This window comes from Micromonospora humi (genome assembly GCF_900090105.1).
Taxonomy (GTDB): Bacteria; Actinomycetota; Actinomycetes; order Mycobacteriales; family Micromonosporaceae; genus Micromonospora; species Micromonospora humi.
This window is the reverse complement of record NZ_FMDM01000003.1, coordinates 450,119-507,114: the sequence shown is the minus strand read 5'-3', so window position 1 is coordinate 507,114 and position 56,996 is coordinate 450,119. Positions and strand designations below refer to the sequence as shown.

49 protein-coding genes, 1 tRNA gene and 1 pseudogene (2 of these 51 running past the window's edge) are annotated in these 56,996 nt (G+C 72.6%); 19 read left to right on the top strand and 32 right to left on the bottom strand.

The window, feature by feature from the left end; genetic code table 11:
* Positions 1-839 carry the 5' portion of a CocE/NonD family hydrolase gene (locus tag GA0070213_RS08265; protein ID WP_091059981.1) on the bottom strand. Its footprint begins 838 nt before the window's first position, so 839 of the gene's 1,677 nt are visible here — the first part of the coding sequence; the start codon lies at positions 837-839; the stop codon falls past the left edge of the window.
* A gap of 2 nt (positions 840-841) precedes the next feature.
* Positions 842-1,357: a MarR family winged helix-turn-helix transcriptional regulator gene (locus GA0070213_RS08260; protein ID WP_091060182.1), complete on the bottom strand. Its 516-nt coding sequence runs from the start codon at positions 1,355-1,357 to the stop codon at positions 842-844.
* A 133-nt stretch (positions 1,358-1,490) separates the two neighbouring features.
* Here GA0070213_RS08260 and GA0070213_RS08255 point away from each other — a divergent pair, with 133 nt between their 5' ends.
* The gene (locus GA0070213_RS08255) at positions 1,491-3,626 is read left to right on the top strand and encodes an MMPL family transporter (RefSeq protein WP_091059977.1); all 2,136 of its coding nucleotides are present in this window, start codon (positions 1,491-1,493) and stop codon (positions 3,624-3,626) included.
* 51 nt (positions 3,627-3,677) lie between these two features.
* Here GA0070213_RS08255 and GA0070213_RS08250 read toward each other — a convergent pair whose 3' ends face one another.
* Together GA0070213_RS08250 and GA0070213_RS08245 are read right to left on the bottom strand one after the other, a co-directional pair.
* On the bottom strand, positions 3,678-4,562 hold the full coding sequence (locus tag GA0070213_RS08250) for a lytic transglycosylase domain-containing protein (RefSeq protein WP_091059974.1): 885 nt from the start codon (positions 4,560-4,562) through the stop codon (positions 3,678-3,680).
* Between the two features lie 48 nt (positions 4,563-4,610).
* Positions 4,611-6,059: a DedA family protein gene (locus tag GA0070213_RS08245; protein ID WP_091059970.1), complete on the bottom strand. Its 1,449-nt coding sequence runs from the start codon at positions 6,057-6,059 to the stop codon at positions 4,611-4,613.
* A gap of 132 nt (positions 6,060-6,191) precedes the next feature.
* Here GA0070213_RS08245 and typA point away from each other — a divergent pair, with 132 nt between their 5' ends.
* A complete protein-coding gene (gene typA, locus GA0070213_RS08240; RefSeq protein ID WP_091059966.1) occupies positions 6,192-8,057 on the top strand; it encodes a translational GTPase TypA in 1,866 nt (621 codons plus the stop codon).
* A gap of 189 nt (positions 8,058-8,246) precedes the next feature.
* Here typA and GA0070213_RS08235 read toward each other — a convergent pair whose 3' ends face one another.
* A complete protein-coding gene (locus tag GA0070213_RS08235; protein WP_091059963.1) occupies positions 8,247-8,912 on the bottom strand; it encodes a class I SAM-dependent methyltransferase in 666 nt (221 codons plus the stop codon).
* A gap of 74 nt (positions 8,913-8,986) precedes the next feature.
* Between GA0070213_RS08235 and GA0070213_RS08230 the strand changes: the two genes are divergently transcribed.
* Entirely contained in the window at positions 8,987-9,853 is an 867-nt protein-coding gene (locus GA0070213_RS08230) for a serine hydrolase (RefSeq protein ID WP_091059960.1), read from the top strand.
* Between the two features lie 4 nt (positions 9,854-9,857).
* Here GA0070213_RS08230 and GA0070213_RS08225 read toward each other — a convergent pair whose 3' ends face one another.
* On the bottom strand, positions 9,858-10,655 hold the full coding sequence (locus GA0070213_RS08225) for a tyrosine-protein phosphatase (protein WP_091059957.1): 798 nt from the start codon (positions 10,653-10,655) through the stop codon (positions 9,858-9,860).
* A gap of 44 nt (positions 10,656-10,699) precedes the next feature.
* On the opposite strand from GA0070213_RS08225, the gene GA0070213_RS08220 reads away from it, so the two are divergent.
* A complete protein-coding gene (locus GA0070213_RS08220) occupies positions 10,700-11,797 on the top strand; it encodes a mandelate racemase/muconate lactonizing enzyme family protein (RefSeq protein WP_091059953.1) in 1,098 nt (365 codons plus the stop codon).
* A 56-nt stretch (positions 11,798-11,853) separates the two neighbouring features.
* Entirely contained in the window at positions 11,854-12,771 is a 918-nt protein-coding gene (locus GA0070213_RS08215; RefSeq protein WP_091059948.1) for a C40 family peptidase, read from the top strand.
* Positions 12,772-12,810: 39 nt separating this feature from the next.
* Here the strand turns inward: GA0070213_RS08215 and GA0070213_RS08210 are convergent, their stop codons facing one another.
* Positions 12,811-13,809 (bottom strand): TerC family protein, encoded by a 999-nt coding sequence (locus GA0070213_RS08210; RefSeq protein WP_091059945.1) that lies wholly within the window; start codon positions 13,807-13,809, stop codon positions 12,811-12,813.
* A gap of 616 nt (positions 13,810-14,425) precedes the next feature.
* On the opposite strand from GA0070213_RS08210, the gene GA0070213_RS31050 reads away from it, so the two are divergent.
* From GA0070213_RS31050 to orn, 3 genes are read left to right on the top strand one after another with little or no spacing between them, the layout of a single operon-like run.
* On the top strand, positions 14,426-15,469 hold the full coding sequence (locus GA0070213_RS31050; protein ID WP_139128645.1) for a hypothetical protein: 1,044 nt from the start codon (positions 14,426-14,428) through the stop codon (positions 15,467-15,469).
* Complete coding sequence (locus tag GA0070213_RS08200; RefSeq protein ID WP_091059939.1) at positions 15,466-16,311, top strand: radical SAM/SPASM domain-containing protein; 846 nt, start codon at positions 15,466-15,468, stop codon at positions 16,309-16,311. The genes GA0070213_RS31050 and GA0070213_RS08200 overlap by 4 nt, the downstream gene beginning before the upstream one ends.
* Before the next feature lie 11 nt (positions 16,312-16,322).
* Complete coding sequence (gene orn / locus GA0070213_RS08195) at positions 16,323-16,931, top strand: oligoribonuclease (RefSeq protein ID WP_175441254.1); 609 nt, start codon at positions 16,323-16,325, stop codon at positions 16,929-16,931.
* A gap of 18 nt (positions 16,932-16,949) precedes the next feature.
* On the opposite strand, the gene GA0070213_RS08190 is transcribed toward orn, so the two are convergent.
* Positions 16,950-18,017, bottom strand: a complete 1,068-nt coding sequence (locus GA0070213_RS08190; protein WP_091060180.1) for an AAA family ATPase — start codon at positions 18,015-18,017, stop codon at positions 16,950-16,952.
* Positions 18,014-18,667 carry a nicotinamide riboside transporter PnuC gene (pnuC, locus tag GA0070213_RS08185; protein ID WP_091059932.1) on the bottom strand — a complete coding sequence of 218 codons (654 nt, stop codon included), beginning with the start codon at positions 18,665-18,667 and terminating at the stop codon, positions 18,014-18,016. The genes GA0070213_RS08190 and pnuC overlap by 4 nt, the downstream gene beginning before the upstream one ends.
* Before the next feature lie 65 nt (positions 18,668-18,732).
* Between pnuC and GA0070213_RS08180 the strand changes: the two genes are divergently transcribed.
* Entirely contained in the window at positions 18,733-19,026 is a 294-nt protein-coding gene (locus GA0070213_RS08180; protein ID WP_091059928.1) for an antibiotic biosynthesis monooxygenase family protein, read from the top strand.
* A gap of 93 nt (positions 19,027-19,119) precedes the next feature.
* Here GA0070213_RS08180 and GA0070213_RS08175 read toward each other — a convergent pair whose 3' ends face one another.
* Both GA0070213_RS08175 and uvrB read right to left on the bottom strand, forming a co-directional pair.
* Positions 19,120-20,019 (bottom strand): DUF5753 domain-containing protein, encoded by a 900-nt coding sequence (locus GA0070213_RS08175; protein WP_091059924.1) that lies wholly within the window; start codon positions 20,017-20,019, stop codon positions 19,120-19,122.
* Positions 20,020-20,096: 77 nt separating this feature from the next.
* Positions 20,097-22,208, bottom strand: coding sequence for an excinuclease ABC subunit UvrB (gene uvrB / locus GA0070213_RS08170; RefSeq protein WP_091059923.1), 2,112 nt, complete (start codon positions 22,206-22,208; stop codon positions 20,097-20,099).
* Between the two features lie 434 nt (positions 22,209-22,642).
* On the opposite strand from uvrB, the gene GA0070213_RS08165 reads away from it, so the two are divergent.
* Positions 22,643-24,061, top strand: a complete 1,419-nt coding sequence (locus GA0070213_RS08165) for a hypothetical protein (protein WP_245716301.1) — start codon at positions 22,643-22,645, stop codon at positions 24,059-24,061.
* A gap of 8 nt (positions 24,062-24,069) precedes the next feature.
* Here GA0070213_RS08165 and coaE read toward each other — a convergent pair whose 3' ends face one another.
* Positions 24,070-25,248, bottom strand: coding sequence for a dephospho-CoA kinase (gene coaE / locus GA0070213_RS08160; protein WP_091059919.1), 1,179 nt, complete (start codon positions 25,246-25,248; stop codon positions 24,070-24,072).
* A 163-nt stretch (positions 25,249-25,411) separates the two neighbouring features.
* Entirely contained in the window at positions 25,412-26,947 is a 1,536-nt protein-coding gene (rpsA, locus tag GA0070213_RS08155; RefSeq protein ID WP_091059916.1) for a 30S ribosomal protein S1, read from the bottom strand.
* Positions 26,948-27,267: 320 nt separating this feature from the next.
* Between rpsA and GA0070213_RS08150 the strand changes: the two genes are divergently transcribed.
* From GA0070213_RS08150 to GA0070213_RS08135, 4 genes and pseudogenes are all read left to right on the top strand, one after another.
* Entirely contained in the window at positions 27,268-28,071 is an 804-nt protein-coding gene (locus tag GA0070213_RS08150; protein WP_091059912.1) for a class I SAM-dependent methyltransferase, read from the top strand.
* 167 nt (positions 28,072-28,238) lie between these two features.
* Positions 28,239-28,457: a hypervirulence associated TUDOR domain-containing protein gene (locus GA0070213_RS08145; protein WP_091059909.1), complete on the top strand. Its 219-nt coding sequence runs from the start codon at positions 28,239-28,241 to the stop codon at positions 28,455-28,457.
* Positions 28,444-28,788: pseudogene (locus GA0070213_RS08140) on the top strand (DUF3140 domain-containing protein); the annotation flags it as partial. The gene GA0070213_RS08145 and the pseudogene GA0070213_RS08140, both read left to right, overlap by 14 nt.
* 51 nt (positions 28,789-28,839) lie before the next feature.
* The gene (locus tag GA0070213_RS08135; protein ID WP_091059902.1) at positions 28,840-29,706 is read left to right on the top strand and encodes a CPBP family intramembrane glutamic endopeptidase; all 867 of its coding nucleotides are present in this window, start codon (positions 28,840-28,842) and stop codon (positions 29,704-29,706) included.
* A 13-nt stretch (positions 29,707-29,719) separates the two neighbouring features.
* On the opposite strand, the gene polA is transcribed toward GA0070213_RS08135, so the two are convergent.
* The 11 genes from polA to GA0070213_RS08080 form a co-directional block, all read right to left on the bottom strand.
* The gene (gene polA, locus GA0070213_RS08130) at positions 29,720-32,419 is read right to left on the bottom strand and encodes a DNA polymerase I (RefSeq protein ID WP_091059898.1); all 2,700 of its coding nucleotides are present in this window, start codon (positions 32,417-32,419) and stop codon (positions 29,720-29,722) included.
* Between the two features lie 72 nt (positions 32,420-32,491).
* Entirely contained in the window at positions 32,492-33,244 is a 753-nt protein-coding gene (locus GA0070213_RS08125) for an amino acid ABC transporter ATP-binding protein (RefSeq protein ID WP_175441265.1), read from the bottom strand.
* Positions 33,245-33,297: 53 nt separating this feature from the next.
* Positions 33,298-34,275, bottom strand: coding sequence for an amino acid ABC transporter permease (locus GA0070213_RS08120; RefSeq protein ID WP_091059892.1), 978 nt, complete (start codon positions 34,273-34,275; stop codon positions 33,298-33,300).
* A gap of 4 nt (positions 34,276-34,279) precedes the next feature.
* Entirely contained in the window at positions 34,280-35,185 is a 906-nt protein-coding gene (locus GA0070213_RS08115; protein WP_091059888.1) for an ABC transporter substrate-binding protein, read from the bottom strand.
* Positions 35,186-35,215: 30 nt separating this feature from the next.
* The gene (locus tag GA0070213_RS08110; protein ID WP_091059884.1) at positions 35,216-35,926 is read right to left on the bottom strand and encodes an ABC transporter ATP-binding protein; all 711 of its coding nucleotides are present in this window, start codon (positions 35,924-35,926) and stop codon (positions 35,216-35,218) included.
* Complete coding sequence (locus GA0070213_RS08105; RefSeq protein WP_091059880.1) at positions 35,916-36,761, bottom strand: ABC transporter ATP-binding protein; 846 nt, start codon at positions 36,759-36,761, stop codon at positions 35,916-35,918. The genes GA0070213_RS08110 and GA0070213_RS08105 overlap by 11 nt, the downstream gene beginning before the upstream one ends.
* Positions 36,754-37,893, bottom strand: coding sequence for a branched-chain amino acid ABC transporter permease (locus tag GA0070213_RS08100; RefSeq protein WP_091059879.1), 1,140 nt, complete (start codon positions 37,891-37,893; stop codon positions 36,754-36,756). The genes GA0070213_RS08105 and GA0070213_RS08100 overlap by 8 nt, the downstream gene beginning before the upstream one ends.
* A complete protein-coding gene (locus GA0070213_RS08095; RefSeq protein ID WP_091059875.1) occupies positions 37,890-38,840 on the bottom strand; it encodes a branched-chain amino acid ABC transporter permease in 951 nt (316 codons plus the stop codon). Before GA0070213_RS08095 ends, GA0070213_RS08100 begins: the two co-directional genes overlap by 4 nt.
* A 107-nt stretch (positions 38,841-38,947) precedes the next feature.
* Entirely contained in the window at positions 38,948-40,108 is a 1,161-nt protein-coding gene (locus GA0070213_RS08090) for a branched-chain amino acid ABC transporter substrate-binding protein (protein ID WP_091059870.1), read from the bottom strand.
* A gap of 259 nt (positions 40,109-40,367) precedes the next feature.
* Complete coding sequence (locus GA0070213_RS08085; protein ID WP_091059867.1) at positions 40,368-41,606, bottom strand: hypothetical protein; 1,239 nt, start codon at positions 41,604-41,606, stop codon at positions 40,368-40,370.
* Positions 41,607-41,669: 63 nt separating this feature from the next.
* On the bottom strand, positions 41,670-42,293 hold the full coding sequence (locus GA0070213_RS08080) for an ANTAR domain-containing response regulator (protein WP_091059864.1): 624 nt from the start codon (positions 42,291-42,293) through the stop codon (positions 41,670-41,672).
* Between the two features lie 81 nt (positions 42,294-42,374).
* On the opposite strand from GA0070213_RS08080, the gene GA0070213_RS08075 reads away from it, so the two are divergent.
* Positions 42,375-42,457, top strand: a tRNA-Leu gene (locus tag GA0070213_RS08075).
* A 48-nt stretch (positions 42,458-42,505) separates the two neighbouring features.
* On the top strand, positions 42,506-43,240 hold the full coding sequence (locus tag GA0070213_RS08070) for a transcriptional regulator (RefSeq protein ID WP_245716300.1): 735 nt from the start codon (positions 42,506-42,508) through the stop codon (positions 43,238-43,240).
* A gap of 96 nt (positions 43,241-43,336) precedes the next feature.
* On the opposite strand, the gene GA0070213_RS08065 is transcribed toward GA0070213_RS08070, so the two are convergent.
* A complete protein-coding gene (locus GA0070213_RS08065) occupies positions 43,337-44,494 on the bottom strand; it encodes a trans-sulfuration enzyme family protein (protein ID WP_091059857.1) in 1,158 nt (385 codons plus the stop codon).
* A 102-nt stretch (positions 44,495-44,596) separates the two neighbouring features.
* Here GA0070213_RS08065 and GA0070213_RS08060 point away from each other — a divergent pair, with 102 nt between their 5' ends.
* Together GA0070213_RS08060 and GA0070213_RS08055 are read left to right on the top strand one after the other, a co-directional pair.
* Complete coding sequence (locus GA0070213_RS08060; protein WP_091059852.1) at positions 44,597-45,076, top strand: Lrp/AsnC family transcriptional regulator; 480 nt, start codon at positions 44,597-44,599, stop codon at positions 45,074-45,076.
* 62 nt (positions 45,077-45,138) lie between these two features.
* On the top strand, positions 45,139-46,134 hold the full coding sequence (locus GA0070213_RS08055; RefSeq protein ID WP_175441253.1) for an LLM class flavin-dependent oxidoreductase: 996 nt from the start codon (positions 45,139-45,141) through the stop codon (positions 46,132-46,134).
* Between the two features lie 172 nt (positions 46,135-46,306).
* Here GA0070213_RS08055 and GA0070213_RS08050 read toward each other — a convergent pair whose 3' ends face one another.
* From GA0070213_RS08050 to GA0070213_RS08020, 7 genes are all read right to left on the bottom strand, one after another.
* Entirely contained in the window at positions 46,307-48,559 is a 2,253-nt protein-coding gene (locus GA0070213_RS08050) for a rhamnogalacturonan lyase family protein (RefSeq protein WP_091059846.1), read from the bottom strand.
* A gap of 418 nt (positions 48,560-48,977) precedes the next feature.
* A complete protein-coding gene (locus GA0070213_RS08045) occupies positions 48,978-49,958 on the bottom strand; it encodes a sulfite exporter TauE/SafE family protein (protein WP_091059842.1) in 981 nt (326 codons plus the stop codon).
* 126 nt (positions 49,959-50,084) lie between these two features.
* Positions 50,085-50,555 carry an RrF2 family transcriptional regulator gene (locus tag GA0070213_RS08040; RefSeq protein WP_091059839.1) on the bottom strand — a complete coding sequence of 157 codons (471 nt, stop codon included), beginning with the start codon at positions 50,553-50,555 and terminating at the stop codon, positions 50,085-50,087.
* 71 nt (positions 50,556-50,626) lie between these two features.
* Positions 50,627-51,511 (bottom strand): acyl-CoA thioesterase, encoded by an 885-nt coding sequence (locus GA0070213_RS08035; protein ID WP_091059836.1) that lies wholly within the window; start codon positions 51,509-51,511, stop codon positions 50,627-50,629.
* A gap of 27 nt (positions 51,512-51,538) precedes the next feature.
* Positions 51,539-52,987: a pyruvate kinase gene (gene pyk / locus GA0070213_RS08030; RefSeq protein ID WP_091059833.1), complete on the bottom strand. Its 1,449-nt coding sequence runs from the start codon at positions 52,985-52,987 to the stop codon at positions 51,539-51,541.
* A gap of 172 nt (positions 52,988-53,159) precedes the next feature.
* Positions 53,160-54,548: an FAD-binding oxidoreductase gene (locus GA0070213_RS08025; RefSeq protein WP_091059830.1), complete on the bottom strand. Its 1,389-nt coding sequence runs from the start codon at positions 54,546-54,548 to the stop codon at positions 53,160-53,162.
* A 122-nt stretch (positions 54,549-54,670) separates the two neighbouring features.
* Positions 54,671-55,036, bottom strand: coding sequence for a YciI family protein (locus tag GA0070213_RS08020; protein ID WP_091060178.1), 366 nt, complete (start codon positions 55,034-55,036; stop codon positions 54,671-54,673).
* 216 nt (positions 55,037-55,252) lie between these two features.
* Here GA0070213_RS08020 and GA0070213_RS08015 point away from each other — a divergent pair, with 216 nt between their 5' ends.
* On the top strand, positions 55,253-56,996 hold the 5' portion of the coding sequence (locus GA0070213_RS08015) for a SpoIIE family protein phosphatase (RefSeq protein ID WP_175441252.1). 878 nt of this gene lie beyond the right edge of the window; the window shows 1,744 of its 2,622 coding nt (coding positions 1-1,744); the start codon lies at positions 55,253-55,255; the stop codon falls past the right edge of the window.

Sequence of the window (56,996 nt, the reverse complement as noted above, 5' to 3'; positions counted from 1 at the left end):
CGGGCGCCGGCGGCGCGCAGCCGCGCGTAGTCGTCGAGCTGGGCCGGCAGGAAGATGTCCTGCCAGCCGCTGACCATCGCGACCGGCGCGCGGACCTCCTCGATCCGGTCGCCGAAGACCCGGGCGCGCCAGTAGTCGGCGTCCGGCGTGTGGTGGCGGAGCCACTCCTGGAAGAACGGCACCGTCACACCGGTGGCGACCCGGTCCGCCTCGGCCAGCGGCAGGTGGGTCAACGCGCGGACCAGCCGGGGCTGGCCACGCTTGAGTTCCCACTGCCGGGCCAGCCAGGGCACGGTCTGCGCCTGCAGCAGCTCCGCCCAGGTGAGCACCGTGTCCAGCGCGAAGGACTCCCCCGCGTACGTCGAGTCGCGGGTCGCCGAGGCGGTCACCACCGCGACCATCGCGCGCAGCTCGTCGCCCGCCTCGGCGGCCACCGCCCACTGCACGAAACCCTGGTAGCTGGCGCCGAACATGCCGAACGCGCCGGTCCACCAGGGCTGTCGGCGCAGCCAGTCGAGGGTGTCCAACCCGTCGTCGCGCTCGTGCACCAGCGGCGCGAACTCGCCACCGGAGCCGTACGTGCCGCGGCAGGACTGGATCACCACGTGGAAGCCGCGCTCGGCGACCAGCCGGCCGAGCAGCCGCATCGGGCCACCCCGCCCGTACGGGGTGCGGATCAGCACGCAGGCGGCACCGGGCAGCCCCGGCGCGTAGTGGTCGGTGCGCAGGGTGGTGCCGTCGCGGACCCGTACCGGAAGGTCGCGGGTGACGGTGACCCGGCCGGTGCGGGCGGCGGGCAGCCGCAGCGCCGCCGATGCGAGCCGGGTGACCAGCCGCACGGTCAACGGTCGCCGGCCGGCTCGGCGCCGCCCCGGGCGGCGCGCACCTCGTCGCGGTGCGCGCGCATGCTGCGCACCATCTCCCGCATGAACCGGTGCACCACGGCCAGCTCGTCGTCGGTGAACCGGTCCATCACCTCGTCGGTGCGCCGGCCCAGCGGGCCGAAGAAGCTCTGCGCCAGGGTGGCGCCCCGGTCGGCGTAGTGCAGCAGGATCTTGCGCCGGTCGGCGGTGTCCCGGTCGCGCCGGATGTGACCCGCGCGCTCCAGGCGGTCGACCAGGGCGGTGACCGACCCGGACGAGAGGTTGAGCACGTCGCCGAGGCGGCCGGGGGTGATCGGGTCGCCCACCAGCTCGGCCTCCATCACCGCGATCAGCGCCTGCAGGTCGGTCGGGTTCAGCCCGTGCAGCCCGGCGAACGCGTGCCCGACGTGCTGCGCGTCGGTGGAGTAGCGACGCAGGTCGTTGGCGATCTCGGCGACCAGCCGCCCTCGTGGGTCGTCCCGTCGCCGGTACATGCCGTGCCCCGCCACCGCTCGCCGCCACCCCCCTGCCCGGTCCGGTTGCAGCATAGAGCCTTCCCGGATAATCTCGCTCATCAAGATACTCGGCTGGCGAGAATCAACCGGCAGAAGGCATGTGAGGCTCCCGATGTCCCTGTTCACCCGCGTCGCCCGGGGCCGGTTGGCCGCCTGGCTGACCGTGGTCGCCGCCCTCGTCGTCGGCGCGGTCGTGTTCGGTCTACCCAAGCCGGACAACCCCCAACCGGTCTCCGCCACCGGCCTGTCCGTCGAGTGGCAGTCGACGCAGGTCGAACGCCTCCAGGACCAGCTCCCGTCCCGCGACACCCAGGCCGCGCTGGTGGTGGTGAGCCGCGCCGACCGGGCCCCGCTCAGCGCGTCCGACCGCAGCGCGCTCGACGGCGCCGCCGGCAAGCTCGGCGCGCTCGCCGTCGGCGGGCGGGTCTCCCCCGCCCAGCTCTCCCCGGACGGCACCGTCGCGCTGGTCGCCGTGCCGCTGTCCACCGCGGGCGATCAGCAGGCAGTCGTCGACGAGGTGGTCAAGGTGCGCGACGCCGTCGCCGGCCTGCCCGACGACCTGACCGTCGAGGTCACCGGCGGTCCCGCCTTCACCGCCGACCTGAGCAAGGTGTTCCAGGGCGCCGACACCACGCTGCTGCTGGTCACCGCCGCGGTCGTGGCGCTGCTGCTGCTGGTCACCTATCGCAGCCCGTTCCTGTGGCTCGTCCCGCTGCTGGTGGTCGCCGCCGCCGAGCAGTTCACCCTGCGCACGGTGGAGACCGTGGTGCCCGCGCTGGGCATCTACCTGCCGAGCGGCCAGGTCACCGGCATCGCCAGCGTGCTGGTCTTCGGCGCCGCGACCGACTACGCCCTGCTGCTCATCGCCCGCTACCGCGAGGAGCTGCGCCGCGAGGAGAACCGGTTCACGGCCATGCGGGCCGCCCTGCGGCGCACCGCCGAGCCGATCCTGGCCAGCGGCGGCACGGTCGTGCTCGGCGTGCTGACGCTGCTGCTGTCCGAGCAGGAGACCAACCGGGCACTCGCGGTGGCCTGCGCCATCGGCGTGGTCTTCGCCATGCTCTCCGCGCTGTTCGTGCTCCCCGCCGCGCTGGTGCTCTTCGGCCGGGGCCTGTTCTGGCCGTTCGTGCCGAAGGTGGGCAGCGCCGCCCGCGAGGGCCGGCTCTGGGGTCGCCTCGGCGAACTGGTCGTCCGCCGGCCGCTGCCGGTCGCCGTCCTGTCCGTCCTGCTCCTCGGCGGTCTCGCCCTGGGCGGGCTGGGCATCCGCACCGGACTGTCCGAGACCGAGCAGTTCCGGGAGCGCCCCGAGGCGGTCACCGGCGCCGAGACCCTCGCGCGGGCGTTCCCGGCCGGCAGCACCCAGCCGGTCGCCGTGCTCACCAACCCGCAGGCCGCCCCGGCGGTCCTCGCCGCCGCCGGCGCGGTCGACGGCGTCGCCTCCGCCCGGCCGAGCACCGCCGGCGACCGGATCGCCCAGATCGACGTGGTGCTCACCGCCGAGCCCGGCACCGCCGCCTCCGACCGCGCGGTGGTGGCGCTGCGCGACGCGGTCGCCGCCGTGCCGGACTCCGCGCCGCCCACCGTCGACGGCGCGGACGCACCGGACGGCGCCCTGGTCGGCGGCACGGTCGCCGCCACCTACGACTCGGGCCAGGCCAACACCAAGGACCTGCGACTGATCCTGCCGATCATCCTGCTGCTCGTCGGCGCCGTGCTGGTGCTGCTGCTGCGCGGCCTGCTGGCCCCGCTGCTGCTGGTGCTGACCGTGATCGCGTCGTTCTTCGCCAGCCTCGGCGCGGCCTGGCTGATCTTCGACCACGTTCTGGGCTTCCCGGCGCTGGACAGCGGGGTGCTGCTGCTGGCGTTCGTGTTCCTGGTCGCGCTCGGCGTGGACTACAACATCTTCCTGGTCACCCGCGCCCGGGAGGACGCCCGCCGGACGGGCACCCGCGACGGCATGCTGTCGGCGCTGCGGGTCACCGGCGGCGTCATCACCAGCGCCGGCGTGCTGCTGGCCGCGGTCTTCGCGGTGCTGGGGGTGCTGCCGCTGATCACGCTCACCCAGATCGGGATCATCGTCTGCGTCGGCGTGCTGCTGGACACGCTGCTGGTCCGCACCGTGCTGGTGCCGGCCCTGGCGTTCCTGCTCGGGGACCGGTTCTGGTGGCCCGGGAAGATCACCCGGGAGCCCGAGGCGCCCGCCGGGACCGCAGGCGCGCCGGCCGAGCCGGTCACCGCCCGGGACTGACGAACCGGCCGGGGGTGGGCGTGCCGCCCGCCCCCGGCCGTGCCGGTCGGATCAGAATGCGAGGCACTCGCAGCCGGTCATCAGCTCGCGCACGTTGTACACGTACTGCGGGTTCGGGATGGTCAACGGCTTCCCCTCCCGCGCCACCGCCGCGTGCCCGAAGTTGTACGCCGAGATCACCGCGTTGAGCAGGCAGGAGTTCAACTCCGAGGTGCACAGCGCGGCGTCGAGCCGGTAGTCCGACTCGAAGTACATGTCGCCGATGTACTTGGTGAGCCACGCCAGGTAGGTGCCGCCCAGGTAGGCGTTGTCCCGGTAGTCGTCGATGTCGTACGACTGCTCGAACCGCTGGTTCATCCACTCCGCGGTGGCCGGCATGACCTGCATCAGCCCGACGCCGGTGTCGCAGGCGTAGATGTTGGACTGCCAGCCGCTCTCCTGCCAGGCGGTGGCCTTCATCAGGGTCGACGGGATGCGGATGTCCGGCGCGGAGGTGGGCCAGTAGGTGCGCGCCGCGGCGTCGGTCAACGCCTTCTTCACCTGACTCTGGCTCGCCTTGGTGCCCTTGTAGCTCGGCTTGCAGCCGCTGGCCGGCGGCTTCGGCGCCGGCGGCACCCGGGTCTCGGTCGGCGGCTTCGGCCGCGCCAGCGGCGCGGTGGACGTGCGCGACGGCTTCGGCCGCGGCTTCGCGCTCGCCGACGCGGTGGGGCTGGGCCGGCCGCCCATCGCCGCGACGCCGGGCGGCTCCTCGCTCGGCGCGTCGGCCGGCGCGTCGACGGGGTCCTCCGCCGCGGGCTCCTCGACCGGCGCCTCGGTGGGCAGCTCCGCCGCCACCCCGCGAACCGGTGGCTCCTCGTCGCCGCAGCCGGTCACCGCCCCCGCCGCCAGCAGCGCCACCATCGCAGCCGCGGCCAACCGGCCGACTCCTCGCCGCATCGAACCTCCCCGTGGTTCCGTCGGCGCACCCTAACAGGCATCGACGGGTCAACGTGGTCCCCGCGACGTCGGCCGGCGCTCCCGGGGCCGGGGCGGCGCCGCCGCCTCGGCCCCGACGCCGTCCGGGCCGGCGTCCGTCGGGGCCGGCGGGCCGGCGTCCGCCACCCGCTCCCGGGTCGCCCAGGCGACCACGAACACGGCGGTCCAGGCGGCGCCCAGCAGCACCGACGAGGCGGTGCCGGTGACCGTGCTCCAGCCCAGGTAGAGCCGGGCCCCGGTGACCGCGACCACGCCGGCCGAGGCGATCGTCCAGACGGCCACCGCGGCCGGCCAGCGTGCCCCGCGCCCCAGCAGCCACGCCAGGGTGCCGAAGCTCGCCGTCACCACCGCGTTCTGGCCGGGGAACAGGTCCCGCACGCGGTCCGGGCCGCCCGGACCGGTCAGGTCGGCGACCACGACCAGCAGCACCAGCGGCACGGCCGCGCCGACCGTGCCGACCACGCCGAGCAGGTCCGCGCGCCAGGGTCGCTGCCGCCGGGCCACCACCGCCGCCACCACTGCCACCGCGGTGATCAGCACCCAGCCGCGCAGCACCGAGACCGCGGCCAGCGCCGCGTCGGCCACCCCGGGGGTACGCCGGGCGGTGAACCAGTCGCCGACCAGCCCGTCGAGCACCCCGAGCCCGCTGTGCCGGACCACCGCCTCCAGCAACGCGGCCATCGCCAGCCCCACGGCGAACAGCAGCACCAGCCCGAGCGCCAGGTTGATCAGCAGCGTCCAGACCGGGCCGACCCGCATGCCGACCAGGAAGAACAGCACCCCGTAGCGGGACCGCAGCCAGCGCGACGGGGGCAACGCGGCGGCGCGGGTCACCAGCGCCCGGGCCGGGTCCGGGTTACGCCCCAGCCAACGACCGGCAAGCACCACGCCGAGCAGGCACACCAGCAGCACCAGCACCGCCCCGGTGGCCCGCCCCAGCAGCTTCGACACCCGCTCGTACGACTCGCCGGCCAGGTAGCCGGCGAGCACCGAACCGCCGACCCAGCTCACCACCCCGGCCAGGTTCCACGGCGCGAACCGCCGGTACGGCATCCCGGCCCCGCCGGCCAGCCGGGGCGCCAGTGTGCGGGCGAAGGCGATCCACCGGGCGGCGGTCATGGCGCGCCCGCCGAGGCGGTCCAGCAACTCCTCGGCCCGTCGCCACCGGTGCGGCCCGATCCGGGCGCCGAGACCGGAGGCGCGTAACCGGGGCCCGTACCGGCGCCCGGCGCGGTAGGCGAGTGTGTCTCCGATCACGGCGGCGGCCGTCATGGCCAGCAGCGCGGGGGCGAGCCGTAGCGTCCCCGCGTACGCTAGGAAGCCGACCAGCAGCAGGGTCGCCTCGCCCGGCACCAGCAGCCCGACGATCACCGCGGTCTCGCCCGCGACGATCGTCGCGGCGACCAGGTAGATCAGCAGGGGCGGCAACTCCTGCAGCCAGTTCAGCAGGTCAGGCATTCGGCACCCCGCACGGGAGCCAGCATGCCAGTCGCTGCCACGGTCGGCCCAGCACTTTCGACACAGATCCGGGCCATCTCGGGGGTGACCCCGAGGCGTGCCCCGGCAACCGCAGACAGGAGTATGGAGGGTATGCAGCTTCGCACCGACCTCCGCAACGTCGCCATCATCGCCCACGTCGACCACGGCAAGACGACCCTGGTCGACGCCATGTTGCGGCAGGCCGGCGCCTACGGCGCCCGTGGCGAGGACACCGAGCGGGTCATGGACTCGATGGACCTCGAGCGGGAGAAGGGCATCACCATCCTCGCCAAGAACACCGGCGTGCGATACCTGCCGGCGGACGGCGATCCGGTCACCATCAACATCATCGACACCCCCGGTCACGCCGACTTCGGCGGTGAGGTCGAGCGCGGCCTCACCATGGTCGACGGCGTGGTGCTGCTGGTCGACGCCAGCGAGGGCCCGCTGCCGCAGACCCGGTTCGTGCTCCGCAAGGCGCTGCGCGCCCGGATGCCGATCATCCTGGTGATCAACAAGGTGGACCGCCCGGACGCCCGGATCAAGGAGGTCGTGGACGACACCTACGAGCTCTTCCTCGACCTGGACGCCGACGAGGAGCAGATCGACTTCCCGATCGTCTACGCCTGCGCCCGTGACGGCATCGCCTCGCTCACCCAGCCCGCCGACGGCGCGGTGCCGGACGACAGCACCAACCTGGAGCCGCTGTTCCGCACCCTGCTGGACACCATCCCGGCGCCGGCGTTCGACGAGGACGCGCCGCTGCAGGCGCACGTCACCAACCTCGACGCCTCGCCGTTCCTCGGCCGGCTGGCGCTGTGCCGGGTCCGGCAGGGCACGATCAGCAAGGGCCAGACCGTGGCCTGGTGCCGCACCGACGGCAGCACCCAGCGGGTCCGCATCTCCGAGCTGCTGATGACCGAGGGCCTGGAGCGCAAGCCCGCCGAGTCCGCCGGGCCGGGCGACATCATCGCCGTCGCCGGCATCCCGGAGATCATGATCGGTGAGACGCTCGCCGACGCCGAGAACCCGATCCCGCTGCCGCTGATCACGGTGGACGAGCCGGCCATCTCGATGACCATCGGCACCAACACCTCGCCGCTGGTCGGCCGGGTCAAGGGCGCCAAGGTCACCGCGCGGATGGTCAAGGACCGGCTGGACAAGGAGCTGATCGGCAACGTCTCGCTGCGGGTGCTGCCCACCGAGCGGCCGGACGCCTGGGAGGTGCAGGGCCGGGGCGAGCTGGCCCTGGCCATCCTAGTCGAGCAGATGCGCCGCGAGTCCTACGAGCTGACCGTCGGCAAGCCGCAGGTGGTCACCAAGGAGATCGACGGCAAGACCTGCGAGCCGGTCGAGCGGCTGACCATCGACTCGCCGGAGGAGTACCTGGGCGCGATCACCCAGCTGCTGGCCACCCGCAAGGGCCGGATGGAGCAGCTGGTCAACCACGGCACCGGTTGGATCCGGATGGAGTGGCTGGTGCCGGCGCGCGGCCTGATCGGCTTCCGCACCGAGTTCCTCACCGACACCCGGGGCACCGGCATCCTGCACCACGTCTTCGAGTCGTACGAGCCGTGGTTCGGCGAGCTGCGGACCCGCCAGAACGGTTCGCTGGTCGCCGACCGGGCCGGCGCGGTCACCTCGTTCGCCATGATCAACCTCCAGGAGCGCGGCCAGCTCTTCGTCGAGCCGACCACCGAGGTGTACGAGGGCATGATCGTCGGGGAGAACTCCCGCTCCGACGACATGGACGTCAACATCACCAAGGAGAAGAAGCTCACCAACATGCGGGCGTCGACCTCCGACGAGACCGAGAAGCTGATCCCGCCGCGCAAGCTGTCGCTGGAGCAGGCCCTCGAGTTCTGCCGCGAGGACGAGTGCGTCGAGGTCACCCCGGTCGCGGTGCGCATCCGCAAGGTGGTGCTGGACCAGCAGCAGCGCGGCCGGGCCGCCGCCCGCCGCAAGCACGCCGGCTGACCCACCGGCACCACACCCAGGAGCCCGGCCCGCCCCTCGGCGGACCGGGCTCCGCCGTCTCCCCCACCCCCGGCCCACCCCACCCCTCATCGTCGATCATGAAGTTGGCGGCCGATCCGGAGATCGAATTCGCCGCCAACTTCATGATCGACGCGCAAGGGCGGGGTGGGGGGGGTGGGGGGGTGGGGGTCAGGTGGGTTTGGTGGCGGCGAAGGCCAGGATGTCGGGGATCGGGCCGGAGCCGGACTCGACCACGCGGTCGAGGACCAGGCCGGCGGCGGTGACGGCGGTGAGCAGGTCGGCCAGGGGCAGGTGCCAGGCGCCCACCCGGGCCCGCACGCCGTGCGAGTTCCACGACCGGAACGTGCGCTCCCGCTCGGCGTAGCCGCCGTCGATCACGATCCGCTCCTGGTCGGACCGGTCGGCGAACGCGCCGCAGAAGCACGGATGCACGCCGACGTGCACCAGCCGGCCGCCCGGCGCCAGCGCCCGGGCCAGCTCCGCGATCGCCGCCGGGTAGTCCGGCATGTCGGTGTGCGCCAGCAGGCAGACCGCGGCCGGCACCACGGCGTCGGCCAGCGGCAGCGCGGTCGCGTCGGCGCGGGCCACCGGCAGCCGGGACCGGGCGTGGCGCAGCTGCCCGGCCGACAGGTCCACGCCGACCGGTGTCCAGCCGAGCCGGCGCAGCTCGGCGACGTGCGCCCCGGTGCCGCAACACAGGTCCAGGCACCGCCCCGGGCCGTGACCCAGCAGCTCCGCCAGCACCGACCGGACGCGGTCCATGTAGATCGCCGAACCGACCGTGGCGTACTCCTCGTACCAGTCGGCGATCTCGTCGTACAAGGGGGTCGTCATTCCGGCACGCTAGCCCCGGGCACGGCGGCGGCGCAGCCCCGCGCCCGCCGCGAAGATCCGCTACGGTCACCTGCATGACCTGGGCCGAACTCGACGCGCACCTGGACAAGGTGCCCGGCACCGTCTCCGCGTACGTGGGGCGTCCCGGCGCCCGCCCCACCTGGACCCGGCACCCCGACGCCACCCACTACGCGGCGAGCACCATGAAGGTCGCCGTGCTGGTGGCGCTGCACCGCGCCGCCGAGGCCGGCCGGCTCGACCTGGACGCGCCGGTGCCGGTGCGCAACGCGTTCGACTCCGCGCTGGCCGGCGCGCCCCGCTTCGCCAACGCCCGCGACTACGACAACGACGAGGCGGTCTGGGACCGGGTCGGCGGCGCCGCGCCGCTGCGCTGGCTCGCCGAACGGATGATCATCCGCTCCAGCAACCTGGCCACCAACCTCTGCATCGGCCAGGTCGGGCTGCCGGCCGTCGCGCAGGCGTGGATGCTGGCCGGCGCGCGGCACAGCGTCACCGGCCGTGGCATCGAGGACTTCGCCGCCCGCGACGCCGGCATCGACAACCTGGTCACCGCCGCCGACCTGGCGGCCGTGCTCGGCGAGCTGGCGCTGGGCGCCACCCGGCCCGGCCCGCTCGCCTCGCCGGCCGGCTGCGCCGCCATGCTCGACGTGCTCGTCGCCCAGGAACACCGCGAGGACCTGGCCGCCGGGCTCCCCGACGGCACCCGCGTCGCGCACAAGAACGGTTGGGTACGCGGCGTCCGCCACGGCGCCGGCGTGGTGTTCCCGGACGACGCGCCCCCGTACCAGATCGTGGTCTGCACGACCACCGACCTGGCCGACGGCGGCGCGGACGGCGAGCAGGTCGAGGACGACGCCTGCCGGTTGATCGCGCACGTCTCCGCCCGGGTGTGGGACGTCCGGCACGAGCTGGCCGGGTGAGCCACTACTCCAGCAGGTGCTCGCGCAGCCCGGCCCGCACGTCGTCGGTCACCCCGAGACCGTCGCGCAGGTAGGCCTCGAACGACCCGTGCACCCGGCGCACCTCGTCGTAGGCGGCGTCCAGGTACTCCGGACGCACCTCCAGCAACGGCCGGGCCACCGCCGGGTCGAGATCCGGCCGGCGTCGCGTCATCGCCGCCAGCAGCACCTCCCGCAGGCTCTCGGTCAGCTCGTTGTGCCGCAGGTAGTCGGCCCGGATCGCCGGCTCCGCCACCCCCAGCGCGGTCAGCAGCACCACCGACAGCCAGCCGGTGCGGTCCTTGCCGGCCGAGCAGTGGAACAGCAGCGGCAGGTTCGCGCCGTCCGCGGCCAGCCGCACCGCCTCGCCGAACCCGGCCCGCGCCGGCTCCCCGGTGACGAACCAGCGGTAGATCGCCGTCATCGCCCCCGGCATGCCCTCACGGGCCAGCTCGGCGTACGCGTCCAGGTCGTGGCCCTGCAACACGGCCGAGACGTAGGTGAACACCGGGTGGGCCGCGTCGTACACCGGCAGGTGCACCACCCGGGGCTCGCCCACCAGCCGGTCCGGCGGGGCCACCTCCTGCTCCTGCGCCGCGCGCAGGTCCACCACGCACGCCGGGCCGAGCTTGCCCAGCACCGGCAGGTCGTCGTCGGTGAGCCGGCCCAGCGCCGCGGTGCGCACGAGCCGTCCGACGCGTACCCGCCGCCCGTCGATGGTCGGCAACCCGCCCAGGTCACGGGCGTTCGGCGCGCCCACCAGCTCCCAGTCCCGCCCGGTCATCGGCCCTCCCCTGCTCGCCACCAGTTGCCTATAGGGTGCCCCACATGACGATCGCGGCGGTACGCACCCACCGGCTCTCGGCCCCCTTACACACCCCGTTCGTCACCGCGCTGCGCAGCACCACCACGGTGGAGACGCTGATCGTCGAGGTCGTTGACAGCGACGGCCGCTCGGGTTTCGGCGAGGCCCCGCAGGTCTGGCAGGTCACCGGCGCGTCGATCGGTGGCGCCGAGTCCTGCGTACGCGAACTGCTCGCCCCGCTGCTGACCGGCCGCGACGCCGACGACCTCCAGGCCCGGTGCGCGCAGGTGCGCGGCGCGGTGGTGGGCAACGAGTCGGCGAAGGCGGCCGTCGACGTGGCGCTGCACGACCTGGCCGCGCGGCGGCTCGGCGTACCCCTGGTGCGGCTGCTCGGCGGCACCGCGCTGCGCGTCCCGACGGACGTCACGCTGGCCGCGGGCGACGCGGTCGACCTGGCCGCGGCGGCCGGCCGGCGGCGCGCCGAGGGCTTCACCGTGCTCAAGCTCAAGGTCGGCACCGACGCGAGCGGCGACCTGGACCGGGTCCGCTCGGTGCGCGCCGCGGTCGGCCCGGACGTGCGGATCCGGCTGGACGCCAACCAGGGCTGGACGCCGCGCGAGGCGGTCCGGGTGATCCGGGGCATCGTCGACGCCGGGCTCGACGTCGAGTTGGTCGAGCAGCCGGTGCACCGCCGCGACCTGGACGGGCTGGCCTGGGTCAGTGACCGGGTGGAGGTGCCGATCCTCGCCGACGAGTCGGTGTTCGACGTGCGCGACCTGGTCGAGGTGATCCGGCGCCGGGCCGCCGACATGGTCAACGTGAAGCTGGCCAAGTGCGGCGGCCTGCAGGCGGCCCGCACCCTGCTCGACCTGGCCGCCGCGCACGGCATGGGCACGATCGTCGGCTCGATGATGGAGGGACCGATCGGCGTGGGCGCGGCCGCCAGCCTGGTCGCCGCCTCCGGCACCACGGCCGTGTCGGACCTCGACGCCGCCTGGTGGCTCGCCTGGTCGCCGGTGACCGGCGGCATCCGGTACGAGGGCGCGACCGTGCTGCTGCCGAACGCTCCGGGGCTCGGCATCGCCGACGTGAGTGAAGCTAAGGTTCAGCGCCACGGTTGAGTGTCGTTGGATTTTTTCATAGGGTCGCCCACAGGAGCGTGGGAGGAGGGGTGCGGATGGCGCCTCAACCGGGCCACCGGGCCGTCGTACGGGTCCCGGTGGCGACCCTGTGGACAGACCCCGAGGCGGTCCGCCCGATCGACGAGCCGGCCCTGCGCGACTCCCCCGACGTCGCCGCCTGGGTCGCCGGGATGGACCGCGACCAGCAGGTCGGCGACTGCGTCCTGACCCAGCTGCTGCTCGGTGAGCCGGTGCTGGTCACCGAGACCGGGCCGGACGGCTGGGTGCGGGTGGTCGCCCTCGGGCAGCCCGCCGCCAAGCTGGACCCGCGCGGCTACCCGGGCTGGATGCGGGCCGCCCACCTCGCCGGGCCCGCCGACGACGCGCCGGGCGCGCCCAAGCTGGTGGTCGACGTCCGCCGCACCACGCTGCACGAGGCGGCCGCCGGCCCGCCGGCGCTCGCCGGGGTGGTCCTGGGCACCCGTCTCGTCTCCGCCGGGCGGCCGACGGACGGGTGGCGACCGGTCCGGGCGGCCGGTCGGACGGACCCGCTCTGGTCCCCGGAGGGCGACCTCGTGCCGTCGCCCGCCGAGCGGCCCGAGGCGAAGGAGGTGCTCGCTGTCGCCGAGCGGCTGCGTGACCTGGTCTACGTCTGGGGCGGCCTGTCCACCGACGGCATCGACTGCTCCGGGCTGGTCCACCTGGCCTGGCGGCGCTACGGCGTCACGCTGCCGCGGGACGCCGACGACCAGGCCGAGGCGACCACCCCGCTGGCGCTGGACGACGAGCGCCCCGGCGACCTCTACTTCTTCGCCCGCCCCGGCCGCCGCATCCACCACGTCGGCATCGTCTCGGCGGAGCCGCACGGCGGCCGGCGCCGGATGCTGCACGCCTGCTACCTGACCCGCCGGGTGGTCGAGGAGGAACTGCCCCCGGCCCGGGTCGACACGCTGGTCGGCGCGCACCGGGTCTGAGCGGGTGTCCGGGGCGACCGGCCCCGGACACCCGGTCGGTCAGCGGCGCGCCTCGGCCAACTCCCGGCGCCGGTCCCGCGACGACTTGACCAGGCTCGCCGCCGTGGCCACGGCCAGGGTGCCGAGGATGACGGTCAGCGAGAGCCAGATCGGGATGTGCGGGGCCCAGCCCACGTGCTCGCCGCCGTTGATGAACGGCAGGTTGTTGTCGGCGAGCGCCTCCAGCACCAGCTTGACCCCGATGAAGCCGAGCACCACGGCCAGCCCGTAGCTGAGGTAGATGAGCCGGTCGAGCAGGCCGCCCAGCAGGAAGTAGAGCTGCCGCAGCCCCATCAGCGCGAACACGTTCGCGGTGAAGACCAGGTACGGCTCCTGGGTGATCCCGAAGATCGCCGGGATCGAGTCGAGCGCGAAGATGAGGTCGGTGGTGCCGATCGCGATCATCACGATCAGCATCGGGGTGAACAGTCGACGCCCGTCCTCCCGGGTGGTCATCCGGGCGCCGTCGAAGTCACGGGACAACGGCAGCGCCTTGCGGCTCCACCGGATCAGCACGTTCTCGCTGAACTCGTCCTCGTCCGGCTCGCCCTGCCGGGCCAGGTTCACCGCCGTGTAGATCAGGAACGCGCCGAAGATGTAGAACACCCAGGAGAACTGGGAGATCAGCGCGGCGCCGGCCGCGATGAACCCACCGCGCATGACGAGCGCCAACAGGATGCCGACGAGCAGCACCTTCTGCTGGTACTGCCGGGGCACCCCGAAGCGGGCCATGATGATCACGAAGACGAAGAGGTTGTCGACGGAGAGGCTGTACTCGGTGAGCCAGCCGGTGTAGAACTGCCCGGCCACGCTCGGCCCGGCGGTCAGCCAGAGCACCACACCGAAGAGCAGCGCCAGCACGACGTAGAAGCCGACCCACAGGCTGGACTCACGGACGCTGGGCTCGTGCGGGCGGCGACCGATGATGAACAGGTCGGCCAGCAGGACCGCGATCATCGCGGTCAGGGTTACCGCCCACACCAATGCGGACACGTTCAAATCCATCCTCCGGCAGACACGCAGCGTCGGGCACACCGTACGCCGGGTGTGGGGCCGGGGTGCGTCGACGCTGACTGTGGTGACTGTCGGAGGTCTCTTCCGCCGGGGCCCGTGGGCTCCGACCGACGGAGCCGGGTCGAGCCACCTGGGGGTGCTGGCGCTCTTCCGTGCTGACGACTCCGTCGCGGGGGAATACTCCCCTCCTCGGCCGCCATTGTTCACCATCGCACCGGGGTGGCGCATCTCCAGGCGCCGATCCGCCGTCCGTACGTGCCACGCCTCACGTCACCACCCACAGAGCATCCTAGGCTGCTAGTCGCTTGGCAAGCCGGCGGTCGGTGCAAGTGTCCGATAGATGACCGTCCGGCACACTCTGTCGGCGATACGCTGGCACGCCCCGCCTCCTTGGAGAGCCGTGTCCGCTCACGCTTCCCCTGCGTTCAGTCGCGAACGGCCCCCGCCAGCGAACGTCGGCGGGACCCCGGCGAGTTCGCTCGCTGCCGGTTCACCGCGCACCCAGCAGCGGATGCCGCCCCGAGCACCGAAACCACCCGCCAAGCCTGCCGAGAAGCTCGGGACGACGGCGGGTCCACGTCAAACACCTCTGGAGCTGGTGATGTTCGACGCACGCCGTCGGATTTTTGCATTCCTGAGCTGGTGCAGCGGAGCCGCTTTCGCCCTAGCTATCTCGGTGCTCGCCAACTATCTAAGCGCGAACGAGGAGGCCCGGGATCCGGATCAACTTGTCACGACGGCTGTCTTGCTCGCCGCTAGCACCGCATTGGCTACAGGAGCCTTCGTCGCCCGCCCCAATCCCGCCCGTCGCGGAATCATTCTCTTCGTAGGCCTTCCCGACTGGGGTCTGCGCTGGCCCAACAAGGCGATGGACTACAGCAGTCGGAGGCTTGTCCTGAACAGATTCATCTCGCGTACGCTGTCGGGGCCGGGTGACCTACGGAACGATCAGACGACATCCCTGGTCGGGACGTTGTTGTCCCGCGAACAGGAGGACATCGACGAGGCGTCGAAACCACATCTGCCGCAAACAATATTGATCTCAATGCCGACGCCGCTGGCATTTATTCTTGGTGCACGCCTGCGCGCCATCTCCAATTCTGTCGTCCTGCAGGAACGAATAAATTACCACCCGTTTCGACGGTCGCCGTTCTTCGAGTCTGTCGATCTCAGACGGCGACCCACCGGCAAGGTAGGACGAGGGACCGAGAAGCAACTGAAGGCACAGCGCCTTCTTTCTCGACCGGGACACGCCAAGAACGTGGCCGTCATCGTTACAGTTTCGCAAGACTCGATCAAGGGCCCAGCGATCGAGCATGCCGCAGCAAACGGCTGCGACGAGATCTTTGTTGTCGACTGCTCGTCAACCGACCGAGTACTCAAGGAGACGACCCGTAACTACAGGAGCATCTTCGAGTGGCTCTACCGAGAGCTGTTCCACTACGTTGACGAGCTTATCGACAGAGCGACGGCGGCGGGCCAACGACTGCCGAAGTTCTCGCTCTACATCAAGACTCCGGTGTCCATCGCCTTCGCGTTGGGCGTGGAGTTCCGCCAGCGAGTGGAGTTCGACTGCTACTACATATATCGCGGCCGCGCTTACCTGACCTCAGGCCCAGAGCACCACACAGAGGATCCACAATGAGGGCGCACCTGCCCCTGTTTGTAGAAATCGAGACGTCTGCCTCCTGCAATAGATTCTGCACGTGGTGCCCGACCGGTATAGCAGCTCCCCGGAGAGCCGGGCTCATGCGGTGGTCACTCTTCGACTCCTTGGTACGACAACTCGGCATGATCGGCTACCGCGGGGAACTAGCGTTACACGGCCTGAATGAACCGCTTCTCAACCCTCGGCTGATCAAAGAGTACGCACAAGCCGCCAGCGTGGTTCCGAACAGCCGGCTGACCTGCTACACCAACGGCGATCATCTGGACGGGGAGATCCTTCGGCAGTTGATCGACGCGGGAGTCTCACGCTTCCGGATAACGCTTCACCCGCGCCCGGGCGCGGAACGGGACCGCTTCGAGAGCGGCAGGGCGCGCAAGCGACTTCTCGCGCTCCTGGACCGACTGGGCATCGAGCACGATGCCGTCGCGCAGGTCCCCCGAAGAAGTGGTCTGCGATGGATCGTGGAGCGGCAGGGCGCGTGTCTCGAACTCGACGTGCCTGACGTTCTCGCGCATTTCAATGATCGAGGCGGTCTCGTGGCTGAGGAGCTGTCCTTGGGCTCACCGAGGGCCGCCCCGTGCCACGTGACGTCCACCGCAGCCGCGATCAGCTACCGCGGAGACGTCAAGATGTGCTGCAACGTCTCGCCCGACAGTCCGGCCCACGAGCGCTACTCGTTGGGAAACCTTGATGAGCGCACGTTCGTCGAAATCTGGACCAGTCCCAAGGCCCAAGAAATCCGCATGAGGCATGAACGGTCGGACTGGTCGCTCACGCCGGTCTGCTCGTCGTGCCGTCACCGTCTACCAGCGGAATGACCGGAGGAGTAGTGACCGAGACAGTCGAAGCAAGGATGAGGCGGACAAGGGAGCAACCGCCGCAAGGGTTCTTCTGGGTCGATTTGGAGATGTCCGGCCTCGATGCCGACCGGCACGTGATCCTAGAGGCCGCTTGTGTTGTGACCGACCCGTTTGGCAAGGAGCTGTCGAGTTTCGCTGCGGTGATTCACCACGGCAGCCTTGACGAGAGCGATTTTGAACCGTACTCGTGGCAACAGCATTCTGGCAGCGGCCTGATCGACGCGTGCCTCTCGGATGGCCTCAGTCTCGGCCAAGTGGACGAAGCCATGGCGCGTACTGCGGAGGAGTTCTTCCCCGGCGTCTCGGCCTACCTGGCCGGCAACTCCGTCTATCGGGACTGGACCTTCATTAGACGACACATGCCGCGACTCTTCTCCATGCTGCACTATCGACTGCTGGACGTGACGTCACTCAAGCTCATTGCTCAGTCGTCAGGTATCGCTCCCTACCCGAAGGCGAAGAACCACCGAGCCTTGGACGACATCAGAGAGAGTATCGGGGAGATGCAGCACATCCTCCGGGAGTTCTCGCGCGGGCCGCAGTTCGGCGCGAGCAGTTTCACTGACCGCGACAAGTAGGACGGGGAAGCCGTCGACTCAGCCCGCTGCGGGCAGCACCGGGTCGGTGAAGCACCAACCGGCGGCGAGCAGGGCGTCGCAGGCGGCGGTCGCGGCGGCCAGCCGCTCCTCGTGCGTGCCGCGCAGCCCGACCACCGGCACCCCGCAGCCGGCCAGCTCCGCGCGGAACCGGCCGGTCATCCACGCCCGCAGGTGCTCCCCGTCGCGCAGGCCGTCGTCGGCGAACGGCACCCCCTCGTGGTCGGTGAGCAGATAGAGCGCGGGACGTCGGGCCGCCGCGCGCACCGCGTCCGAGGAGGACCCGAGGTACCGCTCCTCCCAGACCGCGGTGGCCCGGGCGTCGGTGTCGCAGAACAGCAGCGGGCCACTCACCCGCGCCGCCGCGTCCTCGGCGGCCTGCTGCTCGCGTACCACCTCGACGAAGTCGTAGCGGTCCCAGGTGACGTCGAAGACGGTCGCGTCCGGCCGGGACCTGCGCAACCCGGCCAGCTTGCGCGCGGTCAGCTCGCGGCCGAACTCCGGGACCCAGGCCGTGCGGTAGTGCTCGGCGAGCCCCCGGGCCATGGTCGTGGTGCCGGTGGACTCCGCGCCGACCACCACCACCCGGCGGACCAGCCACGCCCGCACCGGTGGGCTCAGCCACCGCCAGTGCGCCGCCGGGTCCGCGCGCACGGCGGTGCCGGAGACCGGCACCGCGCGGCGATCCGGATCCACGTCGACCGCGACCGCGCCGAACCGGCGGGCCAACTCCTCGCCGTACGCCTCGGAGGAGAAGACGGCGTCCACCGGCGCGCCCGCGAGCGCGTCGGCGAACACCGCGCAGTGCAGGTCCCAGACCGCCGGATCGGCGTAGTCGACCGGGTGGTCGTCGTACCGACCGACGAACCGTACCCACGGGGTGCTGGCGTGGGCCTCACGCAGCCAGTCCAGCCGCAGGTCCAGCGGGATCGACTCCCGGCGGGACGGCGCCACCACCACCGTCACCGCCGCGCACCGGGCCGCGGCGGCCTCGACGAGCGCGTGGTGCCCGGCGTGCGGTGGATAGAACTTGCCGACCACCAGGCCGTGCCGGAACCGCCCGCTCACGCGGCCACCGGCGCGGGCCCCGGCGGCACCGGCGTGGCCGCCGCGCGCCGGCGCAGGTCCGCCCGCCAGGCCCGCAACCCGACCACGCACAGACCCAGGAAGATCAGGTAGAGACCGCCGGTCAGCCAGAGCCCCTTGTACGCGTAGAGCGGGATGTAGATCAGGTCGGCGGCGATCCACAGCCACCAGCTCTCCACCAGCTTGCGGGTCTGGCCGTAGGTCGCCAGCAACGACAGCGCGGTGGTGGCCGCGTCGGCCAGCGGCACGGTGGAGTCGGTGGCCCGGTCCAGGAACACCCACAGCCCGGCGGTGAGCAGCAGCCCGGCCCCGCCCAGCACCCACCACTCCCGTCGCCCGGTGCGGGCCACCGTGAGCCGGCCGCGCCGGTCGCCGCCGAACAGCCAGTGCCACCAGCCGTAGGCCCCGAGCGCCACGTAGACGAGTTGCAGTCCGGCGTCGGCGTACAGGCCGGCGGTCCAGAACAACAGCATCAGCAGCAGCACGTTGGCGATGCCGATCGGCCAGTTCGCGATGTGCTGGCGGGCGACCAGCCAGACGTTGACCACACCGGTGACGAAGCCGAGCAGCTCGGCCCAGGTGGTGCCGGCCCCCCACACGGTGAACGCGGTGCCGGTGAGCCAGTCGAGCATGCTGTGTCCTCCCCCGAGCGCACCCGGAGCGTACCGGTGCACCCCGGGCATGGGAGGCTTCGGGCATGGTTCTTGAGGTCGCGCTGATCGACGTGACGCCCGGAAACGAGGACGACTTCGCCGCCGCCTACGCGCAGGCGCGTCCGATCCTCGCCGGCAGCGAGGGGTGCCGCTCGGTGCGGATGACCCGCGGGGTGGAGTCACCCACCCGATTCGTGCTCCTGGTCGAGTGGGACTCGGTCGAGGCGCACGACGTCAACTTCCGGCAGACCGAGCGCTTCGGGCGGTGGCGCGGGCTGATCGGGCCCTACTTCGCGGGCCCGCCGCTGGTCGAACACTTCGTCGACGTGCCGGCCTGAACTGTCGTACCCCTCGCGTAGCCTGCGCGCGACGCGCGGTCACCGGTCCCGACGGGCATCGGGGGCGCCGGGCCCGGTGGGCGCGCGGCGACCTCACCCCAGCTCGTGCGGGTCACGCTGCCGGGGCACCGGCGGGGCGCCGAGCCGGCGGGTCAGCAGCTCGACCGTCGCGTCCTCCGACAGCGCCACCGCGAGCAGCCGTTCGATCAGCTGCTCGTAGCGGGCCACGTCGGCCTCGGCGACCAGGCGCAGGTCGGTGGTGAGCGTCTCCACCAGCACCGTGCGCGGGTCGTCCGGGTCCGGGTAGGCGTAGTAGGAGAACGGCGCCAGCGGGTGCAGGTCGTCGCCGGACGAGGCCCCGTGGGGCAGCACCCGGATCGCGACCTGCGACCGCTCGGCCAGCGCCAGCAGGTGGCGCACCTGCTCCCGCCACACCTCGGCCGGCAGGCCGGCCGGCTCGCACGCCCGCTCGTCGAGCAGCGCGGTGTAGTGCGGCGGATCCGGCCGCACCAGCAGCTCCTGGCGCACCGCCCGGGCACGGACGTCGGCCTCCACGTCCACCTCGCCGGCGAGCGACGCCCCGGCGGCCACCCGCAACCGGGCGTACGCCGGGGTCTGCAGCAGGCCGGGCACGAGCGCCGGCTGGTATTCCACGATGCGTTCGGCGCCCGCCTCCAGCTCCGCGTACGCCCGCTGCCGCTCGCCCATCTCGCCCAGCGCCTTGGACCAGCCGCGCCCGGTGGCGGCGTCCCGGGCGATGACGATCAGGTCGTCGCGCTGGTGCGGCGGCACCTCGTAGACGTCGAGCAGGTCGAGGACGTCGGCCAGGTCGGGCCGGCTCTGGCCCAGCTCGATGCGGGACAGCTTCGACGTGGACGCCCAGCCGAGCCGGGTGCAGACCTGCTCGAGCGTGAGCGACTCACGACGGCGCAGCCGGCGCAGCTCGACGCCGAGCCGCACCCGCCGGACGACAGGACTTGCTGACAACGGCATGCGCGCCTCCCGCTGGGAGCGTACGCATGACCATCACACACGGCAATACCTCGCTCGCGCAGAGCGACAGGTCGCCGTCAGCGCACCCCGGCCGCGTCCATCCCCCGCAGTTCCTTCTTGAGGTCGGAGACCTCGTCGCGGATCCGCGCCGCCAGCTCGAACTGCAGCTCCCGCGCGGCGGCCAGCATCTGGTCGTTGAGCTCCTGGATGAGGTTGGCCAGGTCGGCCCGGGCCATCCCCTCGCGCGAGGGCGTCGCCGCACCGCCCCGGCCGCCCCGGCTGCGGGTCTCCTTGACCGGCGCCTTGCCCCGGGAGAGCTGCCGCGCCGCGCCGCCGACGGTGGTGTTCTCGGTGTCCTCCGCCTCGCGGTAGATGTCGTCGAGGATGTCGTGGATCTTCTTGCGCAGCGGCTCGGGGCTGATCCCGTGCGCCTCGTTGTGCGCGATCTGCTTGGCCCGGCGCCGGTTTGTCTCGTCGATCGCGGACGCCATCGACGGGGTGATCTTGTCGGCGTACATGTGGACCTGGCCGGAGACGTTACGGGCCGCCCGGCCGATGGTCTGGATCAGCGACCGGCCGCTGCGCAGGAACCCCTCCTTGTCGGCGTCGAGGATCGCCACCAGGGAGACCTCGGGCAGGTCGAGACCCTCCCGGAGCAGGTTGATGCCGACCAGCACGTCGTAGTCGCCCTTGCGCAGCTCGCTCAGCAGCTCCACCCGGCGCAGCGTGTCCACCTCCGAGTGCAGGTAGCGCACCCGGATGCCGTTCTCCAGGAGGTAGTCGGAGAGATCCTCGGCCATCTTCTTGGTCAGCGTGGTCACCAGCACCCGCTCGTCCCGCTCGGTGCGCAGCTTGATCTCGTGCATGAGGTCGTCGATCTGCCCCTTGGTCGGCTTCACCACCACCTCGGGGTCGATCAGGCCGGTCGGCCGGATCACCTGCTCGACGAACTCGCCCTGGGCCTGCTCCAGCTCCCACGGGCCGGGGGTGGCGGACAGGAAGACCGACTGACCCACCCGCTCCAGGTATTCGTCGAAGCGCAGGGGCCGGTTGTCGGCGGCGCTGGGCAGCCGGAAGCCGTGGTCGATGAGCATCCGCTTACGGGACGCGTCGCCCTCGTACATGCCGCCGATCTGCGGAATGGTCACGTGCGACTCGTCGACCACGGTGAGGAAGTCGTCGGGGAAGTAGTCGAGCAGGCAGTGCGGCGGGCTGCCGGGCAGCCGGCCGTCCATGTGCATCGAGTAGTTCTCGATGCCGGAGCAGAAGCCGACCTGCCGCATCATCTCGATGTCGTAGGTGGTGCGCATGCGCAGCCGCTGCGCCTCCAGCAGCTTGCCCTGCCGCTCCAGCTCGGCCAGCCGCTCGGCCAGCTCGGCCTCGATGTCGCGGATCGCCCGCTCCATGCGCTCCGGGCCGGCCGCGTAGTGCGTCGCCGGGAAGATCACCAGGCTGTCCACCTCGCGGACCACGTCGCCGGTCAACGGGTTGAGGTAGTAGAGCTTCTCGATCTCGTCGCCGAACAGCTCGATCCGGACGGCGAGTTCCTCGTAGGCCGGGATGATCTCCAACGTGTCACCGCGGACCCGGAAGGTGCCGCGCTGGAAGGCCATGTCGTTGCGGGTGTACTGGATGTCGACCAGGCGGCGCAGCAGCTGGTCGCGGTCGAGCTCCTGCCCCACCTTGGCCCGCACCGCGCGGTCGAGGTATTCCTCCGGCGTGCCCAGGCCGTAGATCGCCGACACGGTGGCGACCACGATGACGTCGCGCCGGGTGAGCAGCGACATGGTCGCCGAGTGCCGCAGCCGCTCGACCTCCTCGTTGATCGAGGAGTCCTTCTCGATGTAGGTGTCGGTCTGCGGGATGTAGGCCTCGGGCTGGTAGTAGTCGTAGTAGGAGACGAAGTATTCGACCGCGTTGTGCGGCAGCAGCTCGCTGAACTCCTTGGCCAGCTGCGCGGCGAGGGTCTTGTTGGGCGCGAGCACCAGGGTGGGCCGCTGCAACCGTTCGACCAGCCACGCCGTGGTGGCGCTCTTGCCGGTGCCGGTCGCGCCGAGCAGCACCGTGTTGCGGTCGCCGCGCCGCACGCGACGCTCAAGGTCGTCGATGGCCGCCGGCTGGTCGCCGGCCGGCTGAAAGTCGCTGACGACCTGGAAGCGGCCGTCGAGCCGGGGAATGTCGAGCGCCATGACACCAACGGTACGCCCGCGGTCCGACACTTCCGGACCGACCACGGACCGTCCCTGACCGGCTTCGATATTCCCATTGTGTGGCTCATCTCACCGGACTACCCTCGTACCGTAGGCCGCTCGCGGCGGCCGACCGGGCAGGTGGCCGCCCCCTCGCGGGGGCCCGGCCGCCCCCGGCGCCAGGGGCCGCAGCACCCGGGACGACCGGCGTGCGCGCCCACGGTGGTCGCGCTGAAGCGCTCACCGGCCGCCGCGAGCGCCATCGCACGTCACCCGGAACCCCACCGCCGCGTTCACCACTCGTGGAGCCCTCTCCCGATCGCCGGCCGCGACGCGACCGCACGCCCGGCGGCGGCGCTGCCACCCCGGAGCCGGGCCGGCAGCGCGCGGGACGCCCGCACCGGCTCACCGCGCGGGGCGGCGGGGACCAACCCGTGCCACGCGAGCCGGGCCGGGGTCACCGCCGCGCCCGCACCAACGGCCCGGCCCGGCCCGCCACCGGCCGCCGTCGGCGCACCGATCCCGCTGCCGGCCGCGCCCCCGCCACCACCGCGCGGCCGGGCGACGACAGCGCGCTGGACGGTGCGGACGACGCGCCGGAGCGCGCCACCCGGCGGCGCGCCACCCTGGCCGCGCTGGTGGTGGCCGCTGCCGCCTCGGCGACCGTCCTGGTCACCGGTCTGCTGGGCGGATCGCCGCAGCGGCCCGACCGGACCGACGCGGAGCGCCCGCTGAGCGCGGCCGAGGCGGATCGGGTGGCCGCGCTCCGGGTGACCAACCTGCGGGACGTCCGCACCGGCGTTCGGGTCACCGTCGGCGCCGGCCGGGAGCGCACCGACCTGATCGGCTGGGTCGACTGGGCCCGACCGCTGGTCTACCTGGACGTCGACGGACCCGGCGCGGGCGCCGACCGGGGCCTCGTCCAGGCCACCGCGTCGGCGCTGCTGGTCCGCCCCGACGCGACCGCGTCACCCCGCGCGCGTCCGCCGCTGGTGCCGCCGGACGACCGGTGGCGGCTCCGCGAACCCTCCGCCGGACGCGGCCTCACCGCCGTCCGCGACCTGTTGCTCGGCCTCGGCGCGGACCGGGTCGACCCGGTCCGGCCGGACGGCCGCTGGCTGCGTCGGGAGAGCATCGCGGGCGCCCCGGTGGACGTGCTCCGGGCCCCGCTGGCCGCCGCGTCGGGCGACCCCCGGCCGACGCTCTGGCTGGACCGCGACGCCCGGCTGCATCGGCTCACCGGCCGGCTGCCCGACGGCACCGCGGTCACGGTCGACCTGATACGCGCGGACCGGCCCACCCCGCACCCGGTGGACGCCCTCGGCGGTCGTCCCGGCCAGCCCCGGGCACTGACCGACGACGAGGCCGACCGACTGGCCCGACTACCCGCCCGGCTGCGGGCCGCCGGCGCCGTGGCGGTGGCCGTGGCCGCCCCGCTCGGCCCGTCGGCCGACCTGGACGGCACCGGCACGCTGAACTGGACGACGTCCTCGGCCTCGCTGACGGTGACCGACGAGGACACCGGCCGGCGCACCCGGCGGGAGGTCCGGGGCGGTCGGGTCGCCCAGACGCAGGCCTCCCCCGACGGTCCCGGATCACCGGCACCGCCGACGCCCGCCGACGAGCTGGACCGCCTGCTCACCGCGGCGCTGCGGGCCGGCGCCCGTCCGCCGGGCGAGCCGGCGGTCCGGGTCCGGGAGGACCGGACGGCCGACCGTACGGTCGACGTGGTCGAGGTGCCGGGCCGCCTGCGCTGGTGGCTCGACCGGTCCGGGCTGCCGCGCCGGCTGGAGCTGCGCACCGGGCAGGGGGTGTGGGTCCGCCTCGACCTGTTCGCCGGCGCGGCGCGCTGACCTGCCGGTCAGGGTCGCCAGCCGGTCTGCGCGGCCCACTCCTCGGCCCGCAGGTGCTCCTCGTCGAACCAGGGGTCGGCGAGCGTGCCCCGCTCGGCGCTCTCCGGCGCGGTGGCCACCAGGTCGCGCTTGACCTGCAGGTAGGCGGCCCGCAGCGCCGGGTCGGCGCGCAGGTGGTCGCGCATCAGCAACGCGTGGCGCCAGCCGGCCGAGCCGGCGACCCGCAGGTGCAGGAGCACCGGCCGGCCCGGGTCGGCGCCGGCGTGCACCCGCTTCGCCCAGTGCACGCGGTCGACGCGGCGCGGCGCGTCCCACCACTCACCGGGCAGCCGGGGAAAGCCCGCCTCGGCCAACCGGTCGGCGAGTGGGCCGTCCGCCTCCGCGAGCGAGGGCACGGTCAGTTGGATGTCGATGACGTCCGGCGCGGTCAGGCCGGGCACGGCGGTGGAGCCGACGTGGTCGACCCGGAGGTCACCGCCGGCCGCGTGCCGGATCCGGGCGGCCAGCCGGGCGTACTGCGCGGGCCAGGTCGGGTCGGGCTCGGCGAGCGCCGGGCGGTCGGGCCGGACCGCGTGCCGCTCGCGGACGTTGCGTTCGTAGGGCAGCAGCCGGTCCCGCCAGAGGTCGTCCACCGTGTCGTGCAGCTCCGACCGCGTGCCGTCGTTGACGAGCAGCACGTCCGCCGCCGCCTCCCGGCGGGCGTCGTCGGCCTGCGCGGCGATCCGCCGCTCGGCCTCCGCCGGGTCCATGCCCCGGTCGCGCGACAACCGCGCCAACCGGGTCGGCACCGCCGTCTGCACCACGAGCACCAGGTGGTACGTCGGCGCGAGACCCACCTCGACCAGCAGCGGCACGTCGTTGACCACCACCGCGTCGGCGGGCGCGGCGGCGACCAGCTCGGCCGCCCGCGCGCGTACCCGGGGGTGGGTGATCGCCTCCAGCCGGCGGCGCGCCGCCTCGTCGCCGAAGACCAGGGCGCCCAGCGCGGCCCGGTCCAGGGCGCCGTCGTCGCCGAGCACCCGGTCGGAGAACGCGGCGACCACCTCGGCCAGGCCCTCGGTGCCGGGGGCGACCACCGCGCGGGCGATCCGGTCCGAGTCGACGACCACCGCGCCGAGCGCCGCGAGGCGGCTCGCCACCGCGCTCTTGCCGGACCCGATCCCGCCGGTCAGCCCCACCTTCAGCATCCGGACAGTCAACCCGATCGCCCTGCCCGCGCCAAACCGGCCGCGCCGGACCGGAACGACAGCGGGCCCCGCCCCCGGCGCTCCGCTGGTGCGGAACGCGGGGACGGGGCCCGTCGGTCAGAGCTGGTTCGTCCGTACGGACGGAACCGGCGTCAGCGACCGGTCACTTGCCGCCGGCGAGCTTCTCCCGCAGCGCGGCGAGCGCCTCGTCGGTGGCCAGCGTGCCGGCCGGCTCCTCGGCCTGACGGCTCGGGGCCGACGAGGTCGAGGTCGAGGTGGTCGACGCGCTGGCGGGCGGAGCCGGGTTGGCAGCGGCCTCGGCGTCGGCGGCGCGGGAGGTCTGCACCTGCTTGGTGTGGGCCTCCCAACGCTGACGCGCCTCGGCGTACTGGTTCTCCCAGGTCTCCCGCTGCTTGTCGTAGCCCTCGAGCCACTCGCCCGTCTCCGGGTCGAAGCCCTCGGGGTAGATGTAGTTGCCCTCGTTGTCGTACGTGGCAGCCATGCCGTAGAGGGTCGGGTCGAAGTGCTCCTCGCCCTCGACGAAGCCCTCGTTGGCCTGCTTGAGCGACAGCGAGATCCGGCGACGCTCCAGGTCGATGTCGATGACCTTGACCATGACCTCGGAGCCGACCTGCACGACCTGCTCCGGGATCTCCACGTGGCGCTCGGCCAGCTCGGAGATGTGGACCAGGCCCTCGATGCCGTCGTCCACCCGGACGAACGCGCCGAACGGCACCAGCTTGGTGACCTTACCCGGCACGATCTGCTGGATCGCGTGGGTGCGGGCGAACTGACGCCACGGGTCCTCCTGGGTCGCCTTCAGCGACAGCGAGACCCGCTCGCGGTCCAGGTCGACGTCCAGGACCTCGACCTCGACCTCCTGGCCCACCTCGACGACCTCGGACGGGTGGTCGATGTGCTTCCAGGACAGCTCGGAGACGTGCACGAGGCCGTCCACGCCACCCAGGTCGACGAACGCGCCGAAGTTGACGATCGACGAGACGACGCCCTTGCGGACCTGGCCCTTCTGCAGCTTGTTGAGGAACTCGGTGCGCACCTCGGACTGCGTCTGCTCCAGCCAGGCCCGGCGGGACAGGACCACGTTGTTGCGGTTCTTGTCCAGCTCGATGATCTTGGCCTCGAGCTCGCGGCCGACGTACGGCTGCAGGTCACGCACCCGCCGCATCTCGACCAGCGACGCGGGCAGGAAGCCGCGCAGGCCGATGTCGAGGATGAGACCACCCTTGACGACCTCGATGACCGAGCCGCGGACGACGCCGTCCTCGTCCTTGATCTTCTCGATCGTGCCCCAGGCCCGCTCGTACTGCGCCCGCTTCTTGGAGAGGATCAGCCGACCCTCCTTGTCCTCCTTCTGGAGGACGAGGGCCTCGATGTGGTCGCCGACCGAAACCACCTCGGCCGGGTCCACGTCGTGCTTGATCGACAGCTCCCGAGAGGGGATCACGCCCTCGGTCTTGTAGCCGATGTCGAGCAGGACCTCGTCCCGATCGACCTTGACGACGGTGCCTTCGACAATGTCGCCGTCGTTGAAGTACTTGATGGTCTCGTCGATAGCGGCGAGGAATGCTTCCTCAGAGCCGAGATCGTCGTGCGTGACCTTGTTGGCGCTCGAGGTGGCCTCGATGCTGCTCGTCATGTGGGCGGTTGCTCCGGTCGGATGGGTTGTCACAGCGGGCATGGGTGTCGCGGTGACTCTTCCGCGCCAACGGATCCGCCGCCGGGCACACCGAACGATCGACGCGAGAAGATCATTAGTGGCTCCGGTGACCGCGCACCTGCTCCCTGCCGAGGCACACGATCCGCGAGCGCATCGTCTAGCCTACCCGCTGCATTACCACAGCGTGCAAGCCCTCCCGGGTCCGTGCGAGCTCATCGGCTGCGAAAGCGGAGATTTCGCGCGGTAAGGGGCCCCTGCTGTCTCGTCCGTCACATCGGTCCCACCCGTAACACGCCGGACCCGATCGCACCGTCCACGCCCGCCGGCCATAGCGTGAACGGGTGGACGATGACAGGGTGACCCGCCGGCCGGTCGGCGCCGCCGAGATCCGCCGCGCCAACCGCGGCTGGTGGGACACCGACGCCGACGCCTACCAGGCCGAGCACGGCACGTTCCTCGGCGAGGTCGACTTCGTCTGGTGCCCCGAGGGTCTGCGCGAGGCCGACGCCCGGCTGCTCGGCGACGTCACCGGCCGGCGGGTCCTCGAACTCGGCGCCGGCGCGGCCGCCGCCGCCCGCTGGCTCGCCGCCGAGGGCGCCCGGCCGGTCGCCCTGGACCTGTCCGCCGGCATGTTGCGCCACGCCGCCGAGGCCGCCGACCGGACCGGGGTACGCGTGCCGCTGGTCCAGGCCGACGCGCTGGCCCTGCCGTTCGCCGACGCCGCCTTCGAGGTGGTCTGCACCGCGTTCGGCGCGATCCCGTTCGTGGACGACTCCGCGGCGGCGATGCGCGAGGTGGCCCGGGTGCTGCGCCCCGGTGGCCGGTGGGTCTTCTCGGTGACCCACCCGATGCGCTGGATCTTCCTCGACGACCCGGGCGAGGGCGGGCTGACCGCCGTGCACTCCTACTTCGACCGCTCCCCCTACGTCGAGCAGGACGCGCACGGCGTGGCCACGTACGTGGAACAGCACCGCACGCTCGGCGACCGGGTCCGGGAACTGGTCGGCGCCGGCTTCCGCCTGCTCGACCTGGTGGAGCCGGAGTGGCCGGCCGGGCACGAGGGGATCTGGGGCCAGTGGAGCCCGCTGCGCGGCCGGCTCTTCCCCGGCACCGCCATCTTCGTCGCCGAGAAGCCGGCGACCTGAGCGCGCGTCGCACGCCCGGTGCGGCACCGCCCTCCCCCACCCTGGGCCACCAAGACATCTCGTTCCTGCTGAGCCTGTGGCTCCGGACCCACGCCCCCGCACACCTGCGGGTCGCCCAAGCCGCCGGCCGCCCGTTACTCGACCCCGACGCCGGGTAACCGGGCGGCATGGCCGAGAAGGAGTTCCGCGCCGGCGACCACGTCTCCTGGGCCAGCCACAGCGGCCGGGCGTACGGCGTGGTCAAGGAGAAGCTGACCGAGCGCACCCACGTCCGCGGGCATCCGGTGAACGCCTCCGCGGAGCAGCCGCAGTACCGGATCACCAACGACGACTCCGGGCGTGACGTCGCCCACCGACCGGAGGTGCTGCGCGATGAGCCGCAGTGAGGACCCGCAGCAGACGTACCGGGAGTTCACCGACGCGGTGAACATGAAGCCGGCCGAGCTGACCCGCTGGCTGGAGACCGACGAGTCCAAGCACGTCGGCTGGCACAAGCCGGGCACCTCCGGCGGCGAGTCGGTCGGGCACGACTCCGGCCGCAAGATCGTGGACCTGCTGCGCCGCAAGCGCGACCAGCTCACCGCCGCCGACTACAAGCACATGCGCAAGGTGATCGGGTACGTGCACCGGCACCTCGCCCAGCGCCCGTCCGGCGACGTCCGGGACACCAGGTGGCGCTGGTCGTTGATGAACTGGGGCCACGACCCGCTCAAGGGCTGAGCCTCGCCGGAGGCGGTCCGGTCGCGCCGCGTTGGTACCGTGCCGGCGATGACGACCGCCGCCCCCACCGCCCGCCGTCATCCCCGCGCCGGACGCCTGGTCCTCGTGGCCGGCCTGGCGCTCATCGGCCTCGCCGCGCTCTGGCTGCTGCTGACCGGGAACACCGGCATCCGCTACAGCGCCGACCACACCGACACCGTGCCGATGTGGCACCGGTGGATCCCCGCCCTGGTCGGCATCGCGCTGATCCGGCTGGTCCCGCCCGCGACAGGCCCCCGGTGGCCGGACCCGGTCGCGCCGTGGCGGGAGGCGACGCCGCTGCTGCTGGCCGGCGTCGCGTTCGCCGCGATCATGCCGCTGCTCGGTGGCGAGCCGGCGTACACCGTGGTGAAGCTGGTGCTGCTGCTCGGCGTACCGGTCGGGGTGTTCCTGGTCGCCCGGCGGTGGCCGCCGCGGTGGCGTCCCGCGCCGGCCCCGCCGGACGCCGCCCACCGCTGGGGGCCGGCGCTGCCGGTGGCGGTGTGGCTGGCGCTCAGCTACGCGACCCCGCTGGCGGTCCCCGCCAGCGGCTGGGGGCGCACCGTCACGCCGGTCGAGCTGGTCGTCACCGTGCTGGTGGTGTTCGCGGTGAACGCGCTGCTCGAGGAGGTCTTCTACCGGCGCTGGTTGCAGACCCGGTGGGAGTCGCTGCTGGGCCGCTGGCCGGCGATCGTGCTGGCGTCGCTGGTCTGGGCGGCGTGGCACGTCGCCATCCAGGGCAGCGGCCGCCCCGGCACCGACCTTGCCTCGGTGGCCGTCAACCAGGGGGTGCAGGGGCTCTTTCTCGGCTACCTGTGGTCCCGGTACCGCCGGATGTGGCCACCGCTGGTGGTGCACGGCGCGGTCAACGCGATGCCCGGGCTGCTCGGCATGTGAGCGTCGGGTCGGGTCAGTGGTCGGCGCTGTTCCAGTCGCGGCCCTCGCCCACCGACACCTCCATCGGCACCGACAGCGGGTGGGCCTCGCCCATCTCCTTGCGCACCAACACCTCCAGCGCCTCCCGCTCCCCCGGCGCGACCTCGAAGACCAGCTCGTCGTGCACCTGGAGCAGCATCCGGGACCGCAGGCCCGCCGCCCGCAACGCGGCGTCGACGCGCAGCATGGCGACCTTGATGATGTCGGCCGCCGAGCCCTGGATCGGGGCGTTGAGCGCCATCCGCTCGGCCATCTCCCGGCGCTGCCGGTTGTCGCTGACCAGGTCGGGCAGGTAGCGGCGGCGGCCGAGGATGGTGGAGGTGTAGCCGTCCTGGCGGGCCCGGGCCACCACCTCGTGGAGGTAGTCGCGGACCCCGCCGAACCCGGCGAAGTAGTTCTCCATCAGCCCGCGCGCCTCCTCGGCGGAGATGGTGAGCTGCTGGGACAGGCCGAACGCGCTCAGCCCGTAGGCCAGGCCGTAGTTCATCGCCTTGATCTTGCGCCGCTGGTCGGCCGTCACCTGACCGACCTCGACGGCGAAGACCGAGGAGGCGGTCGCGGCGTGGAAGTCGTGCCCCGAGTTGAACGCCTCGACGAGCGCCTCGTCGGCGGACAGATGCGCCATGATGCGCATCTCGATCTGGCTGTAGTCGGCGGTGAGCAGGCATTCGTAGCCCTCGCCGACGACGAACGCGCGCCGGATCCGCCGCCCCTCCTCGGTGCGGATCGGGATGTTCTGCAGGTTGGGCTCGGTCGACGAGAGCCGCCCGGTCGCCGCCACGGTCTGGTTGAACGTGGTGTGGATCCGGCCGTCGTCGGAGACCGACTTGAGCAGCCCGTCCACCGTCGACTTGAGCTTGGCCACGTCACGGTGGCGCAGCAGGTGGTGCAGCAGCGGATGCTCGGTCTGCGCGTAGAGCCACTGCAGGGCGTCGGCGTCGGTGGTGTAGCCGGTCTTGATCCGCTTGGTCTTGGGCAGGCCCAGCTCGGTGAAGAGGATCTCCTGCAACTGCTTGGGCGAGCCCAGGTTGAACTCCCGGCCGACCACCTCGTAGGCGCCCTGCGCGGCGGCCTTCACCTCGGCGGCGAAGTGCGCCTCCAGCTCGGACAGGTAGTCGGTGTCGGCGGCGATGCCGGTGCGCTCCATCTCGGCGAGCACCCGCATCAGCGGCAGCTCCACCTCGGCCATCAGCCGGGCGGACTGCTCGCCGTCGCGGGACAGCTCGGCGTCGATCGCGTCGGCCAGGTCGAGGGTGGCCCGGGCCTGGAGCATGAGGTTCTGCTCGGCCGCGCCCTCGTCGCCGAGGCCGTCCAGGGTGAGCTGGCCGGTCTCCGGCGCGTCGACACGCAGCTCCCGGTGCAGGTAACGCAGAGCCAGGTCGGTGAGGTCGTAGGAGCGCTGGTCGGGGCGGGCCAGGTAGGCGGCGATCTGGGTGTCGCGGGCGATGCCCTGCAGATCCCAGCCGTGCGCGGCGAACGCCAGCACAGCCGGCTTGCTGTCGTGCAGCACCTTGGGACGCGCGGCGTCGGCCAGCCAGCCGGCCAGCGCGGCCTCGTCACCGGCCTCCAGCCGGGCCGGGTCGAACCAGGCGGCCGCGCCACCGGCGGTGGCCAGCGCCATCCCGGTCACGGTCGCGGTGTGCCGACGGTTGGGGCCGGTGTCGAGCGTGACGGCCAGCCCGACCGGCGCGCCCGCCGCAGCGTGCGTGTCCAGCCAGCCGGCGAGCGCACCCGGCTCGGTCAGCACCTCGCCGGCCAGCTCGAAGCCCGCCTCGGCCTCCGGCTCGACGGCCTCCAGGTATTGGTAGAGCCGGTCGCGCAGGATGCGGAACTGGAGCGTGTCGAAGACCTGGTGCACGGCCTCCCGGTCCCAGCCCTGCCAGCGGGCGTCCTCCGGGCGCACCGGCAGCTCCAGGTCGGTGACCAGGCGGTTGATCTCGTAGTTGCGGATCACGTCGGAGAGCCGCTCGCGCAGGCTGTCGCCGGCCTTGCCCTTGATCTCGTCGGCGCGGGCCACCACGCCCTCGACGCCCTCGTAGAGGTTGATCCACTTGGCCGCGGTCTTCGGGCCGACGCCGGGGACGCCCGGCAGGTTGTCGCTGGTCTCGCCGACCAGCGCGGCCAGGTCGCGGTAGCGACCGGGGGTGACGCCGTACTTCGCCTCGACCGCCGCCGGGTCCATCCGGGCCAGGTCGGAGACGCCCTTGCGCGGGTAGAGCACGGTGACCTGGTCGCCGACGAGCTGGAACGCGTCCCGGTCGCCGGTGGTGATCAGCACGTCCATGCCCTGGTCGCGGGCCTGGCAGGCGAGCGTGGCGATGACGTCGTCGGCCTCGTAGCCCTCCTTCTCCACCACCGGCACCCGCAATGCGGCCAGGACCTCCTTGACCAGGCTCACCTGGCCCTTGAAGTCGGTCGGGGTCTCGCTGCGGCCGGCCTTGTACTCCGCGTATTTGTCGGTGCGGAAGGAGCGGCGGGAGACGTCGAACGCGACCACGATGTGGGTGGGCTGCTCGTCGCGCAGCACGTTGATCAACATGGAGGTGAAGCCGTAGACGGCGTTTGTCGGCTGCCCCGTGGTGGTGGAGAAGTTTTCCACCGGCAGGGCGAAGAAGGCCCGGTATGCCAGGGAGTGTCCGTCGACGAGGAGCAGGCGCGGCGTCGTAGCTGTCACGGCAGCGACTCTAGTCCGTACGCCCGACAAGCTCGGCCTCCGGTGCGGCGCGTGGCGCACCGGAGGCCGAGGTCAGAGCACCTTGGCCAGGAACGCCTTGGTCCGCTCGTGCCGCGGGGCCGCGATCACCTCGCGCGGGTCGCCCTGCTCGACCACCACGCCGCCGTCCATGAAGACCAGGTGGTCGCCGACCTCCCGGGCGAAACCGATCTCGTGGGTCACCACGATCATCGTCATGCCGTCGCGGGCCAGGTCCTTCATCGTGTCCAGCACCTCGCCCACCAACTCCGGGTCGAGCGCGCTGGTCGGCTCGTCGAAGAGCATCAGCTTCGGCCGCATGGCCAGCGCCCGGGCGATCGCCACCCGCTGCTGCTGACCGCCGGAGAGCTGGCCCGGGTACGCGCCGAGCTTGTCGCCCAGCCCCACCCGCTCCAGCAGCTCCGCGGCCCGCTCCCGGGCCTCCGCCTTCTTCGACCGGCGCAGCAGCACCGGCGCCTCGACGACGTTGCCCAGCACGGTCATGTGCGGGAAGAGGTTGAACCGCTGGAACACCATGCCGATCGCCTGGCGCTGCGCGGCCACCTCCTTGTCCCGCATCTCGTGCAGCTTGCCGCCGCGCTCCCGGTAGCCGATCAGGTCGCCGTCCACCCAGATCCGGCCGGCGTCGATCTTCTCCAGGTGGTTGATGCAGCGCAGGAACGTCGACTTGCCGGAACCGGAGGGCCCGAGCAGGCAGCACACCTCGCCGGAGCGGACCTCCAGGTCGATGCCCTTGAGCACCTCCAGCGGCCCGAACGACTTGTGCACCTGCTCGGCCCGCACCATCAGGCCGGACTCCGCCGTCGGCGCGGTGGCCTGCGTGGGCACGATCAGCTCGGTCACTTCGCCACCCCCGCGGCCCCGCCGGCCTCGGCCGTCATCCCCCGCAGCTTCATCCTGGCCCGCCCGCTCGCGCCGTAGCCCTTGCCGAAGTGGCGCTCCAGGAAATACTGCCCGACCAGCAGGATGCTGGTCAGGAACAGGTACCAGAGGCAGGCCGCGACGTACATCGGGAAGATCTGGAACGTCCGCTTGCCGACCGCGTCGAGCTGGAAGAACAGCTCCACGCTCACCGGCACGTAGAGCAGCAGCGAGGTGTCCTTGAGCATCGCGATGGTCTCGTTGCCGGTCGGCGGGATGATCACCCGCATGGCCTGCGGCAGCACCACCCGGCGCAGCAACTGGCCCCGGCTCAGGCCGAGCGCCTGGGCCGCCTCGGTCTGCCCCTCGTCGACCGACTGGATGCCGGCCCGGACGATCTCCGCCATGTACGCGGCCTCGGAGAGCGCGAGCCCGAGCAGGCCCGCCATGAAGCCGGTGAGGAGGTCGCGGGAGGAGAACCCGAACAACCGCAGTTGCAGGTTGTCGATGCCGAACAGCTGGCCGAGCTGGGTGTCGAACGGCACGCCGAACTCGACCCGACTCCACAGGATGCCGATGTTGCCGAACACGGCGAGCAGCACCAGCCGCGGCACGGCCCGGAAGAACCAGGTGTAGAGCCAGGCCACGCCGCGCAGGATCGGGTTGTCGGAGAGCCGCATCACCGCGATCACCACGCCGAGCGTGACGCCGATCAGCATCGCGCTGACCGTGATCAGCACGGTGCCGCGTACCAGGCCCTCGATGATCGGCGGCCGGAACATCTTGTCGACCATGAAGGACCAGTTGAAGGCCTCGTTGGTCACCAACAGATGGACGAACATCGCGGCCAGCACGGCGAGCACCGCCACCGCGACCCATCGTCCCGGGTGCCGCACGGGCACGGCCTTGATCGGTTCCGGCCGTGCCCGCGCGGTTGTTGCTTCCTCGGTGGTCATGTCGTCACGGGTTGATCGCGGGATCCGTGATCGCGCCGTCCCCCACCTTCCACTTGTCCAGCACCTGCTTGTAGGAGCCGTCGGTGACCAGCGCCTTGGCGGCGTCGCGCACCGCCTCGGCGAACTGCGCCTGGTCCTTGGCCACCACGTAGCCGTACGGGGCCGCCTCGTACTGCTTGTCCAGCAGTTCCAGGGCGTCGTTGGACTGGGTCACCGCGTACACCCCGACCGGGTAGTCGGCGAGCATCGCGTCGTCCTTGCCGGAGACGACCGCCGCGGTGGCGGCGTCCTGGCCCGGGAACTGGTCGATGCCGATCGCCGGCTTGCCCGCGTCGGTGCACGTCTTGGACCGCTTCTGGATGTCCTCGACCTGGACCGTGTCCTTCTGCACCGCGATCTTCTTGCCGCAGGCGTTGTCCAGCGCGATCCCGGCCGGGTTGCCCTTCTTGGTCACCCACTGGGTGCCGACCTGGAAGTAGCTGACCATGTTGGCCTGGCCCTTGCGCTCGTCGTTGATGGTGAACGACGAGACGCCGACCTCGTACTTGCCCGAGTTGACGCCGGTGATGATGTCGCCGAACGGCGCCGAGACGAACTCCGCCTTGAGGCCGAGCTTGGCCGCCACGGCGGTGAACAGCTCCACGTCGAAGCCGATGACCGTCTTGCCGTCGCTGTCCAGGAACTCCGCCGGGGCGTACGTGGAGTCGGTGCCGACCACGATCTTGCCGTCGGACTTGATCGCGTCCGGGACCTTCGCGGCCAGCGCGGCGTCCACCGACGACGCGACGCTGGGACCGCCGCCGGGCTGCTCGGTGCCCTCCTCCTCGCCGCAGGCGGCGAGGGAGAGCAGGAGGACGGCCGCGCCGGCGACGCCGAGCGCCGCCCGCCGGCCGGGGTTGGGGTGGACCATGGGGTACTCCTTTTGCGAGGGGGGCGTCGGTCAGGCCACGCCGAGGTAGGCCTCTTTGACCGACGGGTCGTGCAGCAGCTCGGCGCCGGTGCCGCTCTTGACGATCCGGCCGGTCTCCAGCACGTACGCCCGGTGCGCGCGGGCCAGGGCCTGCTGGGCGTTCTGCTCCACCAGCAGGACCGTGGTGCCCTGCTGGTTGATCTCCGTGATGATGGTGAAGATCTGCTGGATCAGCATCGGCGCGAGACCCATCGACGGCTCGTCGAGCAGCAGCAGCTTCGGCCGGCTCATCAGCGCCCGGCCGACCGCGAGCATCTGCTGCTCGCCGCCGGAGAGCGTGCCGCCGGCCTGCTTGCGCCGCTCGGCCAGCCGCGGGAACAGGTCCAGCACCCGCGCCAGGTCCTGCGCGATGCCGGCCTTGTCCCGCCGGGTGTACGCGCCCATGTCGAGGTTCTCCAGCACCGACATGCCGGGGAAGATGCCCCGGCCCTCGGGCGCCTGGCACAGCCCGCGCCGCACCCGCAGGTCGGCGCGGAGCTTGGTGATGTCCTCACCGGCGAACTTGATGCTGCCGGTGGCGACCGGCCGGATGCCGGAGATCGCCCGCATGGTGGTGGACTTGCCGGCGCCGTTCGCGCCGATCAGCGCGACGATCTCGCCCTCGTCCACGGTCAGGCTGATGCCGTGCAGCGCCTGGATCCGCCCGTAGAGCAGGCTCACGTCCTCGATCTCAAGCAGCATCGTCCGGCACCCCCAGGTACGCCGCGACCACCTTCGGGTTGTCCCGCACCTCGGCGGGCAGCCCCTCGGCGATCTTCTTTCCGAACTCCAGGACCACGATCCGGTCGGTCACGCCCATCACCAGGCGCATGTCGTGCTCGATCAGCAGCACCGTCACACCCTGGTCCCGGATCTGCCGGATGAGCTGGAGCAGTTCCTCCTTCTCCGCCGGGTTGAAGCCGGCGGCCGGCTCGTCCAGGCAGAGCAGCACCGGGTCGGTGGCGAGCGCGCGGGCGATCTCCAGGCGCCGCTGCTCGCCGTAGGACAGGTTGCGGGCGAACTCGTGCATCCGCTTGCGGATGCCGACGAACTCCAGCAGGCGCTCGGCCTTCTCCCGCCCCTCGCGCTCCTCCTTCCAGTGCCGCGGCAGCCGCAGCAGCGCGGAGATCACGCTGGTCTTGTGGTGCGCGTCCGCGCCGACCTGGACGTTCTCCAGCGCGGTCATCTCCGGGAAGAGCCGGATGTTCTGGAACGTGCGGGCCATGCCCATCCGGGTGATCTGGTGGCGCTTCTTGCCGCTGATCTTCTCGCCCCGGAACCGGATCTGCCCCTCGGTGGGCTGGTAGATGCCGGTCATCGCGTTGAAGCAGGTGGTCTTGCCCGCGCCGTTGGGCCCGATCAGCCCGAGGATCTCGCCCTTGTAGAGGGTGAAGTCCACGTCGTTGAGGGCCACCACGCCGCCGAAGCGCAGCGTGACGTGGTCGACCTCGAGCAGCGGCTCCCGCTCGCGTACCGTCTCGACCGCGGGCGCCGCGGCCTGGGCCGGAACGGCCGGGGTCTGTTCGGTGTCACTCACCGACGATCACCTCCTTGCGGCGGTCCTTGAACTCCGCCGCTCGTCGCCGGTTCGGGATCAGGCCCTGCGGCCGGAAGATCATCATGATCACGAGCACCAGGCCGAAGAAGAGGAACCGGTACTCGTACAGCTCGATGCCGAACAGCTCGATGCCGCGGAACCGCTCGATCATGTACGCCACCAGGCCGCCGCCGACGATCGCGCCGACGATGTTGCCGGAGCCGCCGAAGATGACCGCGGCCAGGATGATGATCGAGTTGAGCAGCTCGAAGTTCTGCGAGTTGACGAAGTTCTGCTTGCCGGCGAAGAGCGCGCCGGCCAGGCCGGCGATCGCCGCGCCGGAGGCGAACGCCCACAGCTTGAACTTGAACGTGGGCACGCCCATCAGCTGGGCGGCGTCCTCGTCCTCCCGGATCGAGATCCAGGCCCGCCCGACCCGGCTGTGGGTCAGGTTCCGTACCCCGATCACCACCAGGATGATCAGGGTGAGCACCAGCCAGTAGTAGGGGCGGGCGTCGAGCACGCCGAAGAACGGCCGCCCGTCGGCGTACTTGCCGGGCGGGTGCGGGATCTCGCTGAAGCCCCGCTGCCCCTTGAGGAACGTCGAGCTGACCGCCGCGATCCGGATCATCTCGGCGAAGCCGAGCGTCACCAGTGCCAGGTAGTCGCCGCGCAGGCGCAGCGTCGGCGTGCCGAGCATGACGCCGGAGACCATGGTCAGCGCGATCGCGATCGGCACCACCAGCAGCCACGGCCACAGCGTCTTGAGGTTGCTGCTCGGCGACGTGAGCACCGCGACGGTGTACGCGCCGACCGCGAAGAAGCCGAAGTAGCCGAGGTCGAGCAGGCCGGCGAAACCGACCACGATGTTCAGCCCGACCGCCAGCAGCACGTAGATCGAGACGGTGAAGAGCACCTGGGTGAAGTTCGCCCCGGGCGTCGGGATCGGCCCGAGGTACTGGTAGAACTCCTTGTTCGGCAACGCGTAGAAGAACACGATGACCGCGGCCAGCAGCACCCAGCGCACCCAGCGCGGGGCGTGGTGCCAGCGATCCGCGACCGCCGCCCGGCCGTTCCGCAGCTTGTCCACCGCCGTCTCCCGCCGCTCCGGCGGGTCAATGGTGGTCGTCATGCGCGTGCCCTCCCCAGTGATTCGCCCAGCAGACCGGTCGGGCGGAACATCAGCAGCACGACCAGCACCGCGAACGCGGCGAAGTCCTTCCACTGACTGCCGAACAGGCCGGAGGCGTAGTTCTCCACGACGCCCAGCAGCAGGCCGCCGATCAACGCGCCCCGCAGGTTGCCGATGCCGCCGAGCACAGCGGCGGTGAACGCCTTGAGGCCCAGCAGGAAGCCGACACTGTAGGTGAGCGTCTGGATCCGCACGTCGTAGAGCAGGCCCGCGACGCCGGCCATGGTGCCGCCGGCGATGAAGACCATCAGGATGATCCGGTCCTTGTTGACGCCCATCAGGGCCGCCGTGTTGGCGTCCTGGGCCACCGCCCGGATGCCGCGGCCGGTGCGGCTGCGGTTGATGAACTGGTCCAGCGCGAACATCATCACCAGCGCGGCGCCGATGGTGAGCAGCTGGATGCTGTCGATCGGCACCCCGGCGACGTGGAACAGCGGCTTCGAGCTGACCAGCGACGGCGCGCCCTGCGGCAGGCGCCGGGTGTAGACGCCGAACGCCTCGGAGATCGCGATCGAGGCGCCGATGGCGGTGATCAGGAACGCCAGCGGTGGCGCGTTGCGCTTGCGCAACGGCCGGTACGCCACCCGCTCGATCACCGTCGCGGTGCCGGCCGAGGCGATGGCCGCCACGATCATCGCCACCAATAGATAGAACAGGATCGAGCCGACGCCGCTGACCTGGGAGTTCTGGTCGAGACCGAAACCGTTCCAGGTCCAGATCGCGGCGAACGCGCCCGCGATGAACACCTCGGAGTGGGCGAAGTTGATGAGCCTGAGCACGCCGTAGACGAGCGTGTAGCCGAGCGCGACCAGGGCGTAGATCGCACCCTGTGTCAGGCCGGTCGTGGTGAGTTCCCCGAAGTTGGAGAACAGTCCGTCGAAGTTCAAGGGAGGGACGCTCCGTCGCTGAAGAGAAAAAAGGGGTGCGGCCGGGAGCCAGCTCCCGGCCGCACCCGCGATTCACAACTCAATCGCCAGTCGCAGCGATCAGACGATCAGGGCTTCGGGATCTCCTGGTCCGGGACGACCTTGCCGCCCTGCACCTTGAACGCCCAGACCTTGACCTGCGCCGGGTCCAGCTCGCCACCCTCGACGAACTTGTAGCTGGCGGCCACGCCCTCGCCGCTGTAGCCCTTGACGAACTCCACCAGGTCGGCGCGGGAGGTCTTGCCGGCCTTGATGCCCGCCAGCAGGATGTTCGCCGCGTCGAACGCGGTGTCGCTGTAGGTGCCCGGGTCGGCGCCGTTCAGCGCCTTGTAGTCGGCGGCGAAGGAGCCGCGCGCCTCGGTGGACGGCTGGCACGGGCAGGTGAGGATGGTGCCCTCGGCGGCCGCCGCACCGGCGGAGGTGATGTACGCGCCGTCGTTGACGCCGTCACCGGCGACCAGCGGGGCGGTGACGCCGGCAGCGGTGAGCTGCTTGCGGATCAGGCCGGCCTCCTGGTAGTAGCCACCGTAGAAGACCGCCTTGACGTTGCCGGCCTTGACCTTGGTGACCACGCCGGAGAACTCGGTCTGCTTGCCCTCGCCCTGGACCTTGTCGCTGCCGACGACCGCCGGGCCGAGCACCTTCTTGACCTCGTCGGCCAGGCCGGCGCCGTACGCCGACTGGTCGTCGATGACGTAGACGCGGTCGGCCTTGATGACGTTCTTGATGTAGCTGCCGGCGGCGGGGCCCTGGCTCAGGTCGTTGCCGACCGCGCGGAAGAAGGTCTTCCAACCCTTCTTGGCCAGCGTCGGGTTGGTCGCGGAGGGGGTGATGGTGACCAGACCGGCCTCGTTGAACAGCGGACCGGCGGCCTCCGACTCACCCGAGTAGGCCGGACCCACGACACCGAGGATCTTGGTGTCGTCGATCGCCTTCTGGGCCAGACCGGGCGCCTGGTCCGGGCTGCCCTGCGAGTCGAGCTCGGCGAGCTCCACCTTGCAGTCGGCGTTCTCCTTGTTGTACTTGTCGACCGCCAGCTTGACGCCGTTCTTCTCGTTGATGCCCAGCGCGGCCGAGCTACCGGTCAACGCGCCGAAGAAAGCGATCTTGCTCCCGCAGGCGCTGCCCCCGGAACCCTCATCGTCGCTGCCGCTGGAACAAGCGGTACCACCGGCGACGAGCGCCAGCATGGCGACCCCGCCGATCACGCGTGCGAGCTTCTGCCTCAAGGCCCGAACCCTCCTCCGTCCATGGTCCGAACCACCCGCTGCTGATTGGCCCTTGCGGGGGGCGGACGAACCAGACCGTCGTCGCCGGTCTGGGCCGGGACGTTATCCCACCGGCAAGCGGTGACGTAAGACCCGGAAAGCGGGGTTGACCGAACCGTTACACGCCGTGGCGGATTCCCGACGCTTCCCGTAAGAACCGAAGGCGCCGAAAGGCTTTCACCGAGGTTTCATCGGTAACGGGTCAATGGACCATCACCCCCTACTCATCGACGCTCGGCAACGCCGTCCACCAGGCACGGGAGGCCTTTCCGTCATCCGCCACCGCCAGCAGCCCATCAGCACCGGCGGCCACCGCCAGCGCCGCGTCGCCGCGCGCCGGCACCGGCGTCGGCACGATCACCGGCCGCCACGACACGCCGCCGTCACCCGATATCCACAATCGGCGATCCGCGCCGTCGCCGGTCACCGCGACCAGTCGACCGCCGGCCGCCACCAGACCCGTCACCGACGACACCCCCGGACCGACCGCGCCGAACCCGCCGACCCGCCGCCATCCGCCCGACCCACCGGTCGGGGACCGCCACACCGCGAAGCCGTCGCGGACCGGACCCACCGCCGTCGGCGCGCCGTCGCACAGCACCACCCGCTCCGCCACCCCGCCGCCGTCCGTCGGCTGCGCCGACCCACCGGCCTCCGTCGGCTGCGCCGACCCACCGGCCTCCGCCGGCAACGCCACCCGCCGCCACGACCGACCGTCCGCCGATGACCAGGCCAGCGGCGTCAACGCCGTGCCGCCGGCCGGCAGCAACGACCCCACCACCAGCCAACCCGACCCCAGGGCCACCGCGTCGGACGCCGCCGTCCGGCCCCGGGCGTCACCGGCCAGCTCCGCGACGCCCTCGCGCACCACGAACCCGCCGGCGTCCGGCGACGTCCACACCGCCGCGCCGTCCGTGCGCGCCCCGGCGATCAACCAGCCGCCCGGCCCGGCCGCCAACCGCGACGCGCTCACCGCGCGCGGGCCGCCGAACAACTCGAACGCCGCCGGCACCTCGCGCACCGGCCCGCCCGGGCGCCACACCCACGATCCGGTACGCGGATTGCCGTGCACACCACCCGTCTTCGCCCCGAGCGCCGCCATCCCGCCGTCGCGGCACGCGACCGCGTAGAGCACGTGCTGGCGGCCGTAGAACGTCTGTGGGCGCATCGGCAACGCCGCCCAGGTCACGCCGTCCGGGCTGGACCAGGCCGCCGGCCGGGTCTCCCCGGCCGGATCGACGAGTCCGCCGACGGCGTACCAGCGGCCGGCACAGTGCGCCGCGTCGCGCAGCAGCGGGCGGCCTGCGGGCCCCGGCGGCAGGGGCAGCTCGACGGCCCGCCAGGCCGGGCGCACCGGCACCGGCGCGGGCGGCTCCTCCGGCGCCGAGCGGCAGGCGGCCAGCAGCACCGCGACACCGGCCGCCACGATCAACACCGACCTCGGGCGCGGAAGAGGCATGGATCCGATCCTATCGATCGGCCGCTCCCCCGCCGGGCGACGAACCGCGCCCCGCGCGGTGGGTCAGGAGGCGGGCTGCTGCGCCACCTCGCCGCCGGCGGTCTCGGCGAGGATCCGCTCGGCGACCTCCTTCATGGTCATCCGGTGGTCCATCGCGGTGCGCTGGATCCACTTGAAGGCCTGCGGCTCGGTCATGCCATAGGTGGTCATCAGCGCGCCCTTGGCCCGCTCGACGGTCTTGCGGATCTCCAGCCGGTCGGTCAGGCCGGCGACCTCGGCCTCCAGTGCGGAGATCTCCGAGTAGCGGGACAGCGCGATCTCCACCGCCGGCACCAGGTCGCTCTTCTGGAACGGCTTCACCAGGTAGGCCATCGCGCCGGCCGCCCGGGCCCGCTCGACCAGGTCGCGCTGGCTGAACGCGGTCAGGATGATCACGGGGGCGATGCGTGCGCCGGCGATCCGCTCGGCGGCGGCCAGCCCGTCCATGATCGGCATCTTGATGTCGAGGATGACCAGATCCGGCTTGAGCTCCTCGGCGAGCTTGACGGCGGTCTCCCCGTCGCCGGCCTCGCCGACCACCTCGTAGCCCTCCTCGACCAGCATCTCGGCCAGGTCCAGCCGGATCAGCGCCTCGTCCTCGGCGATCAGAACGCGCTTGCGCTCGGCATCCGTCTGCATCTCGCCCACGAGCCACTCCCACCATCGATCCCGGCACGGTCACCACCCATGCTCCCGCATGAGCCTAGTCGGGTACAGTTACCGCACCCCGCCGGGATGGTGGAACGGCATACACGGAAGTCTCAAACACTTCTGCCCGAAAGGGCTTGCGGGTTCGAATCCCGCTCCCGGCACTTCTTGTCATACACGCGTTCGAGGATGTTGCTGTGCATCCTCCCGAAATGCGGGCACGAGCCCGCGCCCTTCGCGCTCGAGGTCACCACATCCGGTCGGTGGCCCGCAGCCTCTCCCTGCCCTACACCACGGTCTGGCACTGGTGCGTCGACCGACCCGAGCCGGCGATCTTCGGCAGCGCGGTCCGCTGCTTCCGGTGCCGTCCCGACCAGGAAGGTCCACCCGATCAGGCGGCCTACGCCTACCTACTCGGGCTCTATCTGGGAGACGGGCACCTGGTCACGACCGACCGAACGCCGGTGCTCCGCGTCTATTGCGCCGACGCCTGGCCCCACCTGATCGACCAGTGCGACGCCGCGATGCGCGCAGTGCTGGCCAACAAGGTGCAGCGCATCCAGAAGCGCGGCTGCGTCGCCGTGCAGAGCACCGCCATCCACTGGCCGTGCCTGTTTCCCCAGCACGGCCCCGGCAAGAAGCACGAGCGCCCGATCCTCCTGGCCGACTGGCAGCGCACCATCGTCGAGGCGCAACCGGGCCATTTCCTGCGGGGCCTGTTCCACTCCGACGGCTGTCGCTTCGCCAACCGGGTCGTCGTTCGCGGGAAGGAGTACGTCTATCCCCGCTACATGTTCTCCAACCGCTCCACCGACATCATGGCACTGTGCCAGTGGGCGCTCGACCTGCTCGGCGTCGCCTGGCGGATGAACCTGCCGTGGTCCCTGTCGGTCGCCCGCCGGGAAGCGGTCGCCGCGCTCGACCGGCACGTGGGCCCAAAGTCCTGACCAGACGGCCGCTCCGCCGCACAACACCGACGGCGACCGGTCCGGCGCGGCCGGCGCCAACGCCCGGCGCGCCCCGGATCGACGCGCGCGTCCGCGTCAGATGGACGCGAGCGCCCGGGCCAGGTCGGCGCGCAGGTCCTCCGGGTCCTCCAGGCCGACCGAGACCCGCAGCAGCCCGCCGCACGGCTTCGCGTCACCCTCGACCGGCCGGTGCGTCAGCGACGCCGGGTGCTGGATCAGCGTGTCGACGCCGCCCAGCGAGACGGCGTGGGTGATCAGCGCGCAGGCGCCGGCGACCGTGGCCGCGGCGGGCGCGCCGCCGCGTACCTCGAAGGCGAGCAGGCTGCCGCCGCCGGCCATCTGGCGGCCGACCAGGCCGGCCGGGTCGTGCCGGGACGGGTGGTGGACCCGCTCGACGGCGGGGTGGCCGGCGAGCCAGGCGGCGAGCTTCTCCGCGCCGGCCTGCTGGGCGCGGACCCGCAGGGGCAGGGTCTGCAGGCCGCGGTGCAGCAGGTAGGCGCCGAGCGGGTGCAGGACGGCGCCGGTGACGGCGCGGACCTGGCGCAGCCGGGCGGCCCAGTCGGGCGCGCAGGCGACGACGCCGGCGAGGACGTCGCCGTGGCCGCCGATGCTCTTGGTGGCGCTGTGCAGCACGAGCGCGGCGCCGTGCCGGGCGGGCTGCTGGAGTACGGGGGTGGCGACGGTGTTGTCGACCAGCAGCGGGACGTCGCCGGCGGCGGTGGCGAGCGCGGCGATGTCGACCAGGTCGAGGGTGGGGTTGGCCGGGGTCTCGACGACGACCACTGCGGTGTCGGGGCGGATCGCGGCGGCGACGTCCTCGGCGCGGGCCCAGGTGACCTCGGTGCCGAGCAGGCCGCTGGCGAGGACGTGGTCGGTGCCGCCGTAGAGCGGGCGGACGGCGACGACGTGGCGCTTGCCGTCGCGGGTGGCGGCGAGCAGGGTGGCGGTGAGCGCGGCCATGCCGCTGGCGAACGCGACCGCCTCGGCGGTGCCCTCGAGTTGGGCGAGGGCGGTCTCGAAGCGGGCCACTGTCGGGTTCCAGAGCCGCTGGTAGACCGCGCTGCCGCCGACCGGGAGCGGGTTGCCGGTGGCGAGCGTCTCGTAGGCGTCGCCGCCGTCGGCCACCGAGGGCAGCGGGTTGGTGGTGGAGAGGTCGATGGGCGGGACGTGGACGCCGAGGCCGGCGAGGTCGTCACGCCCGGCGTGCACGGCTGCGGTGTCCAGGGCGGTCATGCCCGGAAGCGTCGAACATGATGGCAGTACGGGGCAAGAGTAGCGAAGAAGATTCTGATGATCTCGCTTCCGTCCGACGCATCTTCGGTGGAGGATGGCGGCATGCCTCTCGCACCGAACGATGTGCGGCCGTTCTCCGGCCTCGACGACGTCGACCGCGCGATCCTCACCGAGTTGACCGCCGACGGGCGGCTGCCCAACAACGCGCTGGCCGAGCGGGTGGGCGTGGCGCCGTCGACGTGTCTGACGCGTACCCGGGCACTGCGTGAGTGCGGGGCGATCCGAGGGTTCCACGCGGACGTCGACCCGGCAGCGGTGGGGCTGCCGTTGCAGGCGCTGGTGTCGGTGCGGTTGACGGCGCACGAGCGGGCCGCGGTGGACGCGTTCCGGGCCCGGTCGGTGCGGCTGCCGGGGGTGGTGTCGGTGTTCCACGTGGCCGGCGCGGAGGACTACGTGCTGCACGTGCGGGCGGCGTCCGGGGACGCGCTGCGGGATTTCGTGCTCGACCACCTGGCGGTGGATCCGGCGGTGCGGCACACCCAGACCAGCCTCATCTTCGAGCAGGCCCGGGGCATGGGCTGAGCCACCCGAGGGGAACAATTCCGGCACCCGGTGGGTTGCACCACAGCGTGATCGACGTACCCATGTCTGTTCTTGACCTTGCCCCGGTGGCCGCGACCGGCAGTGCCGGTGAGGCGCTGCGGCACACCACCGAGCTGGCCCGGCGCACCGAGGAGCTGGGCTACCGCCGGTTCTGGGTGGCCGAGCACCACAACATGCCGGCGATCGCCAGTTCGGCGCCGGCGGTGCTGCTCGCCCACCTGGCCGCGAACACGTCCACGATCCGGTTGGGCTCGGGTGGGGTGATGCTGCCGAACCACGCGCCGCTGGTGGTGGCCGAGCAGTTCGGCACCCTGGAGGCGCTGCACCCGGGCCGGATCGACCTGGGCATCGGGCGGGCGCCCGGCACCGACCAGGTGACCGCGTTGGCGTTGCGCCGCACCATGGAGGGCCTGTCCGCGGAGCACTTCCCGCGCGAGCTGGCCGACCTGATGAACTACTTCAGCGGCGCCGAGCCGGGCCCGATCACGGCGACGCCGGGGCGCGGCCAGTCGCCGCAGGTGTGGCTGCTCGGGTCGAGCGGGTTCAGCGCCCAGCTCGCCGGCCTGCTCGGGTTGCCGTTCTCGTTCGCGCACCACTTCAGCTCGCAGAACACGATCCCGGCGTTGCAGCTCTACCGGCAGCACTTCCGGCCGTCGCAGTGGCTGGACCGGCCGTACGCGATGGTGGCGGTCAACGCGGTGTGCGCGGAGACCGACGAGCGGGCGGAGTGGCTGGCCGGGCCGGCCGGGTTGTCGTTCCTGAAGTTGCGGTCGGGGCGGCCGGAGCCGCTGGTCACGCCGGAGGAGGCGGCGGCCTATCCGTATTCGGAGCTGGAGCGGGAGTTCGTGGCGCAGCGCCGCGACGGTCAGGCGACGGGCTCGCCGGAGACGGTGGCCCGGCAGCTCGGGACGCTGCTGGAGCGCACCGGCGCGGACGAGTTGATGCTGACCTCGATGGTCTACGACGTGGACGACCGGGTCCGCTCGTTCGAGTTGATCGCCGAGAAGGTGGCCGGTGGCCTGCGCCGGGAAGGCTGAAACACGCTCTTCATAGCCACGTCACCGCAGCGTCGCGCGGGACGCATAACTTAGTCCCCGGTGGTGGTACGGCATTCCCGGTCGGGACGGGTCGGGAATGCTGCGGTGTGGTGCACCGGGTCGCCGGCTGAGCGGATTCCGCGGCCGGCGACCCGGTGCCTTCGTTTTCGGTTCAGCGCAGGTAGATGTTCGGCGCGGCCGGCGTGCTCATGCCGTCGCCGAGGTGGAAGCCCGGGTGCGGCGGCTGGTTGTAGGCGGTGTTCTGCCAGGCCACGGCGACCCGATACTGCGGGTCGTGCATCAGCGTCGGCAGGCGCAGGCCGGTGGTGACGGGCGTGCTGTAGATGCGCAGCGCGCTGCTGTCGGCGGTGCGCCAGACGACCTCCTCGCGCCAGTCGCCGACGATATCGGCCGAGAGCGCCGGCGTGCTCTTGGTGCCGTTGTTGGACGCGACGTTGCTGCCGGTGAGCAGCCGGGTCTCGCCGCCGGTGCCGTACTTGTCGATCTTGGTGCCGTCGAGCAGCTCACGGACCGGGTCGCCGTCCCACCAGATCAGGAAGTTCGCCGAGGACGGCTTGCGGCCGACGTTCTGCCCGCGCGTGTTGAGCAGGCCGTCGACCGCCGACGACCAGGACTCCGCGCCGGGGCTGCCGGCCCAGATGTCGTCGGAGACGCCGCGACCGTTGTCGCCGTTCGGGGCGGTCTGCCAGAGGATCTGCCCGGTGCGCGCGTCGGCCATCCACGAGCTGGGCTTGCTGCCGTCCTCGTCGACCTTGAAGACCTCCAGGCCGGCGCGGCTCGGGTCGAGGTCGCCGACGTGCAGCGCGTCGCCGTGCCCGTTGCCCGTCGAGTAGAGCAGCCGGCCGTTGTCGTCGATGGTGGCGGCCCCGTACACGATCTCCTGGCGACCGTCGTTGTCCACGTCGGCGACGGAGAGCTGGTGGTTGCCCTGGCCGGCGGCGGCGCCGTTGCCGCTGGCGTTCGAGTCGAACGTCCACCGCTTGCGCAGCGTGCCGTCGCGGAAGTCCCAGGCGGCGATCACCGCCCGGGTGTAGTAGCCGCGCGCCATGATCAGCGAGGGGCGCTGCCCGTCGAGGTAGGCGGTGCCGGCGAGGAACCGGTCGACCCGGTTGCCGTAGGAATCGCCCCAGGAGGAGACGGTGCCGCGCGGCGGGTCGTAGTCGACGGTGGACAGCGCCGCGCCGGTGCGACCGTCGAACATGGTCAGGTATTCCGGACCGGCGAGCACGTAGCCGCTGGAGTTGCGGTGGTCGGCCGACGACGAGCCGATCACCTGGCCGGTGCCGGAGCGGGTGCCGTCGGCGGTCTTCATGGCCACCTCGGCGTCCCCGTCGCCGTCGTAGTCGTACACCTGGAACTGGGTGTAGTGGGCGCCGGCGCGGATGTTGCGGCCCAGGTCGACGCGCCACAGCCGGGCGCCGGTGAGGGTGTAGGCGTCGACGTAGACGTTGCCGGTGTAGCCGGACTGGGAGTTGTCCTTGCTGTTGGACGGGTCCCACTTGAGCACGAACTCGTAGCGGCCGTCGCCGTCGAGGTCGCCGACGCTCGCGTCGTTGGCGGAGTAGGTGTAGGCCTCGCCGCTCGGCGTGGTCCCGCCGGGCGGGGCCTGGATCGGCACGTCCAGGTAGCCGTTGGCGAACTGCAGCGCCGGGGCGGACGCCGCCTGCTCGGCGCCGTTCACCACGGCCCGCACGGTGTACGCGGACCCGGCGGCCGCGCCGCCGTCCAGGTACGTGGTGGCGCCGGTGATCGGGCTCGAGTTGACCCTGGTGGATCCCCGGTAGAGGTTGAACGAGACGCCCGAGGTCTCGGTGCCGAGCAGCCGCCAGGAGACCAGGTTCCCGCTGCCGGAGCGGACGCTGACCAGCCCTCGGTCGAGCTTCTCCATCTGCTTGGCGCCGGCCGGGGGCGTGGTCGGCGGGGGCGTGGTGGTCGGCGGCGGTGTGGTCGGGCCGGAGGTCGGCGGCGTCGAGGTCGGCGGCGCGCCGGTGCAGGTGGTGCCGTTGAGCGTGAACGCGGAGGGCACCGGGTTGGCGGCGTTGTCCCAGGAGCCGTTGAAGCCGAAGGTGGCGCTGCCGCCGGTGCCGAGGGCCGCGTTGTAGCCGGCGTCGCGGGCGGTGACCTGGGTGCCGGACTGGCTGACCGTGGCGTTCCAGGCCTGGACGACCTGCTGACCGGCGGCGAAGCTCCAGCCGAGCGTCCAGCCGTTGACCGGGTCGCCGAGGTTGGTCACGGTGACGTCGGCGCCGAAGCCGCCGCCCCACTGGTTGGTGATCCGGTAGTCGACCCGGCAGGCGGCGGCCGCCGCCTCGGCGGTCACGGTGGTGAGCGCGCCGGCCGTCAGGGTGGCCGCCGAGGCCGCGGCGAGCAGCGCGAGCCGACGGCGTGAGGTGGTGGGATGCACGGGGTTGCCTTTCGCGAAGGTCAGGCGCGCGCCGGCACCGGCCTGCCCGGACCGGCGAGGGAGACACGCACGTTGACGCGACGAGACGTCGATGCATCGACATCGATGATTAGGCTCCGCGCCCCGCCAGCGTAGGGCACCACCGGACGCCCCACAAGCGCCGGCGGGTGCCGCGCCGACCGCCCGGGCGGCCCGTACCGACGCCACCGTGCGTGACCACGCTGGAGAGGAAGTCACTCGAAGGCGGCATGCCTCACAGTCATAAATATGCCGCTGAGGTATATCGGTCGAAGGGTGTTGTCCGCCGAGCCGCGACACGCCGAGCAACGGAAGCGCGGTCAGGCCGGCGTGTCGGCGATACCGGCGCCATGACCGGGCGGCGTGTTACCGGACCCGGGCGGCCCGTCGGCGGTGGAGCTCAGCCCTCGACGGCGGCGGCGAGCCGCCGGGACTCCTCGGCCTCGGCGGCGGGAACAGCGGCGCCGGCGGCGGGAGCAGCGGCACCGGACGCGGCGAGGGCAGCGTCGACCGTGGCGCGGGCCCGGCGGGCTCGGCGCAGCGCCCGCACCGCCAGCGTCACGGCGGCCACCCAGCCGGCGGCGAGCACGGCGTAGACCAGGGCCGGCACCGGGCCACCCAGCTCACCGGCGCGCAGCAGGGTGCGGGCATTGGTCAGCACGATCACGCCACCGATGACGGCGCCGAGCACCTGGGCCGGCACGATGCGCACCAGCCAGGCCGCGATCGGCGCGGCGATCAGGCCGCCGACCAGGAGCGCGGCCACGGTGGGCAGCAGGAAGCCCTCCGAGCCGAGACCGATCAGGAAACCGACGCTGGCCGCGCCGGCCACCACGAACTCGGAGGTGTCCACCGAGCCGATGACCTTGCGGGGCTCCATCCGGCCGGAGACCAGCAGCGCCGGGGTGGCGACCGGGCCCCAACCGCCGCCGCCGGTGGCGTCGACGAAGCCGGCGACGAGACCGAGCGGGGCGAGGAAGCGGCTGCGCAGCCGGCCGCCGGCCCGGTTGGCGCGCAACGGCTGGGAGAAGCGGATCAGCAAATACGCACCGAGGGTGAACAGGATGGCGGCCATCCAGGGCGCGGCCGACTCGGTGGAGATGGAGCTGAGGAACGTCGCACCCGCGAACGCGCCGATCGCGCCGGGCAGCGCGATCCGGCCGACCACCTTCCAGTCGACGTTGCCGAAGCGCCAGTGCGAGACACCGGCGGCGAGCGTGGTGCCGATCTCGGCGAGGTGCACCGACGCGGAGGCGGCGGCCGGCGCGACGCCCGCGACCAGCAGCAGCGTCGAGGAGGTCAGCCCGTACGCCATGCCGAGCGCGCCGTCGACCAGTTGCGCCAGGAGCCCGACGAGGGCGAGGACCAGCAGCTTGCGCACGAGCGCCCCCAGACTTTTTGGCATCTCCTATCGACTTGGTCGACAATGCGGCACGGAGGCGCTCGGGTCAAGTCCCCCATCCGGTTGGTGGGACACGCCGGACGGCGGTCGGGCGGGGAGCGTCCGTCAGGTCCAGGCGCGCGGGTCGGCGGCCAACTCGTTGATCCGGCCGGGCAGCGTGCCGGCGGCCACGTCGGCGATGGTGACCAGTTCCAGGATCTCCCGCTCGCTGGCCCGCAACGCGATCCACACGTCCTGCAACGCGCGGGCCGCGCCCTGGTAGCCGAGCTGCTCCGGCCGCTGGCCGCGGACGTGCGCCAGCGGCCCGTCGATCACCCGGATCACCTCGGCCAGGGAGATCTCCGAGGCCGGACGGGCCAGCCAGTAGCCGCCCTCGGGGCCGCGCTGGGCGTGCACGATGCCGCCCCGGCGCAGCTGGAGCAGGATGCTTTCGAGGAACTTCGGCGGGATGTCCTGCGAGCGGGCGATCTGCTCGGCGGTCACCGGCCGGCTCCGCCCGGAGGTCGTGCCCTCGGCGACCGAGGCGAGCTCGGCGGCCGCGCGGAGGGCGTAGTCGACCCGGGCGGATAGGCGCATGCCGGCAAGGTTAGTCGCCTGCTCAGCCGGCCGGACTCCCGCCCCTCGGCCGAACGGTCACGGTTGGCCGCTCACTCGCCGACCCGGCGCAGCAGCCCCTCCTGCACGGCGCTGGCGATGTGCCGGCCGTCGGTGGTGAACATCCGGCCGGTGGCCAGGCCCCGGGCGCCTGACGCGGACGGGCTCCAGCAGTCGTAGAGGAACCACTCGTCGGCCCGGAAGGACCTGTGGAACCAGAGCGCGTGGTCGAGGCTCGCGCCGACCACACCGCCCGGACCCCACACCTCGCCGTGCACCGACAACACCGAGTCCAGCAGCGTCAGGTCGGAGGCGTACGTCAGCGCGCACGCGTGCAGCAGCGGGTCGTCGGGCAGCTTGCCGTCGATGCGCATCCAGACCCGCTGGTGCGGCTCGGCCGGGCGGTCCCCGGGGCGTACCCAGCCCGGCTCGCCGACGTAGCGGACGTCGATCGGGCGCGGGATCTGCCCCCAGATGCCGAGCCGCTCCGGGTACCGGGCGAGCCGGTCGGCCATGGTCGGCACGTCGTCCGGGCCGGGCACGTCGGGCGGGACCGGGGCGTGGTGGTCCAGCCCCTCCTCCTGCCGCTGGAACGAGGCCGACATGAAGAAGATCGGCTTGTCGTGCTGCAGGGCCACCGAGCGGCGCACCGAGAAGGACCGGCCGTCGCGGACGTTCTCCACCTGGTATGCGATCGGCTCGGTCGGGTCGCCGGGCCGCACGAAGTAGCCGTGCAGCGAGTGCACGGCGCGCTCCGGGTCGACGGTGCGGCCGGCGGCCACCAGCGCCTGGCCGGCGACCTGACCTCCGTAGACCCGCTGCGGACCGACCGGCGGGCTCATCCCGCGGAAGGCCATCTCGCCGGTCTGCGCGAGGTCGAGCACCTCCAGGAGCTGGTCGACCGCCGCCTGCCCGGTGGCCGCCGGAGCGTCACTCACCGCGCCACCCCCGGCCGCCGGGCCGGCTCACTGCAACGCCCGCGCCGCCGCCGCGTCGACCAGCGAACCGAGCTGGTGCACGCGCAGCGTGTTGGTGGAGCCGGGGGTGCCGGGCGGGCTGCCCGCCACGATCACCACGTAGTCGCCCGGGTTGGCCCGGTTGAGGCCCAGCAGCGCCTGGTCGACCTGGCGGAACATGTCGTCGGTGTGCTGGACGAACGGCATCAGGAACGTCTCCACGCCCCAGCAGAGCGCGAGCTGGTTGCGCACCTCCGGCACCGGGGTGAAGGCCAGCAGCGGCAGGTCGCAGTGCAGCCGGCTGAGCCGCTTGACGGTGTCGCCGGTCTGCGAGAACGCCACCATGGCCTTGGCGCCGATGGCGCGGGCGATCGACGACGCGGCGACGGTGAGCGCGCCGCCGTGCGTACGCGGGTCGTGCTGGAGCCGGGGCACGGCGATCGAGCCGGCCTCGGTGGTGGTGACGATCTTGGCCATGGTGCTGACGGTGAGCACCGGGTACTTGCCGACGCTGGTCTCGCCGGAGAGCATCACCGCGTCCGCGCCGTCGAGCACCGCGTTGGCCACGTCGGAGGCCTCGGCGCGGGTCGGGCGGGAGTTCTCGATCATGGAATCGAGCATCTGGGTGGCCACGATGACCGGCTTGGCGTTCTCCCGGCAGAGCTGCACGGCGCGCTTCTGCACCAGCGGGACCTGGTCGAGCGGCAGCTCGACGCCGAGGTCGCCACGGGCGACCATGACGCCGTCGAAGGCGAGCACGATCGCCTCCAGGTGGTCCACCGCCTCCGGCTTCTCGACCTTGGCGAGCACCGGGCGGCGCACGCCCTCCTCGTCCATGATCGAGTGGACCAGCTTGATGTCGTCCGGCGAGCGCACGAAGGAGAGCGCGACCAGGTCGACGCCGAGGCCGAGGGCGAAGCGCAGGTCCTCGGCGTCCTTGTCGGACATGGCCGGGACGCTGACCGCCACGTTCGGCAGCGAGACGCCCTTGTTGTTGGAGACCGGGCCGCCCTCGGTGACCAGGCAACGGATGTCGTTGCCGGTGACGTCGCTGACCTCGACCGCGACCCGGCCGTCGTCGATCAGCAGGCGGTCGCCCGGCTTCACCTCCTGCGGCAGCTTGCGGTAGGTGCAGGAGACCCGCTCCTTGGTGCCGACGATCTCGTCGCTGGTGATCACCACGGAGTCGCCGGTGCGCCACTCGTGCGGCCCGTCGGCGAAGCGGCCGAGCCGGATCTTGGGGCCCTGGAGGTCGGCGAGGACCGCGACCGGCTGCCCGGCCGCCTCCGCCGCCTCGCGGACCATGCGGCAGACCGACTCGTGGTCGTCGTGACTGCCGTGGCTGAAGTTGAGCCTCGCCACGTTCATGCCGGCCTCGACGAGCCCCCGGATGCGCTCCGGGGACGAGGTGGCGGGGCCGAGAGTGCAGACGATCTTCGCGCGGCGTGTCACGCCCATCAGGCTAGTCTCTCCTCCGGGTCGACCTGCCGGCCGACCCCTTGCGGACTGCGGAACAGTTGTCCAACGACGCGCGAAGGACCCGCGCGGGCGGGCAGTTGGCGTACCGCACCGGAAACGTCGTGGGTGGCGGGCATCGGCGACCGCGCGGCGGAAATCGTACCGCCCGCCGTCACCGGTCGACGGGGTGGCCGTCGTCGGGCGCCGGCGGCAGCGTGGGCACGGCCGAGAACACCCGGTGCGGGTCGTAGCGGCGGGTGGCCCGGCACAACCGGTCCCAGTTCGGGCCGTAGGCGAGTCGGACCCGGTCGGTCTCCTCCGGCGCGAGCAGGTTCGGGTAGCCGCCGGGCAGCGCGTGCGGGGCCAGGGCCGCGCTGGTGTGCTCGGCCCACGCCCGGTGCGGCGCCGGGTCGTCGCCCGGCGTCCAGACCGCGATGATCTCGGCGAGCAGGTGGTCGGCGCGCAGCCCGAACGCGGTCTCGGCCAGCCCGACCCGGGCGGCCGCGCCGTGGAAATGGTGCAGCGCGATCGCCGACCACGGCGACGAGACGGCCCCGGCCGCCGCCGTCAGCGCGGCCACCACCGGCTCGTCCACCCGGGCCAACCACCGGGTACGCAGCAGATAGTGGTTGCCGTCGGCCATCCCGCCGTCGAACAGGCGCAACGCATCCTCGTACGGCAGCGGGGCGACCTGGTCGACAAGCGGCGTGCCGAGCGCGCGGAGCCGGTCCACCGCGGCCGCCCCGGCCGCCGGGTCGCCGGTGTGGAACGGGGCGAGGAAGACCACCGGCTCCCCCGCCGGGCCGGGCAGGAACCCGGCCATCACGGTCAGCTCGTCCGGCGCGTCCCGCACCACCGCGCCGTAACCGCGCAGCACCGCCCCCGCCTGCGCCAGCGGGAACAGCAGCATGCCGGCGAGCACGGTGGTGAGCCGGTGGGTGCGGTAGCGCAGCGCGGTGACCATCCCGAGGTTGCCGCCACCGCCGCGCAGCGCCCAGTACAGCTCGCGCTCGTGGTGCGGGTCGGCGGTGACCCGCCGACCGTCGGCGAGCACCACCTCGGCGCCGAGCAGGTTGTCCAGCGCCAGCCCGAAGCGCCCGCAGAGTGGGCCGTAGCCGCCGGCCAGGGTCAGCCCGGCCATCCCGACCGCACGCACCACGCCGGTGGGGACCACCCGGTCGTACGGCCGCAGGGTGGCCAGCACGTCGGCGGCCGTCGCCCCGCCGCCCACGGTGACCACCCCGGTGCCGGGGTCGAGGTCCACCCGGCGCAGCGCGGTGAGGTCGACGACCAGGCCGCCCTCGCGCAGCGCCCGGCCGGCCCAGTCGTGGCCGCCGGCGCGGGCCGACAGCGGCAGGTGGCAGCGCCGGGCGACACGGACCGCCAGGGCAACCTCGTCGGCGTCCCGCACGCGGGCGACAAGCGCCGGCGTCGCGCCGGGTGCGCCGTTCCAGAGCCGGACGGCGTCCGGGAAACCGGCGTCGGTCGGGGTGAGCAGGCGGTCGCCGAGCGCCTCGCGGAGCAGGTCGGCGGCGCGCGGAACATCCGGGGCGGAGGTCATGGCGGACTCCTCGGCCGACCCCGGGCCGGCGGCGCCGGACGGGCCGGGGTCGCTGCTGCGCCGGACCGTAGCACCGCCATCGGCCGGCCGCCGTCGCCCGCGCGACAGTGCGCGACAGTGCCTCAGCTCTCCGTCTTGACCAGCGGGAACTCCAGCGACCCGGCCGGGCAGAGAAAGGTGAGCACCTCCACCCGGTAGAGCCCGGCCTGCACCGCCGGGTCGGCCTCCATGACGCTGCGCACGTCGTCCACCGAGCCGGTGCGGGCCAGCCCGAACCCGATCGGCGGGTCGGGTTCGCGGGCCGGGCCGTCCACCGAGCCGTCGACCAGCACGATGCCGCGCCGCTGCAATGCCTGCATGTGCCGCAGGTGCTCGGACTGCAGCCGCTGCACGGTCTCCTCGGGCAGGGCCCGGCCGGACGGACCGGGGTAGAGCACGATGCACTCGTACGTGTCCAGCGCGAAGTCGAGCCGGGGCGTCGCGCCCATGCGCACCTCCTGCGACGGCGTCCCGCCCAGACTCGCACGGCGGTCCCGGCCGCCGTGGGCGCTCGCGGGAAGTGGCCGGCCCGGCCGCCCGGTTTGCCGCCGCTGCGGGCCGTTCGTCCGCCGCCTGGTCCGAACCGGATCGACGATCGTCCGGCGTCACCGGCCGCTGGTAGGTTTCCGATACTGCCGAGCCCCACGCCCCAGCGGAGGTCCCGGGTGAGCACCCTCCCGCCCGACGGCGTCCGGTGGCCGGACACCGTCGCCACCAGCGGCGGAGGCGCGGGCGTGGCGGTCACGGCACGTGACTGGTCACGCACGCCGCTCGGCCCGATCGACGGCTGGCCGCAGAGCCTGCGCACCGCGCTGGCGCTCTGCCTGCACTCCCCCGCCCCGAGCGTGCTGTGGTGGGGTGACGGGTCGGTTGCGCTGCCCAACGACGCGTACCGTCGGCTGCTCGGCCCGGGCCGGGATGCCGCGCCGGGCCGCCCGGGCGCCGAGGTGTGGCCGGGCGACTGGGCCGCGCTGGCCCCGCTGTTGGCCGGGGTGCGCGCGGGCCGGGGCGCCACGGACAGCCGGGACGTGCCGGTGCGCGCGCCCGGGGAGGCCGGCGAGGACCGCTGGTTCACCTTCACGCACAGCCCGGTGACCGACGAGTCGGGCCGGCCGGCGGCCGTGCTCACGGTCGGCGCGGAGACCACCGCGCGGGTGGTCGGCGCGCGCCGGTTGCGGCTGCTCGCCGCGCTGGGCGCGGCACTGGCCGAGCCCGGTGACCCCGAGGAGGTGGCCCGGCGGGCGGTGAAGACGCTGGCCGGCGCCGCCCCGGTGCCGTTCGTCCAACTCCACCTCGCCACGCCGGCCGGGCCACGGCTGGTCGCCGCGGACGGGGTCGAGGCCCTGCCCGGCCCACCCGACGGGTGGCCGCTGGCCGAGGTGCTGGCGGACGGCGCGCCGCGGCTGGTGCCCCCGCCCGACGACCGGCCGGCCGCCCCGGTGGTGGCGGTGCTGCCGGTGCCCGACCCGGGCGCCGCCACGCCGGCCGGGGTCCTGGTCGCCGCGCTGGACCCGCACCGTCCGGTCGACGCCGACCACCGGGCGTTCGTCGAGCTGCTGGCCGGGCAGATCGGCGCCGGCCTGGCGGTCGCCCGTGCGGAGCACCGCCGGGCCGCCGACCGCGCCGAGCTGCGGTTGTTCCGGGCGCTGTCGGAGCGGGCGCTGCGCCGGGCGGAGGCGCTGGCCCGGTTGGCCGGGGCGCTCAGCTCGGCCCGGGGCCGGGGCGCCATCGTCGAGGTGCTGACCACTGTCGTCCCGGCCGTGGTGGACGCGGCCGCGCTGCGGGTGGCGGTCGCGTCGCCCGGCCGCACGGTGCTGGACGTGGCCGGCGACGTCGCGCCGGCCGGGCCGTTGCCGGTCGACGCCGACGTCCCGCTGGCCCGGGCGGTACGCGACAACGTGGTGCTGCCGCTGGCCGGCGCCGACGGCCGGGCCACCGGTCTCTGCCTGCCGCTGCGCTACGGCGACGGCGGCACGCTCGGCGCCCTGGAGGTCCGCTGGGCCGGCCCGGTCGACGACGACGAGGCGCTGCGGAACCTGCTCGACGCGGTGGCCGGGCTGTGCAGCCAGGCGTTGCAGCGGGCCGAGCTGGTCGGGTCGGCGCAGGCGATGGCCGGGTTCGCGGCCCGGCTGAGCGTGACCCGCTCCACCGCGGAGGCGATCGAGGTGATCCTGGACGCCGCCACCACCGCGCTCGGCGCCGAGCTGCCCGGCCTGGCCATGCGCGCCGAGGGGCGTCGGGTCCGGCTCTGGTACCGCGACGACGTGCCGGGCACCCTGGCCGCCACGTTCCACGACCTGGCCGTCGACGACCCGCGGCCGATCGTGCGCGCGCTGCGTGACGGGGAGCGCCTGGTGCTGCGCGACCGCGCCGACTTCGCCGCCCGGTTCCCCGGCCTGCCCGACCCGG

Excerpts from the sequence above, each read along its gene's own strand:
- pnuC (WP_091059932.1), bottom strand. The coding sequence starts at position 18,667 with ATGCTCGACTGGCTCACCGGCACCGCGTTCACCGTGTGGGGGGCCGGC.
- GA0070213_RS31050 (WP_139128645.1), top strand. The coding sequence starts at position 14,426 with ATGTTCGACGCACGCCGTCGGATTTTTGCATTCCTGAGCTGGTGCAGC.
- GA0070213_RS08260 (WP_091060182.1), bottom strand. The coding sequence starts at position 1,357 with ATGTACCGGCGACGGGACGACCCACGAGGGCGGCTGGTCGCCGAGATC.
- GA0070213_RS08220 (WP_091059953.1), top strand. The coding sequence starts at position 10,700 with ATGACGATCGCGGCGGTACGCACCCACCGGCTCTCGGCCCCCTTACAC.
- GA0070213_RS08120 (WP_091059892.1), bottom strand. The coding sequence starts at position 34,275 with ATGACCACCGAGGAAGCAACAACCGCGCGGGCACGGCCGGAACCGATC.
- GA0070213_RS08145 (WP_091059909.1), top strand. The coding sequence starts at position 28,239 with ATGGCCGAGAAGGAGTTCCGCGCCGGCGACCACGTCTCCTGGGCCAGC.
- GA0070213_RS08245 (WP_091059970.1), bottom strand. The coding sequence starts at position 6,059 with ATGCCTGACCTGCTGAACTGGCTGCAGGAGTTGCCGCCCCTGCTGATC.
- GA0070213_RS08250 (WP_091059974.1), bottom strand. The coding sequence starts at position 4,562 with ATGCGGCGAGGAGTCGGCCGGTTGGCCGCGGCTGCGATGGTGGCGCTG.
- GA0070213_RS08025 (WP_091059830.1), bottom strand. The coding sequence starts at position 54,548 with ATGACCTCCGCCCCGGATGTTCCGCGCGCCGCCGACCTGCTCCGCGAG.
- GA0070213_RS08040 (WP_091059839.1), bottom strand. The coding sequence starts at position 50,555 with ATGCGCCTATCCGCCCGGGTCGACTACGCCCTCCGCGCGGCCGCCGAG.
- GA0070213_RS08085 (WP_091059867.1), bottom strand. The coding sequence starts at position 41,606 with ATGCCTCTTCCGCGCCCGAGGTCGGTGTTGATCGTGGCGGCCGGTGTC.
- GA0070213_RS08060 (WP_091059852.1), top strand. The coding sequence starts at position 44,597 with ATGCCTCTCGCACCGAACGATGTGCGGCCGTTCTCCGGCCTCGACGAC.
- GA0070213_RS08255 (WP_091059977.1), top strand. The coding sequence starts at position 1,491 with ATGTCCCTGTTCACCCGCGTCGCCCGGGGCCGGTTGGCCGCCTGGCTG.
- pyk (WP_091059833.1), bottom strand. The coding sequence starts at position 52,987 with ATGGGCGTGACACGCCGCGCGAAGATCGTCTGCACTCTCGGCCCCGCC.
- GA0070213_RS08235 (WP_091059963.1), bottom strand. The coding sequence starts at position 8,912 with ATGACGACCCCCTTGTACGACGAGATCGCCGACTGGTACGAGGAGTAC.
- GA0070213_RS08180 (WP_091059928.1), top strand. The coding sequence starts at position 18,733 with ATGGTTCTTGAGGTCGCGCTGATCGACGTGACGCCCGGAAACGAGGAC.
- uvrB (WP_091059923.1), bottom strand. The coding sequence starts at position 22,208 with ATGGCGCTCGACATTCCCCGGCTCGACGGCCGCTTCCAGGTCGTCAGC.
- coaE (WP_091059919.1), bottom strand. The coding sequence starts at position 25,248 with ATGCTGAAGGTGGGGCTGACCGGCGGGATCGGGTCCGGCAAGAGCGCG.
- GA0070213_RS08175 (WP_091059924.1), bottom strand. The coding sequence starts at position 20,019 with ATGCCGTTGTCAGCAAGTCCTGTCGTCCGGCGGGTGCGGCTCGGCGTC.
- typA (WP_091059966.1), top strand. The coding sequence starts at position 6,192 with ATGCAGCTTCGCACCGACCTCCGCAACGTCGCCATCATCGCCCACGTC.
- GA0070213_RS08230 (WP_091059960.1), top strand. The coding sequence starts at position 8,987 with ATGACCTGGGCCGAACTCGACGCGCACCTGGACAAGGTGCCCGGCACC.
- GA0070213_RS08225 (WP_091059957.1), bottom strand. The coding sequence starts at position 10,655 with ATGACCGGGCGGGACTGGGAGCTGGTGGGCGCGCCGAACGCCCGTGAC.
- GA0070213_RS08115 (WP_091059888.1), bottom strand. The coding sequence starts at position 35,185 with ATGGTCCACCCCAACCCCGGCCGGCGGGCGGCGCTCGGCGTCGCCGGC.
- GA0070213_RS08020 (WP_091060178.1), bottom strand. The coding sequence starts at position 55,036 with ATGGGCGCGACGCCCCGGCTCGACTTCGCGCTGGACACGTACGAGTGC.
- GA0070213_RS08110 (WP_091059884.1), bottom strand. The coding sequence starts at position 35,926 with ATGCTGCTTGAGATCGAGGACGTGAGCCTGCTCTACGGGCGGATCCAG.
- GA0070213_RS08065 (WP_091059857.1), bottom strand. The coding sequence starts at position 44,494 with ATGACCGCCCTGGACACCGCAGCCGTGCACGCCGGGCGTGACGACCTC.
- rpsA (WP_091059916.1), bottom strand. The coding sequence starts at position 26,947 with ATGCCCGCTGTGACAACCCATCCGACCGGAGCAACCGCCCACATGACG.
- GA0070213_RS08070 (WP_245716300.1), top strand. The coding sequence starts at position 42,506 with ATGCGGGCACGAGCCCGCGCCCTTCGCGCTCGAGGTCACCACATCCGG.
- GA0070213_RS08200 (WP_091059939.1), top strand. The coding sequence starts at position 15,466 with ATGAGGGCGCACCTGCCCCTGTTTGTAGAAATCGAGACGTCTGCCTCC.
- GA0070213_RS08215 (WP_091059948.1), top strand. The coding sequence starts at position 11,854 with ATGGCGCCTCAACCGGGCCACCGGGCCGTCGTACGGGTCCCGGTGGCG.
- GA0070213_RS08100 (WP_091059879.1), bottom strand. The coding sequence starts at position 37,893 with ATGACGACCACCATTGACCCGCCGGAGCGGCGGGAGACGGCGGTGGAC.
- GA0070213_RS08055 (WP_175441253.1), top strand. The coding sequence starts at position 45,139 with ATGTCTGTTCTTGACCTTGCCCCGGTGGCCGCGACCGGCAGTGCCGGT.
- GA0070213_RS08125 (WP_175441265.1), bottom strand. The coding sequence starts at position 33,244 with ATGGTGCGGGCCGAGCAGGTGCACAAGTCGTTCGGGCCGCTGGAGGTG.
- GA0070213_RS08135 (WP_091059902.1), top strand. The coding sequence starts at position 28,840 with ATGACGACCGCCGCCCCCACCGCCCGCCGTCATCCCCGCGCCGGACGC.